A 57,671-nucleotide genomic window follows, 5' to 3' on the forward strand; every position below is an offset into this window, starting at 1 on the left:
TGGGTAATGAACTCTTGTCTTCAAACCAAAAACACCTCCATTGAATTTGCATACTTAGTATGCGAATTCAGGAGGTGTTTTTTTCATGTACCACTATTCGGGTTCACTTCATGTTACAAACGGAGCTTTTTGTTATTGACCTAAATTTTGCACCTTATCTTTCAAATCACGAACTTGATCTATCGTCTGCATGAGCTCTGAGTTTTTAAATTGCTCTACGTCCATTTTTCCTTCCTCTATCTTTTTCATAGACGTATCAATTAACGAATTTAGCTTTTCATTATATCCAACGATTTGTTGATGAAGATCCTTCGCTACATCTGGTGGCGTTAATTCATTGAAAGCTGGTATATCTTGTTTAATTTCATTCAGCTTCGTTTCTAATTCTTTTCGAGCTGTCCCATCGTTAATAGCTTTCTCTGCTAATGCCGGTGCTTCATTTGCAAATGCGCTTATTTCATTTACATAGTCTGTCGCCTTTTGAGCATAATCTATGGAGTTCTTTCCTTCCTCCACTATTGAACATCCCATTAAACCAATTGAAACTATAAATACTAATAAAATTGATTTTATTTTCATTTCAGACTCCCTTCGTCTTTATAATTGTCTATAATTTTCTCTATCATAACTTCTAGCTAAATTGCTTACAACCTTTTTTCAAATAGCTATTTATACTCTTACATGCCCTATTATTGTTACAACATCTATTTCTATATGTACGCTTATAATATCTTCAATTATATCCATATATCCTTGTCCTATAGCTGCTCCATAGTGTAATGTAATCCCCTTCTTTTCATACACTGACTGTGGCACTGAAAAAATAAATCTCCTCAAGTTTCTTTCATCAGCTGGTTCCATAATTAAAACAATCCCATCCTCATCAAACATATACGCTCGCCCTCCAACTTTACATTCACTATGGCTCAGTATTGCCTTGGTCAGCAAAATTTAAAACATAATAAGTTAAGATACACTCTGCTCTATCATAAAGTGAAACTTTAATCAGCTCCCACCTAATTTCTTTGCTTTCGCTGAATTTTGAGGTGAAGTCTTACTGCCCGGCAAATAGCGGGATAAAAATAAAAAGCATTCATTCTTTTTTATTAAGAATGAATGCTTTTTAAAAAATCAATTTCCAACTCTAGCATCTTTTTTTGACGAGGTTTTACTTTCCTTACGGGAACTCCAGCGTAAATATACCAATCATCTAAACTCTCTTTTACCATACTCATCGCGCCGACTGCCGTACCTTCTCCTACAGTTACATTTGGAAAAATAATAGAATTAGCACCAATAATCACATGTTTTTTAAAAATAACTTTTCCTACTTTCACATTCCTATATTGATTCGGGACGGTTGGCCCCATTAATGTATTTCCACTGAAATCATCAAGTACTGCATATACGATTGTTTTAGCTGAAATGTTTGCAAAGTCATGCATTTCAATCCCAATTTCCCCTCCATATAACGCTGTATACGCCGAGATGTGCGAATAACTTCCAATTGTGATTTTGCCACTTAAAATGCAAAAGTCATCAATTCTTACATTATTGCCAACTGATATAGCACCCGGATTATATATACTTGCTTTTTTACTAACCAATACATTTTTCCCAACAGATAAAAATCCAATTTTCTTTAGTTCTTCTTGACTATAAAAACTATTCATCTACCAACACCACCTTCTGCTCTAAACAGATTACAATTTGCTCTACTAGTTCTTTCGTCATTCCTTCCCATAAAGGTAAACTTACAATTCGTTTTGCTATTTTATTCGTTTTTGTTAAATCTGTAGACTTATATTTTCTAAAAAGAACTTGTTGGTGGCAAGATGGTGAAAAGTATAATCTAGCTTCTATTTTCTGTTTTTTCAGTTCTTCTATTACTTGTATGTTGTGAACTTCTTCTGGACAAATGATAGGCATAAATTGATGAATAACCGCTTCTGTCTTTTGGACTTCCCACCCTTTTTTCATTAACCCAGTACTTTGCAATAACTGTTTATACCATTCAGAAATACGGGTGCGTTCTTTTAATTTTTGATCCCATCTTTTTATAGTCGCTATCCCAATAGCTGCTGCGTATTCAGACATTTTACAATTAAACCCCATCATCGTGCATTCACGATTTTTATCAAATCCGAAATTCCCCATTCTTTTAATACGTTGTATATCTTCTTCGTTTTTACTATATATGAGCCCTCCTTCACCAATTCCGAAAGGCTTTGTTGCATGAAAGCTATATACGATCATTCCACTAAAATCCTGACCGTAATGCATACCACTATTCATTAATCCAAATCCCGGTGCCGCATCTACGACAACCGGAACCCCGATTTTCTCTAATTCTTCATATTCTTCTAAGTCCATCCATGATCCAAAAGTTGCGTACGGGACAACAATCGCAACCTCTTCTTTTAATTCTTCTATCTTATCCAAAAGTACGGTTTTATCCATATACCAATCATCGATTGAAATATCAATAAAATAAGGTTCCAATCCACACCAAATAGCCGCTAAGACAGTCGCAGGGAATGTAAAACTAGGCATAAGAGCATACTTTCCCTTTCTTCTTTTCTTTAGTTGAATAGCCGCCATTAACCCTAACGTTGCATTTGCTACTGTTGTAACAGCTCCCCTGTTTTGAAAAAATGCCGACATAATTGTTTCCTCAAAACGTTGATTTATAGGTCCATAATTCGTATATATGTGAGATGTATCAATTTCCTTCAATTCGTCCAAATACTCAATTACAGGTACAGTTGAAGCACGTAAAAAAGGAATATTCTCCATATCTATCTATTCCTTTCTATCATTTTCGGACAATATAGAGCATATCTGTTTCAGATAATCCAAATTTCCTAGCACTTTTCATTCCTTGTTTTTCCGCTATGTTATATAATTCCACCTTAAATCCTGCATTCATTAATCGTTGAATAAATCCCGATTGATTATAAATTCTCACATGATCTTCTTGACCAAAAGCTAATTTCCTCAATTGTGGTGTTACAATTAATTCATTCTCTACAATAAAATCTACATTCATTACGATTGGTACTTGAATAATTCCCCATCCATTTGGCTTTAACACTCTATATAACTCTCGCATTGCTTTGTCATCATCAGGAACGTGTTCTAACACATGGCTACATAATATTACATCAAAAGTATTACTATCATATGTAATCCTTGTAACATCAATTTCCTTCATTAATGGATCCTTTGGTTCTAAGTCACCACATACATACGTAATATTTTTATACTCGTTAAACCAATCTCTTAACTTCGCTTCAGGTGCAATATGAAGCATAGTATAGTTTCTATTTAACAAGTCTGTTTCCGTTTCAATGTATGTACGATACAATCTTTCACGATCCATCGAATTACAAACTGGACATATCCCTGTATCTTTATTCCACATCTCAAATTTATATTTCGGAAAATCATAATGTGCTGGCCAAGGTGAAAATTTTTCAAATTGTTGATTGCAATATTGACAATAACAAAATTCTTTCTCAAACATGTGAGAAACTAATTTGTGTAACCCTTTTTTTATCTTTTCATTATAAATTTGATCTATTTCGCCATTTCTTACTGCATCCTTAACTATAAATCCCGCATTTTCTAAACAATAAGATAAACTCTCTTTATACTCACTTTCAAAACTTAAAAATCCACTATTATATGCATCTATAATTAATTCAATCCACTCTTCAATTGTCATTAACATAAAATGCATTTGTTTTTGATTTTGTCCACTATGTTGTCTAAAATAACTAAGAGGTTCTTGTATATAAACTACTTTTCCTTTTCTCATCATATCTATCCAAGTTGCAATATCATTAATAGCAGAATAAGCCTTTCCTTTAAAATACCCAAACTTACCTTCAAACAAATCCCGATTAAACAAAACAGTTGTCGGCTCACCAACTATATTTTTTAAGTTTTTTAACATATAATTCCCTAATTCTTTTCCTTCAAAAAGTGTTGTTTCTTTCGCGATTTTCATATTCAATGTTGACGGTGGTAATATCTCTCCATTCTCATCAATCAGTTCACGATATGACGTCACAAATGAAATGTTTTCTAATGCCAAAAAGTATTTCATCATTCTCTCGATCTTTTCATGATGAAATAAGTCATCATCTAATAAAAAGTTTATATAATCCCCATTCGCAAGTTCTATACACTTATTAAAGTTTTCGGCAACTAATGGCGTTTCATTTTTAACATATGTAATACACTCATATTCACGTAAGTACGGTTGAATCATAACATTGACTTCATTATTTGTACTGTCGTCAGAAATAATAATTTCTATATTTTCATATGTTTGATTCAGAGCACTGTTGAGCGCTAATTCCAAGTAATAAGGTCTATTGTATGCAGGAATAAGTATACTTACTTTCGGTAAAGAAGAATTATTATTTATATGCTGTTTTTTCTTTTCTATATTTATTTTCTTTCCTCTAATTTTTTGGTAATAGTCTAATGTATATAATATCGATGATGGAACTATCCTTCTTGCATAATCTAGAAAATTAGTTATCGCTTTGTCTAAATCTTTTTCGTTGGATAAGAAACCATATTTTTCTCCCGCTATAATACTGTGTGAAAAATCTTCTAACCCATCCATCATTTTATTAGATTCATTTAACTGTTGATCTGGATGTAATCGAAAGTAACTAAGTGTCTCTGCTATATATACTGCTTTTCCTTCACTTAATAAAGATAACCATGAAGCTATATCTACATTACATAAATACCGCCTCTTATCAAAAATCCCATACGGTTCTTGTAACTCATTTTTACGAAATAAAACTGTTGTTGGTTCTCCAATATAATTTTTTTGATCCACAATTACCTTATTTCCTAATTCTATTCCCTCTATAATCGTATCCTCTTCAAATAAACGGACAGTTGAATAAATATGTCGTAGTTCTTTCCCTTTATCATCAATTACTTGACGATGAGATGTTACTAGCTTAATTTCATTATCTAGATCATTGAAAAAATACTTCATCATCTTTTCAATTTTATTCACATGAAATATATCATCATCCATTAAAAAATTTATATACTCACCGTTCGCTTCATGAAATAACATTAGCGCATTTTCAAATTGTCCGAGAGTTGATCTGTTTTTTATATAAATAATATTTAAATGATCACATAAATATTTTTGTAACACCTTTTCTGTTTCGTCATTCGTGCTGTCATCTCCAACTATAATTTCTATATTAGGGTACGTTTGTTCTAACACACTACATAACGCCTTTTCAAAGTAGCAAGGACGATTATACGTAGGAATTAACACACTTACCAACGGAAGTTGCTCTACGACCTCTTCAATTCTTTCAATACGAGTTCTCATTTTAACTCTCTCACCTCTTCGCATATTATTTATATACGCGACACAAAAATCACATTACTTTAACTGTATGGAGCCTATATACTTTTATGCAAACATGAAACAAAATATCATACTTTTCGTTCCTGAATAAACATATTTAATAACGCGGACATTTTATTTGCACCTTTTTTATTCATATGATCACTATCATAAAAATCATCCTCACAAAATAATGGCGAATCAAATAGATCTATGATTTGAAAAGAATATTGAGTTTGAAACTCATTTATAACTTTATAAAAATCTTCTTTTAATTTCTTACTACTACAATTGAAATAATGTGAAGTAACAGGGAATACAACAATTAATGGCTTTATATCGTTTTTTAATAGTAATTCTAAATATTTCTTAAAAATCATTTTATTTTCAACTAAAGTATGAGGATACGCCAATTTAGCGTGTGAAGCTGCTCTTATTTTCCCGTGTTCTTCAAAAGGAATGTAAAGAGGAGTAGTATTCCATTCAGCATTTATCCAAGGCAGTACCAATGATTCATCTTTTAGTTCATCTAATAAAATATATTCAAAATGCAAATTAAAAATAGAAAGAAGTGGTTTCGGAGTATTTAGATGTGAGAATCCATCAGTGGGTAGAGGAGAATGAACTACAGTATGATGACCATCTTGAAACAATGGATAATATACTTTGTGAATTCTATATGATTCAGATGATAACGACATATCAAAGAAAAACGAGAAATAGGCTATTCCTATTAAACAATATTGAAATGAATGAGTGTTTGATAGAAGTTGTGACGCTATTAAATAATCATAGTATAGATCTTGCGATGGAAGTGTTAATTTTATTGACTTTTTTGAGAGGAGCTCCGTACTTATGCCACAATGCGGATAAGACAAACCGGTAGCAAACAATTCATACGTCGGATCACTCTTTGCTTTTTTCATAGAAATGTATAAAGACATAAGCTCTGGATTTATTTGATAGATAGAAATTAATTTATCCTTCCATTCATACATGTATTTTGTTAAATTAATAATTTTTGAACTTTGCACGCCCCTATTTATCAAGTCATTTGTAAGTTTTTCTGCGTCCACTCTCCAAATGACTATATATTGAAAAGAATTTTCTATTCGAACAACATCTGAAACGTCTACAACATGAACTATTGTTTTACATTTATTTTTGTCTAATGTATTTCGAATCCTCTCCCCGGATAATTCATCACTTAAAACAATGATTTTATACTGCTCCTTCATGTGCATCCCCTCCATTATATGTATAATATGAAATTCATTTTTAATTCGTAACAATCATATACACCTGCAATCTAACAAAAAAATAGCTCCACCATTAGGCGTAGCTATTTTTACAATTATTGCTTATTCAAATCATATTCCTTTATCTAACTCATAAAGTTTACGATACTTTTCATTTTCTTTCAAAAGTTGTTTATGACTACCTTGCATGACAATTTGGCCACGATCAAGGAATATAACTTCGTCTACATGTTCTATTCCTACAAGATGGTGCGTAATCCAAATAACCGTCTTTTCTTCCGTTGCAGAAAACATTGTTTCAATTAAAGACAATTCTGTTTTCGGATCTAAACCGATAGTCGGTTCATCAAGTACAATGATGGGTGTTTCTTGCATAAGAGTTCTAGCAAAAGCAACCCTTTGTCTTTCACCACCAGAAAACCGCTTTCCCATTTCATGCATTTTTGTTTGTAATCCGTCCGGAAGAGAAGTAATATGTGAAGCTAATTGTGCTTTCTCTAAAGCTTTCCATATCTCTTCATCCGTCGCCTCTGGTTTGCCAATTCGTACATTATTTCCAATTGTCGTATCAAACAAATGGGGCTTTTGATTTAATACAGAAATATATTTAGATAAAAGATTCGTATGAGCTCGTTCACCATTCAATACAACTTGGCCGTTTACTGGGCTTAACGCCCCTGTTAACAATTTTAGTAAAGTAGATTTCCCTGTCCCACTTCTGCCTAAAATAGCAATTTTCTTCCCTGCTTTTATTTGTAATGATACGTCTTTTAATACAATCTCATTACTATCTGGATAACTATACGATACGTGATTCAGTTCAATATCTACATGTCTTGGTTCAACGTAATCATTATCTCCATACAAATCCATTTTATCATGTAAAACACTATCACTTTCTACGCCATTAAGACGATGGGTAGATTCTACATACGACGGGATTCGATCGATGGCATCTGCAATAGGAATAAGCGCATTCGTTACAGATAAAGTCATTAATACGAAAGCTGCGATAACTGTAGGAGCAATTTGCTCACTTGCCGCTTCATTTCCAGTCCATATAATCATCGAAATAACTACAATACCTACTACTAATTGAATGATACTGTCCCGAATATGATACCAGCGTTTCACTCTCTTTTCGATTTTTAACAACTGATCATTTTGTTTTACATACTCATTAATAAATTCACCTTTACGACCACTTGCCTGCCAATCAGATAATCCAAAAACAGCATCCGTCAGTTGTTGATACAAACGGCTTCTGCCTTGCTTTAAAGTAACATGGTGTTTCTTCATCAAAAGTAATGATACAAATGGAAGAAGAAACACGATAATAGCTAACATACAACCTACAATAAATGCAAACACAAGGTCAAATGCACCGATAACAAGTACGAAGATACTATAAACAACTAGCGCTAATATACTAGGAAATATTGTACGTAAATATAGGTTTTGCAAATGCTCTATATCTTCGGATAACACTCCTAACATATCACCCGTTTGAAATCGAGAACGGAAAAATAACGCCTGTGGTTCTACTATTCTATATAGCTTCGTTCTCATTTTTTCTAATATACGTAGTACGACATCATGTCCGACTAAGCGCTCTATATAATGAAACACAGCTTGCCCTATACTAAACGCTCTTGTTGCAACAATAGGAACATATACAGCCATTACATTTTCCGGTCTAAGGGCAGATTTTGAGATTAAATAACCTGAAATAAAAAGTAACATCGCTCCTGAACTAACTCCAAGAAGACCAAGGAAAATAGTTAAAGTCATTCTACCTTTATTTTGTTTTATATAAGGTTTAACCCAGTTACTCATTTCTCTCCCCTCTCTTCCCTATGAAAATGTAATGTCTCACTCTCTAAAAGTTCTTCATACGTCCCACTTTCTTTCATTTCCCCTTTATTTAAAATAAGGATATGGTCCATTTGTTTCATCCAATGTAGACGGTGAGTTGCTAAAAATACTAACTTTCCATTAAATAGACGTAACATCGCTTGCTTTATTTCAAATTCGGTTTCAATATCAAGATGTGCCGTAGGCTCATCTAATAAAATGATTGGTTTTTTACTTAAAAGTGCACGCGCCATAGCAACACGCTGTTCTTGTCCGCCACTTAGCATACGTCCACCTTCTCCAATTCTTTCGTGCATCCCATTTGGAAGTGATGTAACGAGTGAACGAAGGCCGACTTCATTAATAACTCTTTCAACTTCTTCATCTGTTGCTTTTGTTTCATAAAAACGAATGTTATCCTTTAATGAAAGCGGAAAAATATAAGGTTGCTGCGGAATGTAAGCAATATTTTTTTGCCAATCTTCACGAGTAGATCCATCAACTTCTACACCATTTACTAAAATCTTTCCACTCGAAGGAGATAAAAACCCGGCTAATACGTCGATTAACGTCGATTTCCCCGCACCACTTTCACCAATAACACCAATAGCACCGTTACCTTCCCAAGTAAAATTAATCCTTTCTAATATAGCCTTCTCAGATTCAGTATTATTAACTTTGATATCTTGTAATTTCAAGCTACTAGAGGCATTCCATACTATATCTTCATTTAAATCTTTCTTTTGTATTCCTTTTTGTTGTTGCAAAATCTCTTCTATTTGCTCCATCGCAATTTGTCCATCTAATGTCGCATGATAATTTGCTCCCACTTGTTTAATCGGCAGAAAATATTCCGGAGCTAAAATCAAAATTGTAAGGGCTGGTAATAGTATAATCGTTCCATCTATTAAACGTATCCCTAATCCAACTGCCACAAACGCGATTGATAAACTCGTAAAGAAATCTAATGCAAAAGAAGAAAGAAAAGCAACTCGCAAAGTACGCATCGTTGCTTTTCTATATCTTTTACTTACTTTTTCAATCTTTCCTTCGTGCTGTTCACTTTTCCCTAAATACTTTAATGTTTCTAAACCTTTTAACGTATCTACAAAATGGTTCGAAAGTACACGATATATCTCATACTGACTATCTGCCATTTTTTGCGCTGCTAATCCGAGAAGAATCATAAATATAATCACGATAGGAATCGTTACAACTAAAATGATTCCAGACTCAATATCTAGCGTAAAAACATATAGTACAATTAGACCTGGAACGATACTACTTCTAATCATTTTAGGAATCGTTAATTCAATATATGTTTTAAATTTCTCAATCCCCTCAATTGATAAGGTAACCAGATGACCCGTTCCAACAGTTTGAACATACCTTGGACCTAATGTGAAATATGCCTCTATCAATTGTTTTCTTAATAACGACCCTGTTTTTTCGGCAAAACGTTCCACTAATATTTGTGATGTTCGAACTACTATGTTACGCGCTGCAAACGCGATACCAAAATAAACAATTTCACTTAATATTGTTTGTACTGTCTCTCCATGAAATAAAAACGTAATAGCTCGTGCTAAAAAGATTGTTTGCGCAATAATACTAAAAGCTTCTAAAATACTAATAATCGTTAACGCTACATATAAAATACGGCTACCGGGATAAGACGGAAGTCCTCTTTTTCTTTTCATTAGTACTCCAAATCGTTGTCTGACTTAACAGGTTGTCTAAATACATAATAACTCCATATTTGACTTCCGATAACGAAAGGCAAAATAGCAATCGCAAAGTAAGTCATAAGTTTTAATGCATAAGCTCCTGATGCTGCGTTGTAAATTGTCAAATCATTCATTGCTCCTAAAGAGCTAATCATAACACGTGGGAACATACCGATAAATACACTCGCACTTAGTAAAATGATTGTTAAACTCGTCATAAAGAAAGCCCAACCATCTCTTCTTCTTTTATTTAATAAAGTGGACACTAATAGTGCTACAAAAGCTCCGATTGGTACCATAATCCATTCTGTTCCATGAGCAGTGAAAATGTCGGTTTTCCATAACCCCACACCAGCAAAAACAAGAAGTGTAATTAATGAAAATGGTGCAATTTTTATTGCAGCAATTCGTGCACGTTCTCTCAATTTACCAGTTGTACGTATCGTAAGAAATTGTAATCCGTGAACAATACATAGTAGGAGAAACATTACTCCCCCAAGTAACGCAAATGGATGAAGTAATTGCAGGAATCCACCTACAACATTTTTACTCTCATCAATAGGTACACCTACCATAAAGTTTGCAATCGCAACTCCCCAAAGGATAGGAGGTAACATACTTCCAATAAACATCCCCCAATCCCACGCACTCTTCCATTTATGATTATCTATTTTCGCACGAAATTTAAAGGAAACACCTCTTAAAATTAAAGCAAGAAGCATAAATACAAACGGAATATAAAAACCACTAAATAAAGTTGCATACCAGTGCGGAAATGCCGCAAACATGGCTCCACCAGCACAAACAAGCCATACTTCATTCGCGTGCCAGAACGGTCCTATTGTATTTAAGTAAACTCGTTTTTCAAAATCATTCTTTCCTAAAAACCTCGAAACCATTCCTACCCCAAAGTCGAAACCTTCCAGTACAAAGAATCCAACAAATAAGATTGCAATAACTAAAAACCATAACTCATTAAGAGATAACATACTCTTCCTCCTTATCAAATGGATCATGGCTTTGATAATCCTTTTTCGTTTTCTTATTTGTGTGGCCCTTAATGGTACGAACAAATAAGTACACACAAATTCCACCCATAATTAAATACATTGATGTGAATGAAATAAGTGAGAATAATACTTCACCGAATGTTACATTTGGTGATACAGCATCTTCTGTTTTCATTACACCAAATACAACCCAAGGTTGACGACCCATTTCAGTCATAATCCACCCTACTGTATTACCGATGAATGGAAGAGAAATTGCATACACCATTAATTTTAAATACCACGTTTTTTCAGCTAAACGATCTTTTCTTGATAAGAACCATCCGTAAGCTCCTAGAAGAAGCATGAATGTTCCACTCATTACCATCGCTCTAAAACTCCAAAACATTGTATGCACTGGAGGAATATAATCCCCAGGTCCATATTTTTCTTCATATTGTTTTTGAATTTGATTCATCCCTTCAACTTGACCGCTAAACTTATCATACGATAATAGACTTAGCATATAAGGGATTTGAATTTCAAACGAATTTTCTTTCTTCTCTGTATCAATTTTCGAAAATACTGTAAATGGCGCTGGATCCTCACTTGTATTCCATAGTGCTTCAGCTGCCGCCATCTTCATTGGATGTGTCTTAATTAATTGTTGCGCTTGTGCATGACCGAAGAATAATACAAGCGCCGTTGTAATTGTTCCAACAATGATAGAAATGCGGAAAGATTTTTTAAATACTACAGTTTCTTGTCCTTTTGTAATTTTCCATGCACTTACACCCGCAATAAAGAATGCACCTGTTGCAATTGCTGCTGTAATTGTATGCGGGAATTGTACCCATAGTTGTGGGTTTTGAATAATGGCTAAGAAATCATTCATTTGTGCACGACCATCAGCTGCCATTTCATACCCGACAGGTGACTGCATAAATGCACTTGCAGTTAAAATCCAAAATGCTGATAACATCGTTCCAATTGAAAGGAGCCAAATACACATTAAGTGAATTCGCTTCGGTAATTTATCCTCACCGAATACCCATAAACCTAGGAATGTAGACTCAATGAAAAATGCCAGTAATCCTTCAATTGCAAGCGAGGGACCAAATACATCACCTACAAAACGTGAATACGTTGACCAGTTCATACCAAACTGAAATTCTTGTAAAATACCTGTTACTACACCTACTGCAAAGTTAATAAGGAATAATTGCGTCCAAAACTTTGCCATCTTCTTATATACTTCTTGTCCTTTTACCACATACAACGTTTGCATTATCGCAATAATAAAAGCTAAACCAATTGACAGCGGAACAAAAAAGTAATGGAAAATCGTTGTTGATGCGAACTGTATTCGTGCCAATTCGAGCGTTTCCATACTAAAATCACTTCCTTCATAGTTTTTATAATAAAAGTTAATTGAGCAATCTTATCAAACTCAATTATTAAGAAATACGAAAAGACAAAAACATTTTGTATGTATTGTCGAAAAATATGAAGTTTCAGTTTTTCAAACTATTGCAATGCTAATTTTTACCTTTTCACTATTTCTGTAGTGTTTTATTCGTTAATCGAATTGTATAATATACCTACATAGTAAATTCAGGTTATTTTTGACGTATTATTGACATCATTTTGTCTGAAATATGTCTTTTGTCATTTTTTTGAATCAGATTTTCCTCATTAGTAAAATGTGTTTTTTCAATATACGGCTTACTTTTATATCTATAAAACAATCGTGTTTTTCTTCATACACTTGACTTTTAACCGAAAAAATGTCCTCGCATCCACCCTTGATAAATGCTTGTTTTTTGTCAAGAGAAAAATGTATTTCCAAAATTCAAACTCGAAATAATGTTATTCAAAAATAGAAAATAACTTCCCTCTCCCTCGATTAAAAGTTCATTTTTTTGTCATTTTTCCATAACAAATAAAAAACTGAGAGTCAATTAGACTCCCAGTTTTTTTATTTATTTTGCTGTATGTTTTCTAACGGCTGGTAAAATTTCAGTAGCAATTAATTCAATATTTTTCTCAATTTTATCAAATGGTACACCGCCAAAATCAATTTGTGCCATAAAGCGTTGTTGGCCAAACAATTCATATTGGTAAAGCATTTTCTCAATGATTTGTTGTGGGCTACCAACCATTAAAGCATCACGGTAATCTATTGCATTTGTAAATTGCTGTTTCGGATACCCACCACCGCGCAGTGTAAGCATACCAGCATTAATGTGAGGGTAATATTCACTAAGTGCATCTTGTGAATTTTTTGCCGTATAAAATAAACTCGTTGTCGCAACTGGTAAACTAGCTGGATCAAATCCACTTTGCTGAGCAGCCTCGCGGTAAGCATCTACTGACACTTTAAAGTTAATTGCTGGACCACCAAGTGTTGTTATCATCATTGGCACACCTGCACGTCCTGCTTTAATTGCACTAGCTGGCGGTCCACCAACCGCACGCCAAATTGGCAGGTTATTATTTTTAGCTCTAGGGATAACTGAAGCATACTCAAGTGGTGCTCTGAACTGCCCATTCCATGTTACATGTTCCTCTTTATTAATTTTTAATAAAAGATCCATCTTCTCTTCAAATAACTCTTCATAATCATTCACATCATAACCAAGTAAACTATATCCTCCAATACGAGATCCACGACCAGCTACGATTTCAGCACGACCATTAGAAATCAAGTCAATGGTAGCGAAATCCTCATATACTCGAACTGGGTCAGATGTACTTAATATCGTTGCGGAACTTGCAATTTTTATATTTTTCGTAGCTTGCGCGACCGCACCTAAAATAACTGTATGAGCTTGCGTTGTAAAATGCGTTTGATGACTTTCGCCTACAGCAAACACATCAAGCCCTGCCTCATCTGCTAACTTAGCTGTTTCAATTAGTTCGTGAATTCTTTTTTCTGGCGTAATTTTCTCCCCATTATGTGGATTTAAAACATGATCGCCAATTGAATATAACCCAAACTCAATTCCTTTTCTTGTATCTATACGGTATTTTTCCATAGTTACTCTCCCCTTTAATAATGTAGTATTAGTTTTTCTTCTAAAAACGTTGGTAAGTCAAGTATATCTCCGTATTACCTACCTCGTCACTTGATTAGTCAATTGATGAGGTAAAAAAAATTACTCTTGCGGTAATTCTTTTTTTTCACTATGTTTATGAACTTTCGTCATCAGCTCGTATAATATTTTCTGCTCTTCTTCATTTAATACATCATCAAAAAACGAAGATTGAAATGCAAGTTGCTCTGGCAAGGCTCTCTCTAAAGCTGCTTCTCCTTGCTCTGTAAGACTAATTGTTTTCGTTTTCCAATCTTGTTTTCGTACAATATATCCTTCTTTTTCAAGACGAGTTAACATTCGAGAAATGCCACCTTGTGTAACAGTTACCTTTTCAGCTAACTCCATTTGTGTTAGTGGTTGATACGTACGTATTTGCAAAAGCACATCAAATTGAGCTGTCGTTAAATCAAAACGTTTTAAAAACTCATTTGACATTTGATTACTTTGGTTCGTAAATCGTATTAAACGTAACCATATTAATGATCCTATCGTATTATCACGCATGTTTCATCACTTCCTAGCGTTCATCTTACCATCACTTTACTACGCAAGTGATAAAAAAGCAAGAGAAAATGTAATAAATATAGCGATAGAGTATTGCATAAATAATGATAAGTAAGAATTCATATAAACATGAATTCTTACTTATCATTATTCTTAACTTTTCATTTCATTCATTACTATATTTAAAGCTGCCATAGCTTTTGGCCAACCAACGTAAAAAGCCATATGTGTTATTAATGCAACCAATTCATTCTCCATAACCCCATTTTGTTTAGCTAGCTTCAGATGAAATGGTAATTGTTCTGTATTACCGAGACTGATTAGTGCTGACACAGTACACAAACTTCTTTCTCTTAATGTTAAAGTGGCATCCCGCCACACTTCCTCAAACAATATCTTTTCACTATAATGAGCAAATGCAGGTGCCATTTCTCTCATTTTCTTTTTAATCTGTACTTCAATAAGTTCATTCTTCATTTTTTTCTCCCTTTATTTTCACCATTTGTGCTATTCCTTGACCAAATGACCAGTTTTCAGCAGCTGTCTCATTTAGTGTAATAAAAATATCCGAAACTTTAACGTCGGAATATTGCGGGATTTTTAAGGATACAGATTGATACAAATCTTTTTTCTGTTGCACCGTTCTTCCCGGTCCACATGTAATAGAAACATATATCATATTCTCTGTTCTCTTTTCTCCTCTTTCCAACAAATAATATGGATTATATAAAAATTTGTTTTGTTGATAAGGTAAGAACATTTGAAAATAATCATTTTCAGGGATGTTAAAATGTTCAATTAATGAAAGATGGATACATTTACCTATTTCCCCCAACTTTTCCTCATTTAATATGTTTTCAGGATAATAAATCTTCACAAAAGGCATAGATTTTCATTCCTTTTCTTAATTTTAATATACAACAAAATTTCATCGTGAAATGTGTAAAATCTCATATACTGTAACACCCTTAGTCACTACAATATCAGGCTTCTCTTCATAAAACTCAAACCTACTGTATCCCCATTTATCCGGATTATAAACGATTACATTCCCTAAACACTTTTCATTGTTTTGTACATTTTCATTCATCTTGTTTAATTCAGTCCCAATCAACGTTTTACTTTGAGAAATACTTCCTGCATATTCAACAACATATCTACTTTTCTTAAATCCATCACTTAGATTAACAACTAACGGAACACCTATATTTATTTGTTGCCACCCAAACGATTGTAAAATATTATCGTAATACCCTTCAAAGATAAATTTATTCATCCCTTCATGACCATTCCAAATATATAAAGGTGCATAGCAGTTATAAAAATTCCCGTTTTTCTCCGTTTCCGTAATTAAATAAGCTTTAAAATTTAGTTCTTGGAAACCATCAGTTTTATAGCCATTATCCTTTACCCTTTTCTTAATAATCTCCATGTCATAATCCTTTGGAAGAATGACCTTATATTGCATTCCAATCATGTTTATCACTCACTTTCAATCTTATATACATTATGATAAATCGATAAGTGGCTAACGTAAAATAGGTATAAATTATGTTTGGTATCATTTATAATGATAGTGCATAAGGGGCTGAGATACTTGGAAATAAATGATCTTATTATATTCAAAACTGTAGCCAGTGAGGGTTCTATTAGTAAAGCTGCTAAAGAGTTAGGATATGTTCAACCGAACGTAACTGAGCGAATTAAAAAATTAGAACAAGAGTTAGAAACACCTTTACTACATAGAGATAACAAAGGCGTTTCCTTATTACCTGCTGGTGACATTTTATTAGATTACACGAATAAAATATTAACTCTATTAGAAGAAGTAAAAGATGAAATTAAAATGAGTGGTTCTTCTTATATAATAGCGACGTCACAATCTATTTTGACAAATTATTTAAGTAAGCGTATTGCAGAAAACTTCAGAAATTATCAAATATATGTAGAAAGTAGTAGTCATTTGCAAAAATTACTGCAGCAACAAAAAGTTGATATGGTCATAACTTATGAGGATTATCCTGACGCATCGTTTAAAAAAGTGTTCACGACCTCAATTTCTGTAGGCTTATTAAAAGCGAAAGAAAAATGTACCATTGATTATTCAAAAGAAATTTTCTTCGTTAGCAATGACAAAAAGTGCCCTTTTAGGAATAAGACAATACAATTCCTAAAAGAAAACAATTTATCTCAGCGCCAACTTCAACAGTTGGATTCTTATTCGCTTATGGAAGAGTTTATTAATGATGGAAAAGGAATAGCTTTTTTACCGATTAAAAATGATACATTAGTAATAATTGCAGATGTTCCCATTGAGAATTTCGCTGTTCATTTTTTTACGAATCAAACCTTTATAAAGCATATCCCTGATGAACTATTTGATTAATAAAATGACTTCGTTGACAAACTTTTTTCAAAATAAAAATCCCTCTTTAACGAATCTAAAAGAGGGATTTTTATTTTGAATACAATTGATTTTTCACACGTTTTGCTCCACTTCTGTACTTTTCTCCTTCTTATTCCTTTTAAAACCCTTCAATTTCTTAACCGTCCCAACCAATCCTTTCGGAAAAACAAGTAGCACGATAATATACAATAAACCTAGAATAATCGTCCATCTTTCAAAAATCGGATATTCCGTCGCCAGTTCTGATAAATAATATTTTAGTGATTCAATAATCCCAGATCCAGCAATAGCTCCAATTAACGTTCCGACCCCTCCAATCATCGTCATCAATAATGCATTTAATGTCATTTCAATTGAAAATACAGTCGTATTGACAAAGCGTAATGTAATAACAAATAAACCACCGCTAATTGCAGCTACTATTCCTGCCACTACACTTGCGATTATTTTATAATGGAGGACTTTATATCCAAGTGCTTCAACACGTTGTTCATTTTGTGAAATCGCCTTTAATACTTTCCCAATAGAAGACTTTGTAAAAAGACGTAATAGAATAAAAATGAAGAGTAAACATATAAGTGATACATAATAAAAAGTAAAACGATCACGGAATATTTCTGGTACCCCAAATGTAAAACCATCTCCTCCGTGAGTAAGCCCACGCCATTTTTCAGCAAGTACGAAAAACAACTGTGAAATAGCAAGTGTTAACATTGCATAAAAATGACTTTTCAACCGTAAAGAAAGCAAACCAATTATATAACTAACGATTGCTGAAACAATAATTGCAGCTACTATCCCTATTAAAAAATTCGTTATTGATACGCCTTGCCGATCAAATAAAAGCGCTACCCCATATGCTCCTATCCCAAAGAACATACAATGACCGAACGATACAATTCCTGTATACCCAAGCAATACATCAAAACTCATTGCAAAAATAGCAAAGATGAAGATTTGAGTGAACAAAATTAACAGGCTGCGTGAATCATTTACGAACGGAAATACACTTAAACAAATTAGCATACATACTCCGAAGTATACTTTAATTCGGTCCGATGTGTTGTTCACCATTTCACCCCTTTTCACCAACAAGCCCAGTTGGCTTTACTATTAAGAAAAATAGTAACATTAGCATATTAATTGCAAGTGATAAATCTGGTATAAAATACGCTGTAAAAGCACCAGCTAATCCGACAATTAAAGACGCAAGAGCTGAACCTTGTACGCTTCCTAATCCTCCGATAATTACTACTATAAAAGCTAAAATTGCATACTGCATGCCCATCTCGGCGAAAATAACGCCCGAATACGGTGCTAATAAGAACCCTCCCAAAGCTGCCATCCCTGCTCCTAATAAAAAGACGAAAGAAAATATCGCTTTTACATTAATACCAAGCGCTTGAACCATTTCTTTATCCATTACACCAGCACGGATCATAAGACCTATCTTCGTCTTTTTGAGTAATAATAGTAGTGCAATGTAAATAATTATCCCAATCAAAATAACAAATAGACGGTATTTAATTAATATAATACCTCCGGATGTAAAACTTCCTTGTAACCATAACGGTAATTTTGCACTAATAGGGTTTGGCCCCCAAAATATTTTAATACACTCACTAAGAACGAGCATTCCTCCAAGCGTAACGAGCAGCTGTCGAACATGATTTCCATATACTGGTCTAATAAGAAACCTTTCTAAAATAAATCCTAGGAACATTCCCATAGCTACTGCTCCAACAAAAGCTAATATATAACTTCCTGTCATATTAAATAACCAAACACCTGTAAATGCTCCCCACGCAAATAAACCACCGTGTGCAAAGTTTAAAACGCTCATTAGACCGAAAATAAGTGAAAGACCTGATGCTAACAAAAAAATGAGCATCCCTGTTGAAATCCCATTTACAAATAAATTTATTAACACATCCATCCTTTTCACCTCGGGTTCATGTTAAGAGATTCCTAAATATTTATGACACATTTCCTTATCCTTTTTTAATTCATTCATAAAACCGTTATGAACAATTCGTCCGTTATCCATAATGTAAAAATAATCGCCAATTTGACTAGCCATTATAAAATTTTGCTCAACAAGTAAAACTGTTGTTTTCTCTTTCATCTTCAAAATAGCTACCATTAATTTCTCCACCATTATCGGGGATAGCCCTTTGCTCGGCTCATCAATAAGTAATAATCCATCACTATTAATAAACGCTCTTGAAATAGCCAACATTTGCTTTTGCCCTCCGCTCAAGAGCCCACTTTTCTTATTCCAAAACTGCTTTAAATCCGGAAATAGTTCCAGCATCCACTCTATTTTCCCTTCTACTTCTTCACCTTTTCCCCTAGCAAGAGCGAATGTTTCTTCTACTGTCAAATCATGAAAAATACCTTGATTTTCTGGTACATACCCTATTCCTTTCCTTGAAATTAAATGTGTAGCTAATCCACTTACTTTTGCACTATCATAATAAATTTCACCATCTGCAATCCGGTGAAACCCCATAACTGAACGTAATGTCGTTGTTTTCCCTGCCCCGTTTCTACCAAACAGTACAGTAATTGTCCCTTTCTCAACAGCAAGAGATACTCCTTGCAAAATATGAAACTGATCTAAATACGTCTCTATATTATTCACTTGTAATAGTGCCACTATATAATCCCCCTAAATAAGCACTTTGCACACGCTCATCTTTCATAATTTCTTCTGGCAATCCTTCAGCTAATAACTCTCCATGAAATAAAACGATAAGATGATCTGACAAACCTAATATCATATCCATTTTGTGTTCAATAAGTACAATTGTGCTCTCTGGATGTTTCTTAATATTTTCAATCACTTGTAATATAGCAGGTACTTCCTCAACCGAAATACCTGCCGTCGGCTCATCAAGTAATAACACATCCGTTTTTAAAGCTAATAACATCGCAAGTTCTAGCTTTCTTTTCTCTCCATGTGCTAAATCTTTCGCTAATACGTTCTCTTTCTCGTGAAGTAATACTGTTTTTAAGAAACGTCTCGCCTCTCCAACTTGTTGCTTTAATTTTGCTAGACTCGGGAAAAAACTATAGTAATCTTGTACGAATGATTGAACACTTAAACGGACATTTTCAAGTACCGTTAATTCGGGGAATATGTTTGTAAGTTGAAAAGAGCGACCGATTCCTAAGCGTGTTCGATCTGAAATCGATAGTTTTGTAATATCTTGCCCTTTAAAATACACTTCACCTGTTGTGGGTGAAATCTGGCCACTTAGTAAATTAAACAATGTTGTCTTCCCTGCACCGTTTGGCCCGATAATAGAAATGAGCTTTCCTTTTTGGACAGTTAAATTCACATCTTTAATAACATGATGTTCACCAAAAGATACGCTAAGATTTTTCGTCTCTAGCAAATGTGTCACGAAATCCCTCCCTTTAAAGCCGTGATTTTGAAAGAAATACATATAAAGAGGGTCCCCCCTCTTTATATAAGAAAACAACAGAAAATTCAGTCTATTTACTTTGAAGTGGTGGTTCTGTTTCTTTCATCGTTAATTCTCGCTCTAACACTGGCACCGGATAATCAACACCATCTTGCTTTTTCAATGTGATAGAATACAGCGTCTGCATCGCTTGGTGGTCCTTCTCTCTAAACTTCATCTTTCCTTTCGGTGTATCAAATTCCATTCCTTCCATTTTCTTAATCAAGGTATCTACATCTGTATCACCTTTTGTTTTCTTTAAGGCTTCTACAATAGAAATTGCTGCTGACATTCCTCCCGCTGTAAACAAATCTGGTACTGCACCATTAAAACGTTTTTTATGCTCTTCAACTAGCCAATCATTCACTTTATTTTTTGGAAGTGTGTGATAATATACAGAAAAACCTTGCATACCTACTAATGCATCCATTGTTTTTAATGCTGGTATATCTGGCGCACCTGTAGAAATTTTAATACCTTGCGCTTCCACATTCATATCTTTCAACTGTTTCCAAGGTGAATTTGCCCCTGCCCAAACGATAAATAAATAATCTGGTTTTGAACTAATGATATTTTGAATATTCGCTGTAAAATCTGTTGAATTTGTATCCGCGTATTGCTCATTTACAATGTTCGCACCTAATTTTTTCGCACCCGCTTTAAATGCAGCAATCCCTTCACGACCAAAAGCGTTATCTGGGGCAAATGTCGCAATCTTTACATCTTTTTTCGCAATTGCTGCTGCTCCTGCAATCGCATCTTGTGAGGAACTTCTTCCAGTTCTAAAAATATATTTATTCCAGTTCTTCCCGGTAATACTATCCGCAACTGCCGGTTCTACAACCATAATCTTTTCATATTCTTCAGCCAGTGGTAAAACCGCTAACGTATCACTTGAACTAGACGATCCAACTAAAAAATCAACTTTCTCTTCTTCTAATAACTTCGTAGCTTTTTTAACTGCTACATCCGCTTTCGTTTCTGTATCTTCTACAACAAACTTAATCTTTTTCCCATCTACTTTCCCAGTTCCACCAGTTGCATAGTCTAACCCTAATTCAAATCCGTTCACTGTTTGTTTTCCATACGATTCTAATGGACCTGTTAATGAGGCAAGAACCCCTACTTTAATCGTTCTTTCATCCTCTGTACTTGTTTTCTTCCCTGAACAAGCTGCCGTTATTAATAATGAACCTAGAACACAACCAGTAAACATCGTCTTTAGCCACTTACGTTTTTTCATCGACATTGTGATCCTCCCCATACTTTACTTTCTGATAGAATCAAACACGCCAAAATCCCCTGTCCGTAATCATGACTAACTAATTCGATAGATAATGGAAAACTCTTGTAGTACCCTCTACATTCGGCACAAATATATAATCACCTTCCTATGTAATGGAAACGGACATACAATCAATATATATTCTGCAATCCAATTGAAAATACTGTTTCATTTCAGTAATGACCATACAAAAAGACTAACTTATTTTTAAGTTAGTCTTTTCCCCTTAATTAGAGTTAAGTTCTACTTTCTCTAACCCTTCAGCCAATTGTTTCTTATCTAGTCCTTCTCCTATTACTACTAAGTTTGTCGGGAAACCGAAGTCTTGTTCTAGTAAAGTCGGTACTCCGAAAGAATATTGGAATAGGTGAGGGTATTTATCTCCATGGAATTTCACAAAACCTTTCACTCGATAAATACTATCTGGTAAATTCGAAAGCCATTCATATAATTTGTCTTGATCGATCGGTTTCGTAAATTGATACGTCATCGTTTGTATATGTAAATGCTGTTTGACATGTAGTGTCTCATGTTCCTCATCATTTGTAAATTCTGCTTCTTCTATATCTTGTAAAGATATATTACAATACTTCGTCTCATATATTTTCGCATGATCATTTATTGCCTTTACTTCTTCAAGTACTGTGTTCTTATCTTCATCTGTTAGTAAATCTGCTTTATTAACAAGAATATGACTACCAAATTTCAGTTGCTCATGCAATAGCTGTTGTACATTTGCACTTAATATACTTCGGTTTAACCACCTTACTGCATCTAAAACGACTACAATTGATTTCACTTCCAGGAAAGGAGCTAAAATTGGTGAGACACACGCGTCTAACACTTCAATTGGATGCGCAACACCTGTCGTTTCTATATAAATTACATCTGGTCTTTCTTGTTGGTATAACGAATGTAATTGTATTTCAAGCTCTTCTTTTAACGTACAACAAATACAGCCTTTAAGAAGTTCTCTTAAAACATTCTCTTTTCCAATAATATCTGTATCTACCGAGTATTCACCAATTTCATTCATTAATACTGCAACTTTTCTATTCTTCTTTTTCTCTGCTAACAATAAATTTTGTAATAATGTTGATTTTCCACTACCTAAAAAACCACCTAATATATGAATCTCCACTTTATTCATTCAACCGACCATCCATTTCTTTACTTCAAATGTATTCAAAGCGTAATAATTACGATTTATATTTATCATTTTATTAAAAGAATGACCATTTGTAAATATAAGAGATTCACTGTTCATTTACTTCATATGCAACTCTAACTCCAGACTCAATTGCTCCTTGCATCCATCCATGTGTTAATGTCGTATGCTCACCAGCAAAATGGACTTTCCCTGCCGGTGATGTCATATATGGGAATAACTCTAGCTCTTGCCCTGGTTCAAAAGCTGTAAATGCTCCACAAGAATACGGATTCTTACTCCAACTAAATGATGTACCAGTAACAAATTCACTATAAACTACATTTCCATATATTTGTGCTAGATTATTTAATGCATACCGCACACGTTCCCCATTAGGTAAACTATCCCAAGTTAAAGCCTCATCCGCCCACGTATAACTAGCCAACATAACAGCCGGTCCCGGCGTATGAATGCCATAACTCGGATAATATGTAAATCTTATAGGCAAATCGGTAATAGACTTACCTCCGCACTGCCCTTCTCTTTCCCAAAATCTACTTCGAAATTGTATTGCAATTTTAGTCGCAGCGATATAATTTAATTCGCGGATTGCGCGTCTTTTAAAATAAGAAAATAAGTGATACGGCTGGATTTCTACGAATCGTAACGCGGAAAATGGAATGGTGACAATCGCACTGTCACCTGTAATTATAAACCGCTTTAACGTTTCTCCGTTGTTTACTTGCATCATTACTTTATTATCTTCTTGTATGATTTTATCAACCTTATATGGCATTAAAATATGTTCCCTTAATTGTGGTAAGAATGCATTCGATAACTTATCCATTCCACCAGTTATTTCATAATATTTCGTTGTTGAAGTAAAGAAAATCATTTCACGTAATACTTCAATTAAGGACATTCCCATATAAGCTTCCATATCAAGAAGTACCCCGATCATATCTATTGCACCATCTGAATAATACTCTGTTAAAAATGACCCAAGCGAGTATGTTTTATATTTTTTTTCTACGATAATCCAGTTTGTATTAGGATCTTTTTTAATAAAATTAAGTATGGGTTCTAATACCACTAACATTAATTCTTCTGCCGTTTTTCCTTTTTCATTCTCTAAAACTGGATATTTAAGTACACTCGGATCGTTTTCAAACACACTCAGTCTCGTTCTAATATTATTCGTATAAATGATATCTAAAGGAGTTTTATTAATAAAAAGATTTAACGGTAGTTTAAATTTACGAATGTAAGCTAAAGTTAACTTATGAGTTTCAGGAATCCTCATTGGTCCTGCATTAAAATATAAACCATCGCTAAACGATTCACGAATCGTATATATTCTCCCGCCTATTCGGTTATTCGCCTCTAAAATCGTTACTTTATGACCTGCTTCTTTTAATAACGATGCTGCAACTAACCCTGAAATTCCTGCACCAACAATAATAATCTGCTTTGGATTGTTCGTTTTAACGAGCCCCACATTAATAATATGAAGCATTCTTTCCATCGTTAATGGCTGCTCCATGTCCTTTTCCCCTTTTATAAAGGATTTTACTGAATTATATTCGGTTACCTTCATTCCTATGTTTTGGGCAAGGAATTACACGGATACATTTTCAAATACTTGAATATCTTTTATAAAATGTAATAAACTAGATATGACTCTATAGAAGTAAGACGTATTATCTTACATAATAAAATCAATGAAATTGCGAGGAATTTTGAAATGAAAAAAGGTATTAACCGTGTTGTATTAGTAGGAACAGGAGCAGTTGGATGTAGTTATGCTTACTGCATGATTAACCAAGCCGTAGCTGAAGAATTTGTTTTAGTCGATGTAAATGAGGCAAAAGCTGAAGGGGAAGCAATGGATTTAAGTCATGCTGTTCCATTCGCACCAGCTCCAACTAGAGTATGGAAAGGCAGCTACGAAGATTGTAAAGATGCTGACCTTGTAGTTATTACAGCTGGATTACCACAAAAGCCAGGCGAAACACGTTTAGATTTAGTTGAGAAAAACGCTAAAATCTTTAAACAAATCGTTCGCAGTATTATGGATAGCGGATTTGATGGCATCTTCTTAATCGCAACAAACCCTGTAGATATTTTAACTTACGTAACTTGGAAAGAATCTGGTTTACCGAAAGAACGTGTAATTGGTTCTGGTACAACACTTGATTCTGCTCGTTTCCGCTATATGTTAGGTGAGTACTTCAATATTGGCCCACACAACATTCACGCTTATATTATCGGAGAACACGGCGATACTGAACTTCCAGTTTGGAGTCATGTTTCCGTTGGTATCCAAAAACTACAAACACTGCTTGAAAAAGACAACACGTATAATCAAGAAGATTTAGACAAAATTTTCATAAACGTCCGTGATGCAGCTTACCATATTATTGAGCGTAAAGGCGCAACTTATTATGGTATCGGTATGTCACTTCTACGTGTTACAAAAGCAATTTTAAACGATGAAAATAGTGTATTAACTGTATCAGCTTACTTAGAAGGTCAATATGGTCAAAAAGATGTTTACATCGGGGTACCTGCTGTTTTAAATCGCGGCGGTGTTCGTGAAATTTTAGAAGTTGAACTAAGTGAAGAAGAAGAATTAAAATTCGATCACTCTGTTCAAGTATTGAAAGAAACAATGGCTCCAGTTCTTTAATTAAGATAAAAAAGCAATCCAATTTATTTTGGATTGCTTTTTTTATTTTCATTATCCCCTATGACTTTTTAATGATTTTCTATCATTTCTTATTTTCCAGTCGTATCCTCATTATTTATATCAAACACATCTAATAAAAAAATAAAGATTGGTATGCCGATAATAAGCCCCCATATTCCGAGGAAATGCTCTGAGAAGATGAGAATCATAAATGTATAAAAGATTGGTAAATTTGTTTTTGCAGACATAAACTTCGGATTTAAAAAATAACTTTCAAGAGCATGGATGACTGTTATGAACACGATTATGTATACTACGTACATAACCCCGCCTACGTTGTAAGCAATGATACAAAGTGGAAACAAAGAAATAATCACACCTGCAACAGGAATCAACCCTAGTAAGAAAATCATAACAGCTAATACGAGTAGCTGTGGAAATCCTAAAACGATTAATGCAATGACAGTAAGAATACAATTTACAACGGCAATTAAAAACTGAGCTTCAATTACTTTACCGAACGATCTTGCAAATCTTTCACCAAAATATGCAATTTCCTCATAAAAGATCTTTAGCTTACTGTCTTTAAACTTAGATGTAAATGTAATAATACGCTCTTTTTCTAATAAGAAAAATAAGCTTAAAATTAGAGATAATAATATTTGTAAACTTACCTTCCCTATATTTGCTATTGATTGATATATGACATCTACACCTTGTTCTATATATTTTGATACTTCCATCCCATTAATTGTCGAAAGTGCATATTTAACGATTTCATTATCAGGTGGATTTTGAAAAAACAGTTTAAATTGATAAATTAATTGTGAAATTTGTATCGTCAGCACAGGTAAATATTTATATAATGTTGTGCCTATAAAGGAAACTAGTATTATATACAAACATGCAATAACAATTTTCCGGTTTACTTTCAATTTTCTTGAAATAAAACGTTGAAATCGATCCATTAAAAACGTCAGTATAAACGTAATTAATATTAAATTGATCATACTTTTTAATGCATATAATACAAGCGCTACTATTATTAAAACGAGAAACCGTTGAAACCCTCTACTTCGAAAAAAACTCTTTACTTCATTCATTAAGAATTAACCTCCCCCTTCAATGGATGGAAATTGAATATATTACATTTTATGAACTCCTATAGACAATCTTTCTTACTAATTAAGAAGAATCCTTTTTTCTTTTCATATTGTTAGATTCGTTTAACTGAGATCCACCAACATATTTCGGTGGATTACAGTTATTTTTCATATAATTTTTTATAAACTAGGTGATTTTCTATTTTTAGACTGCTGTTCATACGCATATCCAATATTGAAAAGCTCTTTTTCACCAAACTGTTTCCCCACAAACACTACACCGATTGGTTCTCCATTTTTATCATATCCAGCAGGAACCGCTAATTCCGGATAACCAGCTACAGCTGATAGAAGGACTTCATCGTTATTAATCATAACTAGAGCATCCAAACCTTTTTCTACTAAATACCTATCTAGCTCTTTTCTTGCGTTTTCTCGACTCGTTTGCACTACGTTTTCGAACTCTTCTTTCGTTATAGCAGATTTTTCAGACCCCTCAATTAATGTTTGTCCGTATTTTATTCGTCTTTTACTATCCTTTTTATTAAACGCTATAATCTCTTCTAACGATTTTACCGGTACATTCTTTTGCTCTGAAAAATAGTCGTTTACATTATGCTTGAACTCATATTCTAATGTTTGCAAATTATCTACCCCCCCATTGTTTAACTGAATATAATCAGTCAATATTGCACCTGCATCTTGAAGGTCTTTTCTAACTTTTTCTGCTACTGCTTTTCTATTTTCATCTTGTTGGTCTACAGAAAAAAGAAGGCCTATCTTTTTCCCTTTTAATCCATCTATTGATACATCCTTTGTATAATCAATTCTTTCTTTATCTTTCATTTTTTCTGTCATAACATCTTTTTCGTCATAACCTATCATTGCATTAAATAACGTTGCTGCATCTTTTACCGTTCTTGCCATAGGTCCTGCTGTATCAAGAGTTTCAGCTAATGGAATAATTCCTGTTCTGCTTACCATACCTAAAGATGGACGTAAACCAACTACTGATTGCTGCGTTGCAGGTGCAACAATCGATCCCGTCGTTTCTGTTCCAATTGCAAGCGGCGCAAAATCTGCCGCAACTACTGTAGCAGATCCTGAACTTGACCCTGAAGTATCGAATGTGACCGGACCGTACGGATTTAAATTTTGTCCTTTCTTCCCACTATACCCGCTTGGCATTGTAAAAGATAAATAGTTCGCCCACTCAGACATATTCGCTTTTCCTAAAACAAATGCCCCTTCTTCTTTCAACTGCTTCACAATTGTTGCGTCTTGATCTGCAATCCAATCTTTTAATACATAAGTTCCTGCACTAGTCGGCATCACTTTTTCCGTCTGTACATTATCTTTTACAACGACAGGAATACCATATAAATTCGACTTTTTGTTTCTACCTCGCTCTTGATCTAACTTTCTTGCTTCTTCCATCGCATTAGGATTTATCTCTGTAACAGAATTTAATGTTATTCCATTTTGATCATGTTCTTGTATTCTAAAGAGATAAATACTCGTTAATTCTTCATATGACAACTTTCCATCATCAATCATTTTTTGAAGCTCATCTACAGTCGCATTTACGACTTCTTTTTCTTTTATCTTTACATTTTCTATATTGATTCCTTTAAGCTGATTATGTATCGGTTGTAGCACTCTTTCTTTATCATATACAATACGCTCTGGTTCCTTTGGAAAATAATTTTTATACACGTAATATCCGCCGGCACATGCTAATAAGACAATGCCTCCAGCGATAGACAGCGTTACCTTTACCCATTTCTTCATGTTGTTTCCTCCACTCTATAAGGTGCTTCTTTAATACGAAAAAGAGAGTTACCTTTTACTTAACTCTCTCCAATCAAAATGCTAAATGAAAAAACGAACGATTTCAATCTAATTACTTCTTTTTTTGCATTTGCTTCGCTAACATTTCTTTCACTTGATTATACGTTAACCCTGAATTTTTATTTAAACGCTTTACTTCCTCAACATCAGTACCTACCACTGTATATTTTTTCTCATCATTCATTTTTCTAATTCCCTTCTCACCGGATTATTTCTTATATTTCTTCCCTAAATGCGTATAAATTAACACCACTACAAAAAAGGAAGCTGTTTTTAAGCACAGCTTCCTTCTCGTTACATATTGTATTTCTTAATAAAATTTCACTACATCTTCAGTAGGCAAGAACGTTCTTTCTGCTGGTTGTTCGTTTGGTTCACCAAATGGCATTTGACCTACTAAGCTCCACTCTGCCGGAATGTTCCAAGTTTCTTTCACTTCAGCATCTACGATTGGATTGTAATGTTGTAATGACGCCCCAATTCCTTCAGCAGATAATAGCATCCACACAGTGTGTTGTAACATCGCATTTCCTTGATGAGACCAGAATGGGAACTGATCTTTATATAATGGTGCATTTTCTTGCATTTTTTCTACAGTTGCTTGATCTTCAAAGAATAGAACTGTTCCTACACCTGCATGGAAGCCTTTTAGTCTTTCTACAGTCGCTTCAAAGTTTTCTGCTGGTACGCGAGCTCTTAGTGTTTCTTTAACAATATCCCAAAACTTTTCATGCTCTCCATCCATTAATACAACCATACGACCACTTTGCATATTGAAAGATGTTGGTGCGTGTAAAGCTGTTTTTAACACTTCTTCAATTCTTTCTTTCGTAATTGCATCGTTTTTTGTTACTTTACGAATTGAACGGCGGTTCACGATTGCTTCTTTTAAGTTTGTTGTAGTTGCTGACATTTTAATTCCTCCAAATGTTTGTTTTATAATTTATTTTGTTATTTCATAACAAGCGAATTAGCAATATCCATCAGTATTACATTGCATACCTTCAAATGAATTTGTTTTATCCTTTTCAATTTCTTTATCAATGACCCTTTCTAGTGTTTCTTTACTAGCAAGTCCTTGAATGACTTCATCTCCAATCATGACAGTTGGAACAGCCATAATCTTTGCTTCATCATATGCGTGCTGAATTGCTTCTTGATGCTTTTCTTTATATTTACGAGTTACTAAGGCATCTTTAAATTCCGCCTCAGGAAGTCCTACTTCTACCGCTAATTTTGTTAACACATCAATATCTTCAATGTTTTGCTCTTCTTGGAAAAATGCTGTGAATACGCGGTGATGATACTCATTACCTAGTCCACGTTCTTTCGCAAATTGACATCCTTCGAAAGCTAAATGCGTATATGGATGTGGTGAAACACGTGGCAAGCGCATATCAATTCCTAATTTCTTCGCTGTCGGAAGAATGAAAGCATCCCATGAACCTAATTTTTCTGGCTCATTCCATGGATCAATTTTTGAATATGGACTTGGACGTAATTCAAATGGCATCCATTCAATCTCTACATCTTTCTCTTTCGCTACCTCATCTAGTGGACCTTTTGCTAAAAAACAAAACGGACATATAAAATCTGAGTATACTTTCATTTTTACAGTCATAACTTTTACACCTTACCTTCATCGTTGTAATTGAATCGGTTACATTAATGGCAAAAAAATATAAATATTATTTAAGCATTCATTTTTTCTTGCAAAGTTTCAAACAATTGCCCCATCGTAATAGTTCTCAAAACTTCTTCCATCGCGGATTGCGCTTGAATTAAAATAATTTCTAACACCGCTTGAATATTCGCCCCAATTGGACAATCTGGATTTGGTTGCTCGTGAATGTGAAATAGCTTGTCTTCTTCTACTACATTCACTGCATGATACACATCTAACAATGTGATTTCATGTAAATCTTTTAGTAATCCCGCGCCACCTGGTCCACGATTTACATAAACAAAGCCAGCTTGTTTCAAATACGACATAATTTTACGAATGACTACTGGATTTGTATTCACACTCTCAGCCATAAAGTCTGAAGTGCATAGTGAAGATGGATTGTTTTTTAAAATAGATAAAATATGAACAGCTATAGAAAAGCGGCTACTAATTTTCATCGTAATCACCACCTTAATGTAATCATTATAGTTACAACGAAAAGATAAGTCAATCCTTTTCATAGATTTTTTTATAAGTAAATTAAAAAGTGTCCCATTATAATATATGAGACACCCCTTTTTATTCTGCAAATAGCGCTTGAAATTCTTCAATAAATAGCTGCACAGCGATTGAAGAATCCTTTAATGAAGGAACAGCTAAAGCAATTTCTCTCCATACTTGTGGTTCCAATTCTCTCGTTTGCACATTTTTTGGTAAATTTGTTAAAGATAATTCAGCTAATATTGCAATGCCTAATCCTTCTTGAATCATATTTAAAGCTGTAGTAACTGTCGAAATTACATACTCAGCCCGAAGTGGTACGTTTGCTTGTTTAAACATGTCAATAATAGGTGGTTCGTATCCGCCCTTACATAATATGATTGGTTCATTCTCTAAATCACTAATGGTAATAGAGTCCTTCTTACAGAGAGGATGATCCTCTCTTAAGATAGCAACCATTTTCCCCTTCGTTAATGGAACAATCTCCATATCTTTATTAGGCAAAATAACAATTCCTATATCAATAACCCTCGATACTAACCAATCTTCAACTTCTTTAATCGTTCCTTCACAAAGAACTACTTCTAAGTTCGGATACTTCTCCTTAAAAAGGTTTATCATTTTGGGTAAGAAATGTGCAGAGGCACTCGGAAAACTACCAATTCGAATCGTCCCAACTTCGTGTCCTTTCTCCATCGCAACTTCTTGTTCAATCTTCTCTACACCGTTCAAAATCTCTCTAATATGTACAAGAATCCTGTTTCCTACATCCGTAATGAGGAGCCCTTTTCGTTTATCACGTATAAGAATAGTAACGCCTAACTCTGACTCAATACTTGAAATCGCATGACTAACAGCTGGCTGCGTCATATTTAATACCCTGGCGGCCTTCGTAAAACTACCTAACTCAACAGTTTTTATTAATACTTGCAGTTGTGTAATGGTCATAACTAATCACTTATACTCCTTATAAAAAAGATTCATTTTATTTATTACAGTCGATATCATATCATAGTGAAATGAATAACAACAAGGAAGGAGGTCTTTCAGTGACACAGCTTTCTCGAACTAAGACGGCCATAATCCTTATCTTTCTCGTTTTCATGTGGGGAATCAATTGGCCTTTATCAAAGTTTGCCCTGCATTATACACCACCTGTTTTATTTGCAGGCGTTCGAACTTTAATTGGAGGATTCATTTTACTCCTGTTCGCATTACCGAAATACAAAGAGTTACATTTAAAAGAAACGTGGCATTTATACGTTATTTCTTCTTTACTTAACATCATTATATTTTACGGGTTACAAACTGTCGGCCTTCAATATATGCCTGCTGGGTTATTTTCCGCCATTGTATTTCTACAACCAGTTTTACTCGGTATTTTCTCTTGGATATGGCTTGAAGAATCAATGTACGGCTTGAAAATTTTCGGGCTTGTTCTCGGATTTATTGGTGTAGGTGTTATTAGCTCTAGCAGTTTAACAGGACATATTTCTATTATTGGAATCCTTCTCGCGTTAGGATGCGCTATTGGCTGGGCACTTGGCACAGTATTTATTAAGAAGACTGGTCACCGTGTTAATGCCATTTGGATGGTAACACTTCAGCTTATTATTGGTGGACTTTGCTTAATTGGATTTGGTTCAGAGTTTGAAAGCTGGTCTAGTATCGCTTGGAGTATACCATTTGTTAGCGTACTTCTCTTTATTTCATTCTTTGTTATTGCAATGGGGTGGCTTGCATACTTCACACTTGTTGGAGCTGGTGAAGCAAGTAAAGTTGGGGCTTATACATTCCTCATTCCACTAATTGCTATTATTGTAAGTTCAATTTTCTTACATGAGGCCATTACAATGAGCTTATTTATTGGGCTATTATTTATTGTTGTGAGCATTTGTTTTGTAAATATAAAACCGAAAGCATTTGCTGTAAGGCAGCGGGTTGAAGTGAAATAAACGTAAGAAAGAGCCTACTGTTTGTAGGCTCTTTCTTACGTCTTACTTTTTACGACGTACTACAAAAACACACGCACTTACCGACGATACAATCGCCAAAATAGATAAAATAATTGCTATCAATTGCATATTACTAGCACCTTCATTCTTTTCTACACTAGACACTTCACCATGTTCTCCTGTTAATGACGTACCTTTTGCAATTGTAGTAAGTGAATGCGGTTTTTCAGCTTTTTCATCACCTGTCCATTCAACAATTTCTCCGTCTTTATATTGTTGATATGCGTCCCAAGCTATTTTTTGCTCTTTATCCGGATTTTTAGCGACGAAAGTAAATCGCTGGAACTGGCCAGTTAAAATCCCTTCTCCTGTCGCTTCCCATACTACAGTTTTAACTTTTCCGGCTGTATCTTTTTGCTCCTCAATTTTCCATCCTGGCACTGGTTCATACTGCTGGAACTCTACTCCAGACGGTATTTTCAGTGTAACTTTTGTCGTTGCTACATTTTTTTCAACTGGTACTTTTATCGTATAAGTCTCCCAAGAACCAATGTCAGAAGTTGCTGGTTTTACAGTGACGTGCGCACTAACAGGTAACGAAAAAATTCCCATTGCAATAATTGTTGCGATCATTGTTGTTCCTAATTTTTTTATACGTTTCATTTTCTATTAGCTCCTTTTCATACATAGCTTCTTTTTATCTGCCACCGACAATAAATTTAAAATCTGTATCGAAACTATCAAGAGATTTTGTTAATCCATGAACATGTATATTCCAGTTTCCTGTCATGTTAATATACATACCTTCTGCTTCATATTCTCCCGGTGAAACTACCGAAACTTTAAATGAACCTTTTCCCATGTTCATATCTAATGATTGAGTCGTCAATATCATTTGTTCCATATCAGTAATAGGCTGTCCCTTTTCATCCTTTAGTGTAATATGGAATTTATTTTGTCCTACCTTATTCGGACTTACATTTAGCGTAAGTTCATATCCATTATCTAATTGCTTACTCTCTGTAAAAGGTCCAGTAGGAGGCATCGGTGGTGTTTGTACGTTTGTCATAAAAGCTACGATTACGAAAATGATACTTCCAATGACAAACTCTACTTTCACCGTAGCTCCTAATCCTTGCTGCGCTCGCATTCTCCCTTTCACATAATGAATAATTCCCAATATCCCCATGAAAATGAATAAAAGTATCTTTGTTAATAAAGCCAATCCATACTTCGTATCAAATAACGAGTGGATTGTTGGAATAAAAAATGTACTGTTAAAAAGGCCTGTTATTAAAATCACGATGACAGCACCTGTTGCCCACGGTGAAAAACGCTTAATCATATCCCAATACATATGCCACTTGTTATCCTCTTTACGTAAAAGAAGAATAATAGATGATAAACCACCAACCCATAATGAAGCTGCGAATAAATGTAGAAAATCCATAACGACAGCAATCTCTTTAAACTTTAAACCATATGCGTGACTATTAAATGCTTTCATAACAAGTAACCCTATAAATAATAGTATTGGAATACTCCATACTTTAAACGACGAAAACTTCTCATACTTCACCGCAAAATACGTAACAATTATAAGCGTACTAATGAGAACCATTTGAGTGATCCATATATAACCAAAAACAGAAAGCTGTAATGTTTCTTTTAATAGTAAAGGGTTGAATGCTTCTAGCCACGAAACATCAGCATTTATTTTTGCTTGCAATGGTAGGTTGAATAACAAGCTAATAAATATCCCAAATAAGGAGATCCATATTATGTTCTTACTCCTTGATCGAACCGAGGTTGCATTCCCTTTATACATAATAAGATTAAAGAAGAGAACTCCTAAAAATAGCGAGAAACTCGTATATAGAATCCCCCGTTCCATAATCATATCGATTTGCGGGACATACCCCATCTCTTCCACTTGTACATCGTCTGCTCCCGCTTCCGCTAATCCAATACGGAATGGAATAACCCCTTGAATTGGATGTCCATCAGCTGAAATAGCTTTCCACTGAATGGAGTAAAGACCATTTTTGAGATTGTCTTTTAATCCAGCTTCTAATAGCTTTTTATTTTTTTTATCAATATGAGCATCTTTTAAATCGACTCTTTTACCTGATGTATCTCTCACGTACAATGTATTAAAACTTGAAACTTGTATGTCCTCATCGAATTCGATTTTTACAACAGATGGTGCTTTCTTCAATGTTTCATTTTCAGTAGGGTTTGATTTCACAACGTACGCATGAGCAAATGCACTTTGCGGTATCAATATGATAAGCACACACACAAGTAATAGCCATATCCCTAATCTTCTCATTACTTTCACACTCATTTCACTTCTCTCTTCCTCATTGCTCTATTTTCATTACTTTAACTTCCAAAGTTTGATTCTCCGTAGAAATATTAACCTGATTAAATATAAATTTCTATAAAGTATAACTCTTTATTTCTCTTCCACCTCTAAACTTCCAATATAATAGTAACTATTATGATAGATACAACTTACATTTTTAAAGCCGATTGTTATTATATCATAAAATATATTTATGTAAGTTATTAAAGAAGAAAAGTTATCGTGAATCATTTGTGAAGAAAATGTGAAATACATAAATAAAAAGGTGTTACGTTATTACGTAACACCTTTTTAAAAATACCCTTCTTCTATTTCTCTTCCGGATAATCACAATACTCGATAATCGTTCCTTCTGTATCCGCTGGGTTAAGATAAATTAACCTTCTACCGTGCTTATTAATGCGCAGCGTATGCTCTAACGTTCGAATTCCTTGTTCTTTCAATTCCTCTAAAGCTACATCTAAATCATCTACTCGATACGCAACGTGATGTACACCTTTACCTTTTTGTTTTATAAATCGGGCAATTGGTGAAGTGGTGTTATTTGTCGGCGCAAGTAATTCAATTCTATCTCCATCCACTTCAAGAATGGCTACTTCGCTTTCCACACCAGGAGCTTCACTTACGTAACGATCTATTAAAGTTCCTAGTAACACATTTTCATAAAAACGTATCGTACTATCTATATCTCGAACTGCGATGCCGATATGATCAATTGTTTTTTTCATTTTATTTCCCCTACTACTTTATTTTTTCTATCCTTATCAATAGTAACAAAAAAAGTTATAGAAACAAGTTCTATAACTTTTTTATTTAACCTATTTTCTTATCCGCTCTAGTTGCTGGTTGAACTTGATTTTTCATTTTTACAACGCTAATGCCATATCCGATAAATCCACCGATAATCGCTGGGAAGATCCAGCCTAATCCTACTTCCTGCATCGGAAGGAATTTAGTGAACACTTGGCTTACTACTTCAATGTTAACTCCAGCTGCACTTAATCCATCGAATAAGCTGATGATAAATGTTACGATTAAGCTCACTTGATAAACTTCAGCTCTTCCTTTGAATAATGAATGGAAGAATGTTAAGAAAATCAATACGATTGCTAGTGGATAAATTGCTGTTAATACTGGAACAGAAACTGCGATTAACTGTGTTAATCCTACGTTTGCAACAATTGCACTAAATACACATAGTGTGATTGCAATTGCTTTGTAAGGAACATTTGGGAATAACTTATGGAAGAATGAAGAACATGCTGATACAAGTCCCACACTAGTTGTTAAACAAGCTACTGTAATCATTAATCCTAATAATACTCCGCCATATGATCCGAAATAGTAGTTAGAAACTTTCGCTAATACTTCTCCGCCGTTCTCTAAATGTCCAAGCTTTGCAACACTTGAAGCACCCATATAAGAAAGAGCTGTATAGATAATTGCTAAAATAGATGCTGCAATTATTGTCGCTTTTGCACAAACGACCATAATTTGTGTTTTCGTTTTCGCACCTTTTTCTTTAATAGCATTGATGATGATAATCCCGAATACAAATGATGCAAGCGTATCCATCGTTAAGTATCCTTCTTGGAATCCTTTAAAGAATGCATGTGATGTATAAGCTTCCACTGGTGCTTGCATATCTCCAATCGGATGTATAAAAGCAACGATTACTAAAATACCGATGAAAGTCAACTTAATTGGCGTTAAAATTTTTCCAACAATATCGACAATTTTCGCGGGATTTAGCGAAAAAAAACAAGTGATGCTAAAGAATATAATTGTGAAAAGAATTAAAGGTGTAGAACCTACTCCCTCTGGCATAAACGGCTTAAGACCAATTTCATAAGATACATTTCCTGTTCTCGGTATTGCAAATAACGGACCGATCGCTAAGTATAAGACTGTTGTAAATACAATCCCGAACACTGGGTGAGCACGACTTGCTAATGACTGTAAATCATCTTTACCTGAAAAACCAAATGCTAGTACACCTAGTAATGGTAATCCAACACCAGTTACTAAAAATCCAGCGTTAGCAATCCATACATTCTCTCCTGCTGATTGACCAAGCATCGCTGGGAAAATTAAATTTCCTGCTCCAAAAAATAGTGCAAATAACATTAATCCAATAACTACTATGAACGAAAACGGTACTTTATTCGCCATAATATAACCCCCATTCAAATTTCCTTATCTCATTTTCCAATTTTAACTAATTGAATTTTCTGAATATTTAATTTAAGTATCAACTATTCTTGAACTCATTATAGTTTGCTATATAATATTTTGCAATACTATTTTCGAACTTTTCTTTTATTTTATAAATATACATTTTTTAACATGAAAAATAGACTAAAAAACCAACACGGTCATCCATGTTGGTTTTTCCATTTACTATCATAAATTAAAATTTCGCTGCTACTTTTTTAACGTTATCTAGACCTTCTTCAACAATTTGTTGTGAACGATCTGGATATTGATTGTGTCCTTCAATTACAACTGTCTCTAGATTTGTAATTCCCCAGAATCCAAGTACAGTTGTTACGTAATTAACTGCCATTTCCATAGGAGCCATTTGCTCTGAAGAGTAATCTGAACCACGAGCACCTAACACAACTACTTTCTTACCACCAACTAAACCTTCTGGACCATTTGCTGTATATTTAAACGTTTTTCCAGCTTGAGATAAGTATGAAATATATGTGATTAATGGTGCTGGTACTGTAAAGTTCCATAATGGGAATGCAAATACAACCTTATCAGCTTCTAAAAACTGATTTAAATATTGATCTACTGTAGCAACCGCCTTCTCTTCTTCAGCTGTTAACTCCATGCCTTGGCTACGTTTATATCCACCTGAAATCGCGATATTTCCGTAATAAGGAAGATCTAATGCAAATAAATCTAATTCCGTAATTTCTGTATTTGGATTTGCTTCTTTATAAGTACTTACAAATGTTTCATACATTTTTGAACTAACTGCTTGCTCCGTTGGACGATCGTTTGCTTTTACAAATAATACTTTTGACATTTTTTTATTCCCCTCTACATTCGTATTTTCTTCTTTTTTACCAAATAATGAACTAAATAGTCCCATTTTCTTCACCTAATCTTTCTTTTCATATTCATTATTCATCATCATAAAAATTCTTATTCTAAGAAAAAGTTCCAATAGATACCTTAAGTTAAGCCTCCAAAACTTTTTGTTATTTAATTACCTTATGTAAGTGATTGTAATATAGTCACTTACTTTAGTCAAGTAACTTTTAATAAAAAACAAAATCTCAATTTAAAAATATTAACTAAAATACAATTGAACACCAAATACATCTTTATTACTTGTATAATAAACTTAGAGAGGAAAATTCATATATAGAAAGGATTTATTCATGAGCACTATAGAAAAGATTCAAACTTTTATTATTCTTTTTGCTGTTACATGCGGCATCGTACTCGGACAATTTAATATGATACATACGTATTCAGACAAGTTTATTGTCCCCTTCTTATTTTTCATGCTATATGGATTATTCCTCAGCATCCCATTAAAAGAAATAAAAAACGGATTTCGCAATTTAAAATTTGCTGGAACAAGTCTTACTATTAACTTCTTATGGACACCTTTACTCGCTTGGGGATTAGGAGCACTATTTCTTTCAGATCATCCAGCACTTTGGGTTGGATTTATAATGTTAATGGTTACTCCATGCACAGATTGGTACTTAATCTTTACTGAAATAGCGAAAGGAAATGTAGCACTTTCTACTGCAATTTTACCGGTAAATTTAATTTTGCAAGTACTACTCCTTCCAATTTATTTATTTTTATTTGCTGGTGTCATGAAAACTGTAGCGGTTTCTGTTTTAGTAGAAAGTATTGTTATCGTAATCGTCTTACCATTTATACTTGCACACGCTACAAAATTCATTATGAATAAAATGAAAAAAGCTGAAACTCTCGAGAATAAACTCATTCCGTTTTTCAGCTCTGCTCAAATTGTATTTTTAAGTTTAGCAATAGTAGCGATGTTTGCATCACAAGGTAAATATTTGCTGCAAAATATGAATGTCGTTTTATTATTACTCGTTCCTGTTCTATTGTTCTTCATCATTAATTTTTTACTAGGACAATTTATCGGACGCATCATGCATTTATCTTACAAAGATACAGTAAGTCTAAGCTTAACAACGTTAGCAAGAAACTCACCTGTTGCACTCGCTATCGCTGTAACAGCTTTTCCAGACGAGCCTCTTATCGCACTTGCACTCGTTATTGGACCGTTGATTGAGTTACCGGTACTAGCTTGTGTGTCACAAGTTTTGTTGCTTATTAAGAGAAAACGGCAATACGCATAATAAAAAACGTCCCATTTTGGGACGTTTTTTATTATGGAAAGATTACATACAACACTTATTTCTTATTTATCGATACAAATGAAATTACCGAAACTACAAACGTAATAATACCAATTATAAATCGATCGGCACTAAAAATTTTATATGCTATAGAAAATTTACTTTTCGTTACATTAACAAATCCTTTCTAATTAAAAATGATAGGAAACGTAAATATAACGAAAGCTGCCCAAAGTCCGTATATTGGCAAATACTTCGTAACGGCATCTTGGATAGCTGTCGGTCCTGATTTGTTTTGCAAGAAACGCATATAGGAAAACATAATCCAAATGAGATTTGCCCAAATCAGTACGTTTACTCCTAAAACAGCAAGTCTATTAGGCGTAATCCCGTAAGAAGAAAGTCTAAATACTATGGCTGACAATGCGACAGTGTCAATAATAAGCGCCAGTACAATTAAGGAAAAATTTATATAATCTGAAATGTTCTTTTTCTCGTCCGAGTCACTTTCAACGATAGAAAATATGGTAACAGCCAATACACCAAGGAGTATTCCGTTGAAAGCCATTAGGAAATTGCGATCCAAGAACGGATTTTTCCCGACCCAAATTACCGTTATAAGATAGATAAGCAACGTGATCAGGACGAGAGGACTAAAAATTTTAGATATGTATGGTGTAATATTTTTAGCAAGCTTAAGATTCATTGATACTAAGTATGCAGCCACAATAGCGAGAGCCGCTGCTCCAAATAAAACAACATTACTAAAATAGAATTCTCCTATATCTAAGTCAACAAAGCTAAATAAACGCATGGTGAATACTGCTAGTATCATTCCGCTCACTGCCATGCTGGCATAGAGAAGACAATATTCTAAATTAAATTTAATATAGGCTAATCTTGTACTGCCTTTTGAATATTCATTTCCTGTAAACGCAAGCCCTACTAAGACCCATAAAAATATAGGAAGATGTAAATAAGCAAGGATGGTACTGTCTTTATAATTTACTGGCAATGTATTAAGATACATCCCGGAAATTAGGAACAACGCTGCAAGGGAATAAATAATACTTTTTTTCGGAGTATTATTGTAAACAAAATAAGCAGCAATAAAGGGAATTACACCAAAAGCCAAATTAATTGGAGCAATTGCTTCCTGCTCAACAAAGTGGAAAATGATCCTGGTGCTTATGCCGGCCAGAATAGCTAAAAGGCCCATGAATAAGAAACCTTTTTGAAACAAAGATGTTTTTTCTTTATTTACTTTCTCCTTGAAATGCAACCTTTCATACCAAGCACCTAGAACCTGAGAATTAGGGTTTTGGTCCCATGCTTGTGAGAATGCTTTTTTAAAAGCTTTCGGATCTTTTCTATACATCTTCTCCAACTCATGGGGGTTATCCATATTTTTAACAATCAAATTGTTAATGCTCATAGTTATACCTCCTCTAATTTTAAAAATAAGGTTGTTACCTTTTAACAAAAGCACCTCACTCATTTATTATGATTTTGATTTTAATACAAAATTTATCGTTTTACAATAAAAAATTATTATTTAAAGGATTTTTTTTATCGTTAAATTTTATATCAAAGAAAAACAAAAGAGCATGACAATTTTATGTCATGCTCTTTTAACAAATTAATTCTCAAATACAAAATTAATCTTATTATCTTTCCACTCTAATTTCGCATCAAACGTTTTCTCGCCCTTTTTAAAGCCTTTAATTAAATCAGTCTTTTCACCTTTTAAGAGCTTTGTCATATTCTTTTGCGAAATTGTTTTACTTAATATCTTCTTTGAAATGGTGAAATCACATTGCGTTGTATTATAGTTAGAACAACCATAAAACGTTGACTTATCAATTACATCGCCATCACATTTTTTACAGTTACCAACCTTTTTACCTGTTGTAAATTTCGATCCTTTTCGTTCAATCGATTCAACATGTAATCCAGTGAAATCCCATTTCTCAGACATTTCAACTGCGTCTTCAATAATTTTAGCTGATAGCTTTTTCGTCTGTTCCATAAATGTAGCTGGTGAAGCTGTACCTTCCCCGATTTCCGCAAGGCGTTGCTCCCATTTTGCAGTCATTTCTGGTGAAGCGAGTATTTTATCACCGATTGCTGTAATTAATACTTTTCCTTTATCGGTCGCATACACTTGGTTTTTCTGCACATCTATATATTTACGGTCTTTCAGCATCGTAATAATACCTGCACGAGTTGCCTCAGTACCTAAACCTTCTGTTTTCTTTAATACTTTCTCAAGCTCTTCATTCTCTAAATACTTACCAGCTGTTTTCATTAACGTAATAAGTTGTCCTTCTGTATAACGCTTCGGCGGCTGTGTTTTTCCTTCTTTCACTTTCACCTTTACAACTTTTCCTTCTTCGTCTTCAGCAACAATTGGAAGAATGGTTTCGTCATCTTTATCATCTTGGAAAATAACTTTACGCCAACCTTCTTGAATTTGCTGTTTTCCTTTCGAAATGAACGCAGCACGTTCGTCTACAAGAGTTGTAATCGTTGTATAGTCAAAAATCGCTACTTCATAATGCGCCGCAATTAGTCTTCTTACGATCATATCGTAAATTTTCTTTTCATCACCTGATAGTTTGCTTGGATTTGTAACTTGCTCTGTCGGTATGATCGCGTAGTGATCTGTAACTTTCTTTTCATTCACATAACGCTTATTGTTCATAATGGATTCAACCGGAGCCGGTAATACACCTTTATATTCATCAAACTGACTTAACTTCTGTAAAATATCAGGGAACGTCGCTGCTTCTCCTTGAGTAACATAGTTAGAATCTGAACGTGGATAAGAAACAATCCCTTTTTGATATAGTGCTTGCGTTATATCAAGCGTTTTTTTCGGTGAAAATTTAAAGGCTTTATTCGCTGTCGCTTGCAGTGCTGATAAGTTAAATAAAAGCGGCGGCTGAAACTCTTTACGCTCCGTTTTCATTTCCTTCACAACAGCCGGTTTCCCTTGGCAAAATGCCGCAATTTTATTCGCCATATCAGGGTCTTTTAAGCGGGATTCATTATCCTTTTCCCATTTCCCGTCATATTTCTTTCCTTCTATATTAAAGGTTGCGAACACTTCCCAAAACGGCTCTGACTTAAAGTTTTCAATTTCTTTCTCTCGCTTTACAATCAATGCTAACGTTGGTGTCTGGACACGACCAGCAGAAAATACATCATTCATTCCTTTTTTCTTTAGCAAAATACTAAAGACACGTGATGCATTCATACCAACAACCCAGTCAGCGCAAGATCTTGTATATGCTTCGTAATACGTATTAATTGTATCTGATTCATCAAGTAAATTTTTAAACCCCTGATAAATAGCTTGCTTCGTTAAAGACGAAATCCATAGACGCTTCATCGGCTTTTGCACGTTACAAAGATTAATAATATTTCGTACGATCAGTTCCCCTTCACGCCCAGCATCGCCTGCGTGAATAATTTCTGTTACCTGTGGATTATGTAACAGCTGTTTCACAACGTTAAATTGCTTATACTTTGACTTTGTAACTTCAAATTGAAAACGCTCTGGAATCATCGGTAACGTATTAAGTGACCATTTTTTCCACTCTGCGTGATAATGCTCTGGATTACATAACTGCGCTAAATGACCAATTGCCCATGTACAGTACGCTCCATTTGGAAATAACTCATTCGCTTCTACTTCTAAATACCCATCTTTCCGGCGATATTTAAATTGTGAAACAAGAGCCAAACCTTGATCTGGTTTCTCGGCAATAATTAATTTCATTTTATAACTCCCTATCTGTATTCCAGTGTTACTTTCATTGTCTATATGTTTAGAAGCGATGATAAAACAACAATCTTATTTATCATTCGCGGTTTGTCTCGCAAATGTGAGACCTATAATATTATACGCTTATTCTTTATGGCTTCACAATAGAAACTCATAATATAACAATTTCTTTCACATGCTTACAATTAAAAAAGACGCCCTAAAAAATCAAGCGTTCCTTTGCTTACATCTATGAAATTGTGCAGATAATATGCAGATATTAATAAGCATAAGTACTCTCCATATAAACATATGATGAAATGAACGATAGGACAAGGAGGTATCATAATGTTTGCTTATACGTTAACTACCTTAACACTTTGCTGTACCTCAATTCTTATTGCATCCAATATTTCTAAACGTAAGAGTACCCTAATGGAGTATATGGTATTTATTATGTCTTTTAGTATGAGTATCGGTTTAAGTATTGGTTTTTACTTAGGCATTCTCTTTAAGGGGGAATTACTATATTCTACTTTGCTTGCTATTTTAATTAGTGGTTTTATCGGTTTCTTAATCGGTCTACGTTTTCACCTATATACTGCTTTAGAAGGAATGTTCTCTGGATTAATGGCAAGTATGATGGGAGCAATGATTACAGAAATGTTAAACGCTCAACAAGCTCATAGTATATTGTTCATTAGCCTTTTACTTACTATAACGATTACTATGTCCTGTGTGATTCAATTGTTATCGGAGAACTTTTCTACTTTTATCCAACAACGTTTTTTGTTATTACTTTCAATTAGTGTAGTAATTATCGTTGCCGTATTCGCGACATTCCCAGATCATACTCCTTCACCTGGGCATAATCAACATATACATTAGTACTTGCAACAAAAATGAATAAGCAGCTATCCATAGGATAACTGCTTCCTATTATTCTGGCTTATTAGGAATGTTTTGGTTTGGAACATAGTCAGATTTATAATCTGTATAGTTCACTTCCGTTACCATCCCTGCTGAAGCATGATGTAGGTCGTGACAGTGGAACATCCACTCACCCGGATTGTCTGCTACAAAGGCTACTTCATATTCTTCACCCGGTTTTAAGTTCAATGTATCTTTTACAATTGGAGAACCTTTTATCGGTTTTCCATCTTTACTCAACACCTGGAAGAAGTGCCCGTGTAAATGCATTGGGTGATCATCCATTTTAGAACGATTTACCAACTTCACTTTTACTAAATCACCCTTTTTCACTTGAATTGGGTCAATATCTGGAAATACCTTTCCGTTAATTGTATATACCATTTCATTTCCATTCATTTGCGTATTTAAGTCCATATTATATGTGGCAGTATACTCTTGATTTAACGTGAAACTACCTAATTTTTTAGTACCATATTTCATTATATCTACTTTCAGTAATTTTTCTTTTTCGTCTGCTTTATCTTTCATCTCTTTGCTGCCATCATACTCAATAACAGCTTTCATTCCTTTTGCACCTTTATTTTTTGAATGGTTTTCAACATACCACTTCCCAGGATTATTAGCAGTAAATTCAATATCATAACGTTCACCCGGTGCGATTGAAATTACTTTATCCTTTATAACTTTTGGATCGTTTATTGGCTGACCATCTGTCGCAATTACTTTTATATCATGACCATGAACATGTATATCATGTGATAGATAACCAGCATTGACGAGTCTAAGACGAACTTTATCTCCCTTATTCACTTTTAATGGCGCTACTAAATCACCGCTTTTTCCATTGATTGTGAATAAATCATACATACTCATATCATGACCTTCCATCTTCATATTTCCATGGTCCATTCCTGCCATATTACTAGAGTCTTTTCTATCACTGTCCATGTCCATATCATCATTCTTTTCCCCATTTTCATTACCTTTAGATTTATTACCTATTTGCCCTTTTGTCATTTCTTTTAACTGCTTATTAATTTCTTCTTTATCTGTAACCCATTCATCCAACATTAATGTGTAATCTTTATCATATTTTTCCTTTGTATCTTCTACAATGAGCGCTCCATACAAACCTCTATCTAATTGATTTACAGAATCTTGATGCGAGTGATACCAGTACGTTCCTTGTACGTTCGCTTCAAATTCGTAAGTGAAACTTTTTCCTGGTTCAACCGCATCTTGCGTCACGCCTGGAATTCCATCCATGTTATTTGGGACAGGATATCCATGCCAATGAATAGATACTGGTGCAGATAATTCATTTTTTAATGTCACTTTCACCTTTTCACCTTTTTTCACCCGAATTTCTGGACCAGGAGATGAGCCATTAAATGTCCAGACTGGAACAATAACACCGTTACTTAATTTTTGCTTTTCTTCTTTCGCAATTAAAGTAACTTCTGGTCCTTTTTCAACCTTCAATGGTGTTGTAGCTGTTTCAGTCTGTAGTGTTTTTTTATCATTCATATTTTTATGATCATTTGTTGTATTTGTCGTCACAGAACAGGCAGCAATTAAAAATATTACAGAGACTGTAACGGCTGCTAATACAAATCGCTTCATGGAAAATCCCTCCTTTTTCTTTTTCAAAATCATTATAGAAGTTGATTTTCAAGAAAATAAGGAGATGTAATTAGATCTTACGTAAGCTAATTGGAAGATTACTAAAAGCGGAGACATTACAAGAGGCGAATATTTTAGAAATACAAAATATTTTCCTTGTAGCGACTATACTAGCCGTTCTCGTATTTGTTTTGACGTTATTTCTTAAGAAACAATAACACTGCTATTATTAAATAAGAAAAATGTAGCTAAAATGCTCTTCACAAAAGAACTTACATTTTTGTATAATAAGAACTAATGTTCCTTACAAGAAGACAATAGACTCAAATTACACAAATATATCAAATAGAAGAGGATTGATATACGATGAAAATTGATAGACCAAAAATTTCACCAGAGTTATCTTCAAAGAATTTTCAAGATATTTTTTATGAAGAAGATCCAACATTAGAAGTGTGTGAAATTATAGACTCCACTTTCGAAAATGAATCTGTAGATAGAGTGCGATTGTATGATGCAGTGATAAAGAATTGTAAATTCACTAATACAGACTTTAGCAATATTGATATTACAGATGTTTGTTTTGAAAACTGCGATTTATCAAATGTTAATTTAAGCAATTCTTCTGTTCATAGAGTCGAATTTAAAAACAGTAAATTAATCGGGGTTAATTTTGCAGAATCTAGCTTAGGAAATATTAAATTTGAGAATTCAATTTTGAATTTAGCAGCATTTGGGAATTCTAAACTAGAAAAAATTATATTTAATGAAACTTCATTAAATAATGCAGATTTTTTTGACTGTAAACTTAAAAAAGTTGAATTCCAATTATGTAGTCTTGATGAAGCTAATTTTGATCAGACATCACTGAAGGGGATAGATATTAGTTCTTCTACCTTTGATACACTTACAGTTTCAGTGAACGATTTAAGAGGATGTAAAGTATCAACATATCAAGCTGTTCAGTTTGCAACTTTATTAGGATTAATAATTAAAGATTAGTATTTCGAAGATAAAAAGAACCCTATCCCGAATCCTGGATTTTTTAATTGTCCACGATTCGAGATAAAGTTCAAATAAATTAGTGATGACTTTTTTATTATTTAACTACAGCTTGGTTTCCTTTTACATGTTCATTATTTACACTCATAAATTCTTCAATTTCTTCAACTTCTCTAATGATATCTTTTGATAAGTTTTCATACCCGTCTTTCGTTACAAGAATATCATCTTCTATTCGAATACCAATCGACTCTTCCTCAATATAAAGACCAGGTTCAATTGTTATAACCATACCTTCTTCTAACACTCTATCTTTATATGTTCCTACATCATGTGTATCTAAACCAAGGAAATGGCTGACACCATGATAATAGTATTTTGATAACTCTTCATCTTCTTGAATTAAGCCAATTGCTTTACACTCTTCTGCCAGCACCTTTTTTGTATGCTCATTTAATGCAGCGAACTTTAATCCTGGCTTAATAATCTCTGTTGTTTCTTTTAATGCCTTTAATACAATATTATAAATTTGTTTTTGACGACTAGAGAATGTTCCATTTGCCGGGAATGTATAACTAATATCAGCGTTATAGTAGTCTTTTTGAGCACCTAAATCTAGCAATACTAAATCACCATTTTGAATTTGTGCATCATTATCTTCATAATGAAGAACTGTAGCATTTTTACCACTTGCCAAAATTGTATTGAACGCATGGTGCTTAATGCCAGATGATTTCAGTGTAAAATCAAATTGAGCTTCTAATTCATACTCCATCATACCTGCTTTTGCATGCTTAAGTACGTTGTAAATACCGTCTTGCGTTATAGCAATCGCTTCTTTAATAATTTCAATTTCTTCCTCTGTTTTAAATACTCGTAATTCACAAATGTTCGGATATACATTACCAATTGTTACGTGTGGGTATTGTTCTCTTACATGTTTAGCAAATGCTAATGTTTTTGTCTCCGTACCATTCCACTCGCGACGTTCTATATCTAAATATAGATGCTTCGCATTTTCTGTAAAGAGTATATTTGACACTGCTTTTTCAAAGCTATCTAAATATACAACTTTCTTTATACCTGAAATTCCCTCTGCTTCTTCGCTAGAAACTGTCTTCCCAACCCATTTTTCCATTACTGGATCTGATTTTTCAATGAAAAGTGTCTCTTCTACACTATTCCCAAACTTTTTTAGCATAAAAATAACATTTGGTTCATCGATTCCCGTTAAGTAGTAAAAATTACGATTCGGTACAAATTTATAATGTGCATCAGCTGACATATGCGGTGCTTGTCCCGCAAATAAAATCGTAACGGATTCATCAGGTAATGTTTTCGTTAGTCTTTCTCTATTTTGAGCAAAAAATGTTGATTTCATAATAATCCCCCTAGTGTTCTATGTATGCTTGTGAAACTAATCATCAATACAATTTATTCTATTATTGTTATAATTTTTCGTCAATTAATTATACTCATAGCGAAAGGAGAATTTTCATTACTCGGGCCTCTTCCACGCTAAATTATGCATACCACTCCACAATTTCTTGATATTTATTCCATATACTTAAAATCTCATATATAGGAAAGGAGCCATAACTTTGAAACATTATGTAGCAACAGGGTTAGCAATTACTTCTTTATTAATAATTTCAGGATGTTCTAGCAACGTCGAAACAGCACCAGTGAAAAAAGAAACGGTGCAATCTCAGCCAAAAAATATAGAAACAGCAAATACGAGTCCGCAAGACTTCTATAAAGAAGTTACATCTGGAAAAATCGAGCACATTCACGGAATTGGCTATGCAGGAAATATGTCTGGGGTTTCTATCGCCACTCATAGCGGGATAAAAGTTTATCAAAATGGAAAATGGCTTGAAACTAAAACTGGACTACATGATTATATGGGCTTTCAGGCAACGAAGAACGGGTTCTTTGCCAGCGGTCATCCTGAACCAGGTGCAAATTTAAAAAATCCTTTAGGATTATTGAAAAGTTCTGATGGCGGTAATACCCTTGAAAAGCTAGCGTTTTATGGAGAATCTGATTTTCATAACCTTGCTGTCGGATATAATACGGAAGCAATTTATTTATACAACGAACGCCCTAATTCTGAATTACAACAAGGTTTTTATTTCAGTACGAACAACGGACAAGAATGGAAAAATAGTAAGTTAAAAGGTCTTTCAAGTACGATTCATTCCTTTTCAGTACATCCGAATCAATCTAGTGTAGTCGCGGTAAGTGCTAAAGACGGTGTTTACTTATCTACAGATTACGGAAATACATTTGAACTATTCGCTAAATCACTTGAATCGACCGCAATTACATTAAGTAATGAAGATGTTATTTACGCCCCTATTAATAAGCAAATCGTAACGAAGAAATCAATTGCTACAAATGAAGAAACAAACATACAAATTCCACCTTTAGATTCTAAAGATGCAATTATGTATATTTCACAAAACCCTCAAAATTCAGCCGAAATCGTATTTGCTACAATGAAATCAAATGTATTCCTCTCTACAGATGAGGGTAATACGTGGAAGCAGATTGCTAATGAAGGAACATTCCAATTTAAGTAGAAGGGTGAATATAACGTGTTTTCAACAATAAGTGAATGGAGCTATCAACTCATGTCTCCTTTAATGGATGCCGCGAATGCTACGAAATCTGTACCTCTTTTATTTTCGTTTTTATTAGGCATAGTAGGTACCCTTGCTCCTTGCCAATTAACAGGGAACATTAGTGCTATTACACTTTATAGCAACCAATCTTTACAAAAGGGACATGTATGGAAACATATACTTTTATTCATTTTAGGAAAAATAATGGCTTTTACGACGCTTGGACTATTAGTATGGTTTTTAGGAAAAGAGATTCAGCAAATATTGACTTTGTATTTTCCATGGTTACGAAAAATGATGGGACCCCTATTAATTTTAATGGGGCTACTGTTGTCAGGTATTATAAAAAGAAGATATTTCTTCTCGATTAAATTTATACGAAATCAAAATGAAGTTGGTTCATTTTTACTCGGATTCTTCTTTTCCTTAGCTTTTTGTCCGACTATGTTCGTTCTATTTTTTGGAACGTTAATCCCTTTATCTTTATCATTTAATTACGGGTACTTGTTTCCAACGTTCTTTTCGATAGGAACTGCTCTTCCTATCGTCGTATTAATGTCCTTCATCTCCTATCTGGGATTAAACGGGGCATTACTAAAGAAGAGCAGGAAAATAGGAAATAGCATTCAGCGTATAGCTGGTTTTCTCCTTATTTTAATCGGATTTTATGATACTGCTCTTTATTGGTAATACATACAAAAGATAAGCTCTAGTGAAATGAGCTTATCTTTTGTAATATTATATTCATTTTTTCTTTTGCTGTAGTTGAGCTAATAAATTCTTAACAAACGCGAGAAAAAGCGGGTCATTCTCTTTTTTAGGTGACCATTGCATAATAAGTTGTCGTGGAATTGTAATTTCTATCGGCTGTACAATGAAGTCATGAATAATTTGCTTATGTAGTCCTGATAACGGAACGATTGTTATGCCATTAACTTGTATAGTAAGTGCTAATGCTGAACTAATTGATTCTGACTCCATCACTTTATTAACTGTTATTTCATTTTTCATCAAATACGGTTCGAGCACTTCTTTGCAACCAGAAAGTGGCATAATAAAAGGATAATTTTTTATATCATTAATAGTAAGGTTAGGCGGAACTTTTTTTGAAGAAACCATAACATACGGATCTTCACCAATGACATCATAATGAAATCCTTGTATTAAATTTTCTTTTATAGAAATAGAAAAATCTGCACTACCTGATGATAGCCAATCTAACACTTCTTGATAGCTTCCTTCTCGAACTGCAAGTACATATTGACTATGATCAATATTCCCTAGTTGAATACACTCCGCCAAACAATATACAGTAACGGAAGGATACGTAGCTAGTACAATTTTATACAAGCTTTTATTCTTCAACTGGAAAGCTGTTTCCTCAAGTTTTTCATACTCCATTAGAAGTCGATTCACACCAACTAAAAATTCTTTGCCATTTTCAGTTAGAATCGTTCCTTGTCTAGAGCGATCAAATAACGTTATAGCATATCGTTTCTCTAATTTGTTAATAATATGGGTTATTGCTGGCTGTGTCATATGTAATTCCTTTGCTGCCAGACTAATACTATTTAAACGAGCCACATATGTAAAGACTTTAAAATCAAAAACATTCATTCTGTTCTCCTTATATAAAATATATTTATATCATCTATAAATAACCTTCATTATATTTATGAAACCACTTCATTTACACTGAGTATACATCATCAATATTACAAATAGATGAAACTTATATACCCTAGAGGAGTGTTGATTAAATGAGTACTTACATTTTAGTACATGGAGCATGGCAAGGTGAATGGACATGGGAATTAGTAAAACCTCAACTAGAGGCTTTAGGTCACACTGTTATTACACTAGACTTACCTGGAAGTGGGAAAGATACAACTCCTTCACAAAATATAACGTTAGATTCCTATGTTGATGCAGTAACAGCTAATATAAATCAACAAAATGAAAAGGTTATTCTTGTTGGACATAGTATGGGTGGAATCGTTATTACTCAAACTGCTGAACTTATACCAAATAAAATCGATAAATTAGTATATCTTTGTGCTTTCTTACCACGAAATGGAGAAAGTCTTGGTAGTAAATTAGACGGAGAAGATGGCCCGCAATTCACTATAAATGAAAATGACTTGACTGCTGAACTTATACCTAATCTAATTGAACAAACATTTTTAAATGCTACAGAAGACGGTTCTATTAAAGAAGCATCTTTTAATCAAATGCGTCCTCAACCACTAGGACCCTTCCAACAAGAGCTGAAAATATCTGAAGAAAACTTTGGAGCCATAGATCGCATTTATATTGAAACGACTCTAGATAGAGCGATTCCAATTGATTTTCAGCGCCGAATGAATACAGAAACACCTTGCAAGAAAATTATTACTTTAGAAGCTGATCATTCTCCATTTTTCTCTAAAGCATCGGAACTTGTTCATTACTTAAATGAATTAAACTAAATTTTTCATAAAATAAATAGACACTCACAGGTGTCTATTTATTTTACTAATTAAAAGCTATCTTTACTCTATCTACATTGCCATGCCCTTTTGCTTCATCTCCCACTTTTTATACAGTAGTACTGCACCAAATAAAAATACTCCTGCAACAAATGAAGCTACTGGTAACATTTTTATCATTTCATCTGGAAATACGAGCGGCAATAATGGAAATGCATACGCTGCCGGAATACGTACACCAACAATTTTTAATAAAATAAGCATTAATATCATATTTAATAAAGTGACTACAATCCATGAATCAATTGCAAAGTACAATACCGTTCCAACAGTTGCAGATGCAGTTAATACGACTATTTGTTTAAAAGCCATTTTTTCATTGTACATCGGCTTTTGAAGTGATTCATACACGACAACTAATATTGGTGGAATAACTGCTAATTGTTCATAACCAGTTATCCAACATAAACTGATCCACACAAAGTTTAGTATTAGAAATACAATCATATACTTATACTGTATATTCACTTTTCGCTCCAGACCACTGTTCAATTTAAATATAAGTACACCAGCCATTAATATAAATGTTAAAGCGCAGACCGCGATAACAAATGACCATTCCGTCGCATTTGTTACTAATGGTAATAAACCTGTCGCAATTGATGGTGCTAAATTGGATTGAATTACACGTAAAAACAGCATCATGAATACAAGCGTTAAGCTTAATTTCCCTAAATAGGCTATATCCATTTGATTCACCATAAAACCGATTACAGCTGTTATTGACGTTGCAATAAAAATTTTTTCTGGTTGTCTTAACCATCCTGGCTCACGATACGCCCATAAAGCAATTGCCATCGCTGCTATTTCCGGCAAAATAACTTCCGGATCATTTAATAACACACCAGCTATTACCATAGCTAAAATAGCAATCGTATATGAGATGATTGTTTCTTTCTTTGAAATTACTGCATTCATTATTACATACTCCTTTTTGCTTATTGCTTTCATAATGTAAAACAACAACTTAATATACCCTACCGCAGTATTGTATATTAACATCTTTTCTATTTCAATTATTAGTAGTCATTTACATTCTCTCTCACCCCATACACTTACAAAACAAGGCATTTTATAGACATTGACACTTATTAAAAGATAGGTTAAAATGACTATACATTAGTAAGTAACTAATGCAATTGAATCTAACTAGAGGTGAAACAAATGAAAAATATTTTATTCCGTATTAACGAATTGTCAAAAAAAGAAAAAGCAACTGGATTAACAGTTGATGAAAAACAAGAACAACAAATGTTACGTCAAAACTATACAGAAACATTTCGTGGAAGCCTAGATTCCATTTTATTAAATACAAAAATTGTTGATTCGAATGGTCTTAACGTTACACCAGTTGCATTACAAGATGCTCAAATACGTTTAAAATTAAGCAAATGAGTTCCACGCTAAAAAATTTCAATAAAACATAAACAGAGCTGGATTTCCTATATAGAAATTCCAGCTCTGTTTATTGTCTTTTCTAATTTAGTAAACGAGCGATACATCGCAATTCTCCACGACACAATCATCGCAAATGCAAGTAAGAAAAACATGCTGCTTAACTCTGCCAAATCAATTGATTGGCTTAAATATGACTTTAATGCCACGCGTACAGCTAATAAGCCTACTAAAATGAATATGAATGCTTTTGACGGTTTCATAAATATATGTTCGCCTTTTATTTCGAACTTAGTTGTTTTAATAAGAAAAATAGAGAAAATAAGCCCTATACTAATTGCCTCGACTATTTCTAACGATGTTAATCGAAACTCTGGTAAAAAGTACATCATCGCGCCTGTACTCATAAAAATTGGTGGTAATATAATTTTCTTTTTCGTTACCGGCTTTTTCGCTGCTTTAAAACGTAGAAACATTACCCCAACAGCCATACAAACCGCTATGACACTTGATAAAAGTGCTATCATACTTTCCACTCCTATCTATTTAAATGACTTTTTTAGCAAAATCATAAACCAATAAGTAACTACATGCCGCATTATAGAATTTCTTCATTATATTCCTCCTGCTGTAAACTTTCCATATTCGCTGCAATCATTTTACGCAAAGTTTATGAACGGAATATGAACAAAAAAGCCATTCTGCAATTAATAATTGCAAAATGGCTTTTCAACTTATTTTAAATCGTCAATTGTGAAAGCACCTGGAAGTAATTGCTCAACAGTCACTTCTTTTTCATCACCTTTTACATTCGTTAGTAATACAGGCATTTTCGGATTACAGAATTCAACAATTACTTGTCTACACGCACCACATGGTGAAATCGGTCCATCAGTTTCTCCTGTAATAACTAAGTAACTAAAATCGCGCTCACCTTCTGATACTGCTTTAAATATTGCTGTTCTTTCTGCACAGTTACATAAACCGTAAGAAGCATTTTCTATATTACAACCAGTATAGATTTTCCCTTCTTTCGTAACTAACGCTGCGCCAACAGGAAATTTAGAATACGGAATATACGCTTTCGATAACATCTTGTTTGCTTCTTCAATATATTTTTTCTTATCCATATTATTTCCCCCTCAAAGTAAATGAAATAATGATTAGTCAGTAATAACTGTATGAACTAATTTAGGAGCCACTGCTGTTTCAGCGATAGAGATGTTCTCATAAATTTTTGCTTTTACATCTTCTACATTTTCACGATTTGCGTAGATTGTTACGAACGGCTCGCCTTCTTTTACTGCATCGCCAACTTTTTTGCGTAACATTAAACCTACTGCTAAATCAATTTCATCTTCTTTTGTTGCGCGGCCAGCACCAAGTAACATAGCTGCGATACCGATTTCATCTGCAACAATGTTAGAAATAACACCTGAAGTTTTTGCAGGTACATCAATTACATACTTCGCTTGTGGCATTTTTTCTGGATTGTCTACAATTGAGCTATCTCCGCCTTGATTGCTTAAGAACTCTTTAAATTTCTCAGTTGCTTTTCCGTTTTTCATCACTTCAATTAGCATTTCACGAGCTTCTTCTAACGTATTTGCTTTTTTCGCAAGTACGACCATTTGACTTCCTAATACAAGTACTAATTCTGTTAAATCTTCTGGACCTTCACCTTTTAACGTATCAATTGCTTCTTTCACTTCTAGAGCATTACCAATCGCAAATCCAAGAGGTTGTGACATATCTGAAATAACTGCCATTGTTTGACGTCCTACATTATTTCCGATACGTACCATTGCATGTGCTAATTCTTTTGCATCTTCTTCTGTTTTCATAAATGCACCAGCACCTGTTTTTACATCAAGTACGATTGCGTCAGCACCAGCTGCAATTTTTTTACTCATAATTGAACTTGCGATTAAAGGAATTGAGTTAACAGTTCCTGTTACGTCGCGTAATGCATAAATCTTTTTATCTGCAGGTGTTAAGTTTCCTGTTTGTCCAATAACAGCTACTTTGTCACGGTTTACAATATCAATGAATTGTTCTTTCGTAATTTCAACGTGGAATCCTTCTACCGCTTCTAATTTATCAATTGTTCCGCCTGTATGCCCTAAACCACGACCAGACATTTTTGCTACTGGTACATCTAAAGCAGCTACTAATGGTCCTAATACTAATGTTGTTGTATCACCAACACCGCCAGTTGAATGTTTGTCTACTTTAATTCCTTCAATTGCTGATAAGTCGATCGTTTCTCCAGACTCAACCATCGCCATCGTTAAATCTGCACGTTCGCGATCTGTCATATCTTTAAAGAAGATTGCCATTGCAAGTGCACTCACTTGATAATCAGGAATACTTCCGTCTGTATATCCATTAATAAAGAATTTGATTTCTTCAGTCGTTAATTCTTTGCCGTCACGTTTTTTTGCGATAATATCTACCATTCTCATTACAATCACCATTCCTTTTTATATTATATAAATCTATTAAAATAATAAACCAACGATTGTTGCTGATAAGAAACTTACTAATGTTGCACCGAATAGTAATTTCAAACCAAATCTTGCGACTACATTCCCTTGCTTTTCATTTAAGCTCTTAACTGCTCCTGCAATAATCCCAATTGAAGAGAAGTTTGCAAATGAAACTAAGAATACAGAGATAATCGCTGTCGTTCTATCTGAGAAATTAAAGTTTCCTTGTGCTAAATCTGTCATAGCGACAAATTCATTTGATACTAATTTTGTTGCCATAATATTTCCGGCATTAACTGCTTCATGCCAAGGTACACCCATAATAAATGCAAATGGTGCAAATGCATAACCAAGAATTTCTTGGAATGAAATACCGATTACACCTTTAAATACTGCATTAATGAATGCGATAAGAGCTACGAAACCAATTAACATAGCTGCTACTGTAATCGCAACTTTAAATCCATCAATAATGTATTCCCCTAATACTTCAAAGAAAGTCTTTTTCTCTTCTTCTTGTACTTCTAACATATCTTCTTCCTCAGTAACTTCATACGGGTTAATGATAGAAGCAATGATGAAGCCACCGAATAAGTTAAGCACTAAAGCGGTTACAACATATTGTGGTTTTAATAAAACCATATATGATCCAACGATAGACATAGAAACTGTAGACATTGCTGATGCACATAATGTATACATTCTTTTCTCTGGCAATAACCCTAGTTGTTTCTTAACCGAAATAAATACTTCCGATTGTCCTAAAATCGCCGATGCCACAGCGTTATATGATTCTAGTTTCCCCATTCCATTTACTTTACTTAATGCTAGACCAATAGATTTCACAATAATAGGTAATACTTTAATATGTTGCAAAATACCTATTAAGGCTGATATAAATACGATTGGCATTAATACACTTAAAAAGAACGAAAACTCTTTTTGATTTACTAATCCACCAAATACGAAATTCACACCGTCAGCGGCATATTTTAATAGCTCTCCAAAACCATCTGCTATTCCGCTAATTAATATATTCCCTACACTTGTATTTAATAATAGAAACCCCAAAATGAATTGTAATATAACCATCGTTATGATTGGACGATATTTGACTTTCTTTCTATCATTACTAGCAAGCCAAGCGATACCTAAAATCAATACGAGGCCAAAAACACCGATTAAGTATTTCATAAGCCGTTTCCTCCCATTCGTATCCGCTTACATTTTTTTCAATTATTAAAGCAATAGATATACTTTAAACGTATATCTATTGCTTTAAGCTTTTATCGATTAGTAGTTATCTGTAGCACCTTTTGCATCATTTAATACGATTGCAACACTAGCACTTGCTCCAACGCGAGAAGCTCCAGCAGCTACCATTTTGTCTGCATCTTCACGTGTACGAACACCGCCAGATGCTTTTACACCAACGTTTGGTCCTACTGTTTTACGCATTAATGCGATATCTTCAGCAGTTGCTCCGCCAGTTGAGAATCCAGTTGAAGTTTTTACGAAATCAGCACCAGCTTTTACTGATAATTCACAAGCACGTACTTTCTCTTCATCTGTTAATAGGCAAGTTTCAATGATTACTTTTACAAGAGCTTTTCCTTTTGCTGCTTGTACTACTTCATAAATGTCTTTTTCAACAAATTCGTTATCGCCATCTT

The 57,671-nt window shown here is 34.0% G+C and carries 55 protein-coding genes (1 of these 55 running past the window's edge); 10 read left to right on the top strand and 45 right to left on the bottom strand.

Translation table 11 applies throughout. From position 1 onward, the window contains the following. Positions 1–132 precede the first annotated feature (132 nt). From MR170_RS02120 to MR170_RS02190, 15 genes are all read right to left on the bottom strand, one after another. Entirely contained in the window at positions 133–579 is a 447-nt protein-coding gene (locus tag MR170_RS02120) for a DUF6376 family protein (RefSeq protein WP_000695205.1), read from the bottom strand. 90 nt (positions 580–669) lie between these two features. Further along, positions 670–891 carry a hypothetical protein gene (locus MR170_RS02125; RefSeq protein ID WP_000459105.1) on the bottom strand — a complete coding sequence of 74 codons (222 nt, stop codon included), beginning with the start codon at positions 889–891 and terminating at the stop codon, positions 670–672. Positions 892–1,106: 215 nt separating this feature from the next. Then, positions 1,107–1,673 carry an acyltransferase gene (locus tag MR170_RS02130; RefSeq protein WP_029442030.1) on the bottom strand — a complete coding sequence of 189 codons (567 nt, stop codon included), beginning with the start codon at positions 1,671–1,673 and terminating at the stop codon, positions 1,107–1,109. After that, positions 1,666–2,796: a DegT/DnrJ/EryC1/StrS aminotransferase family protein gene (locus MR170_RS02135; RefSeq protein ID WP_029442029.1), complete on the bottom strand. Its 1,131-nt coding sequence runs from the start codon at positions 2,794–2,796 to the stop codon at positions 1,666–1,668. The genes MR170_RS02130 and MR170_RS02135 overlap by 8 nt, the downstream gene beginning before the upstream one ends. A gap of 19 nt (positions 2,797–2,815) precedes the next feature. Beyond that, the gene (locus tag MR170_RS02140; RefSeq protein WP_242307000.1) at positions 2,816–5,377 is read right to left on the bottom strand and encodes a glycosyltransferase; all 2,562 of its coding nucleotides are present in this window, start codon (positions 5,375–5,377) and stop codon (positions 2,816–2,818) included. 107 nt (positions 5,378–5,484) lie between these two features. Then, positions 5,485–6,633 carry a hypothetical protein gene (locus MR170_RS02145; protein ID WP_029442027.1) on the bottom strand — a complete coding sequence of 383 codons (1,149 nt, stop codon included), beginning with the start codon at positions 6,631–6,633 and terminating at the stop codon, positions 5,485–5,487. A 132-nt stretch (positions 6,634–6,765) separates the two neighbouring features. After that, on the bottom strand, positions 6,766–8,490 hold the full coding sequence (gene cydC / locus MR170_RS02150; protein ID WP_048563982.1) for a thiol reductant ABC exporter subunit CydC: 1,725 nt from the start codon (positions 8,488–8,490) through the stop codon (positions 6,766–6,768). Then, entirely contained in the window at positions 8,487–10,208 is a 1,722-nt protein-coding gene (gene cydD / locus MR170_RS02155; protein WP_242307001.1) for a thiol reductant ABC exporter subunit CydD, read from the bottom strand. The genes cydC and cydD overlap by 4 nt, the downstream gene beginning before the upstream one ends. Next, the gene (gene cydB, locus MR170_RS02160) at positions 10,208–11,224 is read right to left on the bottom strand and encodes a cytochrome d ubiquinol oxidase subunit II (protein WP_000950083.1); all 1,017 of its coding nucleotides are present in this window, start codon (positions 11,222–11,224) and stop codon (positions 10,208–10,210) included. Before cydB ends, cydD begins: the two co-directional genes overlap by 1 nt. Beyond that, positions 11,211–12,614: a cytochrome ubiquinol oxidase subunit I gene (gene cydA / locus MR170_RS02165; protein WP_000448870.1), complete on the bottom strand. Its 1,404-nt coding sequence runs from the start codon at positions 12,612–12,614 to the stop codon at positions 11,211–11,213. Before cydA ends, cydB begins: the two co-directional genes overlap by 14 nt. A gap of 592 nt (positions 12,615–13,206) precedes the next feature. Further along, complete coding sequence (locus MR170_RS02170; RefSeq protein WP_098630041.1) at positions 13,207–14,262, bottom strand: LLM class flavin-dependent oxidoreductase; 1,056 nt, start codon at positions 14,260–14,262, stop codon at positions 13,207–13,209. A gap of 120 nt (positions 14,263–14,382) precedes the next feature. Continuing rightward, positions 14,383–14,826 carry a MarR family winged helix-turn-helix transcriptional regulator gene (locus tag MR170_RS02175; RefSeq protein ID WP_001205523.1) on the bottom strand — a complete coding sequence of 148 codons (444 nt, stop codon included), beginning with the start codon at positions 14,824–14,826 and terminating at the stop codon, positions 14,383–14,385. Between the two features lie 153 nt (positions 14,827–14,979). Continuing rightward, the gene (locus MR170_RS02180; RefSeq protein WP_016082019.1) at positions 14,980–15,303 is read right to left on the bottom strand and encodes a carboxymuconolactone decarboxylase family protein; all 324 of its coding nucleotides are present in this window, start codon (positions 15,301–15,303) and stop codon (positions 14,980–14,982) included. Further along, positions 15,293–15,712: a tautomerase family protein gene (locus tag MR170_RS02185; protein WP_016082020.1), complete on the bottom strand. Its 420-nt coding sequence runs from the start codon at positions 15,710–15,712 to the stop codon at positions 15,293–15,295. Before MR170_RS02185 ends, MR170_RS02180 begins: the two co-directional genes overlap by 11 nt. 42 nt (positions 15,713–15,754) lie before the next feature. Further along, on the bottom strand, positions 15,755–16,303 hold the full coding sequence (locus tag MR170_RS02190) for a DUF4865 family protein (protein ID WP_088115746.1): 549 nt from the start codon (positions 16,301–16,303) through the stop codon (positions 15,755–15,757). Between the two features lie 120 nt (positions 16,304–16,423). Between MR170_RS02190 and MR170_RS02195 the strand changes: the two genes are divergently transcribed. Further along, positions 16,424–17,212: a LysR family transcriptional regulator gene (locus MR170_RS02195; protein WP_029442020.1), complete on the top strand. Its 789-nt coding sequence runs from the start codon at positions 16,424–16,426 to the stop codon at positions 17,210–17,212. 93 nt (positions 17,213–17,305) lie between these two features. Here MR170_RS02195 and MR170_RS02200 read toward each other — a convergent pair whose 3' ends face one another. From MR170_RS02200 to MR170_RS02230, 7 genes are all read right to left on the bottom strand, one after another. Further along, positions 17,306–18,259, bottom strand: coding sequence for a branched-chain amino acid ABC transporter permease (locus MR170_RS02200; protein ID WP_016082023.1), 954 nt, complete (start codon positions 18,257–18,259; stop codon positions 17,306–17,308). A gap of 49 nt (positions 18,260–18,308) precedes the next feature. After that, the gene (locus tag MR170_RS02205) at positions 18,309–19,169 is read right to left on the bottom strand and encodes a branched-chain amino acid ABC transporter permease (protein WP_242307003.1); all 861 of its coding nucleotides are present in this window, start codon (positions 19,167–19,169) and stop codon (positions 18,309–18,311) included. A 21-nt stretch (positions 19,170–19,190) separates the two neighbouring features. Then, a complete protein-coding gene (locus MR170_RS02210) occupies positions 19,191–19,892 on the bottom strand; it encodes an ABC transporter ATP-binding protein (RefSeq protein WP_029442019.1) in 702 nt (233 codons plus the stop codon). Next, the gene (locus MR170_RS02215; protein WP_029442018.1) at positions 19,870–20,643 is read right to left on the bottom strand and encodes an ABC transporter ATP-binding protein; all 774 of its coding nucleotides are present in this window, start codon (positions 20,641–20,643) and stop codon (positions 19,870–19,872) included. The genes MR170_RS02210 and MR170_RS02215 overlap by 23 nt, the downstream gene beginning before the upstream one ends. 91 nt (positions 20,644–20,734) lie before the next feature. Next, the gene (locus tag MR170_RS02220) at positions 20,735–21,952 is read right to left on the bottom strand and encodes a substrate-binding domain-containing protein (protein ID WP_242307004.1); all 1,218 of its coding nucleotides are present in this window, start codon (positions 21,950–21,952) and stop codon (positions 20,735–20,737) included. Between the two features lie 262 nt (positions 21,953–22,214). Further along, positions 22,215–23,138 carry a CobW family GTP-binding protein gene (locus MR170_RS02225; protein ID WP_029442016.1) on the bottom strand — a complete coding sequence of 308 codons (924 nt, stop codon included), beginning with the start codon at positions 23,136–23,138 and terminating at the stop codon, positions 22,215–22,217. Positions 23,139–23,244: 106 nt separating this feature from the next. Further along, entirely contained in the window at positions 23,245–24,681 is a 1,437-nt protein-coding gene (locus MR170_RS02230; protein ID WP_016082028.1) for a flavin monoamine oxidase family protein, read from the bottom strand. Positions 24,682–24,882: 201 nt separating this feature from the next. On the opposite strand from MR170_RS02230, the gene MR170_RS02235 reads away from it, so the two are divergent. After that, the gene (locus MR170_RS02235) at positions 24,883–25,827 is read left to right on the top strand and encodes an L-lactate dehydrogenase (protein WP_000715327.1); all 945 of its coding nucleotides are present in this window, start codon (positions 24,883–24,885) and stop codon (positions 25,825–25,827) included. Positions 25,828–25,916: 89 nt separating this feature from the next. Here the strand turns inward: MR170_RS02235 and MR170_RS02240 are convergent, their stop codons facing one another. The 7 genes from MR170_RS02240 to MR170_RS02265 form a co-directional block, all read right to left on the bottom strand. Beyond that, entirely contained in the window at positions 25,917–26,930 is a 1,014-nt protein-coding gene (locus tag MR170_RS02240) for an AI-2E family transporter (RefSeq protein ID WP_016082029.1), read from the bottom strand. Positions 26,931–27,110: 180 nt separating this feature from the next. Continuing rightward, a complete protein-coding gene (locus MR170_RS02245) occupies positions 27,111–28,721 on the bottom strand; it encodes an amidase family protein (RefSeq protein WP_242307006.1) in 1,611 nt (536 codons plus the stop codon). Between the two features lie 112 nt (positions 28,722–28,833). Then, positions 28,834–28,965, bottom strand: coding sequence for a hypothetical protein (locus tag MR170_RS32210; protein WP_000997344.1), 132 nt, complete (start codon positions 28,963–28,965; stop codon positions 28,834–28,836). A 126-nt stretch (positions 28,966–29,091) separates the two neighbouring features. Next, a complete protein-coding gene (locus MR170_RS02250) occupies positions 29,092–29,694 on the bottom strand; it encodes a nitroreductase family protein (RefSeq protein WP_001277021.1) in 603 nt (200 codons plus the stop codon). Positions 29,695–29,751: 57 nt separating this feature from the next. Further along, positions 29,752–30,402, bottom strand: a complete 651-nt coding sequence (locus tag MR170_RS02255) for a DsbA family oxidoreductase (protein WP_098867235.1) — start codon at positions 30,400–30,402, stop codon at positions 29,752–29,754. A 71-nt stretch (positions 30,403–30,473) separates the two neighbouring features. Then, positions 30,474–30,905, bottom strand: coding sequence for an Rrf2 family transcriptional regulator (locus MR170_RS02260; protein ID WP_043935013.1), 432 nt, complete (start codon positions 30,903–30,905; stop codon positions 30,474–30,476). 121 nt (positions 30,906–31,026) lie between these two features. Then, positions 31,027–31,896: a LysR family transcriptional regulator gene (locus MR170_RS02265; RefSeq protein WP_016082033.1), complete on the bottom strand. Its 870-nt coding sequence runs from the start codon at positions 31,894–31,896 to the stop codon at positions 31,027–31,029. Between the two features lie 101 nt (positions 31,897–31,997). On the opposite strand from MR170_RS02265, the gene MR170_RS02270 reads away from it, so the two are divergent. Continuing rightward, on the top strand, positions 31,998–32,903 hold the full coding sequence (locus MR170_RS02270; protein WP_242307007.1) for a DMT family transporter: 906 nt from the start codon (positions 31,998–32,000) through the stop codon (positions 32,901–32,903). Positions 32,904–32,945: 42 nt separating this feature from the next. On the opposite strand, the gene MR170_RS02275 is transcribed toward MR170_RS02270, so the two are convergent. The 5 genes from MR170_RS02275 to MR170_RS02295 all read right to left on the bottom strand — a co-directional run bounded on the left by MR170_RS02275 (position 32,946) and on the right by MR170_RS02295 (position 38,374). Next, a complete protein-coding gene (locus tag MR170_RS02275; protein WP_043935011.1) occupies positions 32,946–33,566 on the bottom strand; it encodes a YcnI family copper-binding membrane protein in 621 nt (206 codons plus the stop codon). A 34-nt stretch (positions 33,567–33,600) separates the two neighbouring features. Further along, the gene (locus tag MR170_RS02280) at positions 33,601–35,250 is read right to left on the bottom strand and encodes a copper resistance CopC/CopD family protein (protein ID WP_242307009.1); all 1,650 of its coding nucleotides are present in this window, start codon (positions 35,248–35,250) and stop codon (positions 33,601–33,603) included. Positions 35,251–35,579: 329 nt separating this feature from the next. Next, positions 35,580–35,999 (bottom strand): VOC family protein, encoded by a 420-nt coding sequence (locus MR170_RS02285; RefSeq protein WP_000750850.1) that lies wholly within the window; start codon positions 35,997–35,999, stop codon positions 35,580–35,582. Between the two features lie 85 nt (positions 36,000–36,084). After that, positions 36,085–37,443: a branched-chain amino acid transport system II carrier protein gene (gene brnQ, locus MR170_RS02290; RefSeq protein WP_029442011.1), complete on the bottom strand. Its 1,359-nt coding sequence runs from the start codon at positions 37,441–37,443 to the stop codon at positions 36,085–36,087. 238 nt (positions 37,444–37,681) lie between these two features. Next, entirely contained in the window at positions 37,682–38,374 is a 693-nt protein-coding gene (locus tag MR170_RS02295; protein WP_242307011.1) for an FMN-dependent NADH-azoreductase, read from the bottom strand. A gap of 292 nt (positions 38,375–38,666) precedes the next feature. On the opposite strand from MR170_RS02295, the gene MR170_RS02300 reads away from it, so the two are divergent. Further along, positions 38,667–39,632, top strand: coding sequence for an arsenic resistance protein (locus tag MR170_RS02300; protein WP_029442010.1), 966 nt, complete (start codon positions 38,667–38,669; stop codon positions 39,630–39,632). Between the two features lie 187 nt (positions 39,633–39,819). Here the strand turns inward: MR170_RS02300 and MR170_RS02305 are convergent, their stop codons facing one another. Beyond that, positions 39,820–41,067: a DUF4153 domain-containing protein gene (locus MR170_RS02305; RefSeq protein ID WP_242307017.1), complete on the bottom strand. Its 1,248-nt coding sequence runs from the start codon at positions 41,065–41,067 to the stop codon at positions 39,820–39,822. A 204-nt stretch (positions 41,068–41,271) separates the two neighbouring features. Then, on the bottom strand, positions 41,272–43,416 hold the full coding sequence (gene topB / locus MR170_RS02310; RefSeq protein WP_242307019.1) for a DNA topoisomerase III: 2,145 nt from the start codon (positions 43,414–43,416) through the stop codon (positions 41,272–41,274). Positions 43,417–43,749: 333 nt separating this feature from the next. On the opposite strand from topB, the gene MR170_RS02315 reads away from it, so the two are divergent. Further along, positions 43,750–44,289, top strand: coding sequence for a hypothetical protein (locus MR170_RS02315; protein ID WP_016082040.1), 540 nt, complete (start codon positions 43,750–43,752; stop codon positions 44,287–44,289). Between the two features lie 51 nt (positions 44,290–44,340). Here the strand turns inward: MR170_RS02315 and MR170_RS02320 are convergent, their stop codons facing one another. Then, complete coding sequence (locus MR170_RS02320; RefSeq protein WP_242307021.1) at positions 44,341–45,957, bottom strand: multicopper oxidase family protein; 1,617 nt, start codon at positions 45,955–45,957, stop codon at positions 44,341–44,343. A 366-nt stretch (positions 45,958–46,323) separates the two neighbouring features. Between MR170_RS02320 and MR170_RS02325 the strand changes: the two genes are divergently transcribed. Further along, on the top strand, positions 46,324–46,959 hold the full coding sequence (locus MR170_RS02325) for a pentapeptide repeat-containing protein (protein WP_097960250.1): 636 nt from the start codon (positions 46,324–46,326) through the stop codon (positions 46,957–46,959). Between the two features lie 97 nt (positions 46,960–47,056). On the opposite strand, the gene MR170_RS02330 is transcribed toward MR170_RS02325, so the two are convergent. Then, positions 47,057–48,340, bottom strand: coding sequence for an aminopeptidase P family protein (locus MR170_RS02330; protein WP_242307022.1), 1,284 nt, complete (start codon positions 48,338–48,340; stop codon positions 47,057–47,059). Positions 48,341–48,560: 220 nt separating this feature from the next. Here MR170_RS02330 and MR170_RS02335 point away from each other — a divergent pair, with 220 nt between their 5' ends. Further along, positions 48,561–49,544, top strand: coding sequence for a F510_1955 family glycosylhydrolase (locus tag MR170_RS02335; RefSeq protein ID WP_242307027.1), 984 nt, complete (start codon positions 48,561–48,563; stop codon positions 49,542–49,544). 15 nt (positions 49,545–49,559) lie between these two features. After that, positions 49,560–50,276, top strand: a complete 717-nt coding sequence (locus tag MR170_RS02340) for an urease accessory protein UreH domain-containing protein (protein ID WP_219993459.1) — start codon at positions 49,560–49,562, stop codon at positions 50,274–50,276. A gap of 54 nt (positions 50,277–50,330) precedes the next feature. Here MR170_RS02340 and MR170_RS02345 read toward each other — a convergent pair whose 3' ends face one another. After that, on the bottom strand, positions 50,331–51,203 hold the full coding sequence (locus tag MR170_RS02345; RefSeq protein ID WP_001100328.1) for a LysR family transcriptional regulator: 873 nt from the start codon (positions 51,201–51,203) through the stop codon (positions 50,331–50,333). A gap of 143 nt (positions 51,204–51,346) precedes the next feature. Here MR170_RS02345 and MR170_RS02350 point away from each other — a divergent pair, with 143 nt between their 5' ends. Beyond that, positions 51,347–52,054, top strand: a complete 708-nt coding sequence (locus MR170_RS02350) for an alpha/beta fold hydrolase (protein ID WP_242307028.1) — start codon at positions 51,347–51,349, stop codon at positions 52,052–52,054. A 72-nt stretch (positions 52,055–52,126) separates the two neighbouring features. Here MR170_RS02350 and MR170_RS02355 read toward each other — a convergent pair whose 3' ends face one another. After that, positions 52,127–53,032: a hypothetical protein gene (locus MR170_RS02355; protein WP_242307029.1), complete on the bottom strand. Its 906-nt coding sequence runs from the start codon at positions 53,030–53,032 to the stop codon at positions 52,127–52,129. Between the two features lie 246 nt (positions 53,033–53,278). Here MR170_RS02355 and MR170_RS02360 point away from each other — a divergent pair, with 246 nt between their 5' ends. Further along, positions 53,279–53,509: a DUF896 domain-containing protein gene (locus tag MR170_RS02360; protein ID WP_061660350.1), complete on the top strand. Its 231-nt coding sequence runs from the start codon at positions 53,279–53,281 to the stop codon at positions 53,507–53,509. 47 nt (positions 53,510–53,556) lie between these two features. On the opposite strand, the gene MR170_RS02365 is transcribed toward MR170_RS02360, so the two are convergent. From MR170_RS02365 to deoC, 5 genes are all read right to left on the bottom strand, one after another. Then, positions 53,557–54,036 carry a CcdC family protein gene (locus MR170_RS02365; RefSeq protein ID WP_043935006.1) on the bottom strand — a complete coding sequence of 160 codons (480 nt, stop codon included), beginning with the start codon at positions 54,034–54,036 and terminating at the stop codon, positions 53,557–53,559. Between the two features lie 207 nt (positions 54,037–54,243). Next, positions 54,244–54,639, bottom strand: coding sequence for a cytidine deaminase (locus tag MR170_RS02370; RefSeq protein WP_242307030.1), 396 nt, complete (start codon positions 54,637–54,639; stop codon positions 54,244–54,246). A 33-nt stretch (positions 54,640–54,672) separates the two neighbouring features. Further along, a complete protein-coding gene (locus tag MR170_RS02375) occupies positions 54,673–55,974 on the bottom strand; it encodes a pyrimidine-nucleoside phosphorylase (protein WP_001983022.1) in 1,302 nt (433 codons plus the stop codon). Positions 55,975–56,010: 36 nt separating this feature from the next. Next, positions 56,011–57,192, bottom strand: coding sequence for a NupC/NupG family nucleoside CNT transporter (locus MR170_RS02380; RefSeq protein WP_016082053.1), 1,182 nt, complete (start codon positions 57,190–57,192; stop codon positions 56,011–56,013). A gap of 99 nt (positions 57,193–57,291) precedes the next feature. Continuing rightward, positions 57,292–57,671 carry the 3' portion of a deoxyribose-phosphate aldolase gene (gene deoC / locus MR170_RS02385; RefSeq protein WP_001017440.1) on the bottom strand. Its footprint extends 292 nt past the window's final position, so the window shows 380 of its 672 coding nt (coding positions 293–672); its start codon lies beyond the right edge, outside the window — the gene reads right to left on this strand; it ends in the stop codon at positions 57,292–57,294.

It is taken from the genome of Bacillus cereus group sp. BfR-BA-01524 (assembly GCF_022662595.1).
GTDB lineage: Bacteria > Bacillota > Bacilli > Bacillales > Bacillaceae_G > Bacillus_A > Bacillus_A thuringiensis_S.

Coding starts and splice junctions, on each gene's coding strand:
- MR170_RS02355 (WP_242307029.1), bottom strand. CDS start 53,032: ATGAATGCAGTAATTTCAAAGAAAGAAACAATCATCTCATATACGATT.
- MR170_RS02280 (WP_242307009.1), bottom strand. CDS start 35,250: ATGAGTGTGAAAGTAATGAGAAGATTAGGGATATGGCTATTACTTGTG.
- MR170_RS02315 (WP_016082040.1), top strand. CDS start 43,750: ATGTTTGCTTATACGTTAACTACCTTAACACTTTGCTGTACCTCAATT.
- MR170_RS02245 (WP_242307006.1), bottom strand. CDS start 28,721: ATGAAGAAATGGGTAAAGGTAACGCTGTCTATCGCTGGAGGCATTGTC.
- MR170_RS02365 (WP_043935006.1), bottom strand. CDS start 54,036: ATGATAGCACTTTTATCAAGTGTCATAGCGGTTTGTATGGCTGTTGGG.
- MR170_RS02235 (WP_000715327.1), top strand. CDS start 24,883: ATGAAAAAAGGTATTAACCGTGTTGTATTAGTAGGAACAGGAGCAGTT.
- MR170_RS02135 (WP_029442029.1), bottom strand. CDS start 2,796: ATGGAGAATATTCCTTTTTTACGTGCTTCAACTGTACCTGTAATTGAG.
- MR170_RS02325 (WP_097960250.1), top strand. CDS start 46,324: ATGAAAATTGATAGACCAAAAATTTCACCAGAGTTATCTTCAAAGAAT.
- MR170_RS02360 (WP_061660350.1), top strand. CDS start 53,279: ATGAAAAATATTTTATTCCGTATTAACGAATTGTCAAAAAAAGAAAAA.
- MR170_RS02370 (WP_242307030.1), bottom strand. CDS start 54,639: ATGGATAAGAAAAAATATATTGAAGAAGCAAACAAGATGTTATCGAAA.
- MR170_RS02265 (WP_016082033.1), bottom strand. CDS start 31,896: ATGACCATTACACAACTGCAAGTATTAATAAAAACTGTTGAGTTAGGT.
- MR170_RS02185 (WP_016082020.1), bottom strand. CDS start 15,712: ATGCCTTTTGTGAAGATTTATTATCCTGAAAACATATTAAATGAGGAA.
- MR170_RS02170 (WP_098630041.1), bottom strand. CDS start 14,262: ATGGAAAAATACCGTATAGATACAAGAAAAGGAATTGAGTTTGGGTTA.
- cydA (WP_000448870.1), bottom strand. CDS start 12,614: ATGGAAACGCTCGAATTGGCACGAATACAGTTCGCATCAACAACGATT.
- MR170_RS02130 (WP_029442030.1), bottom strand. CDS start 1,673: ATGAATAGTTTTTATAGTCAAGAAGAACTAAAGAAAATTGGATTTTTA.
- MR170_RS02330 (WP_242307022.1), bottom strand. CDS start 48,340: ATGAAATCAACATTTTTTGCTCAAAATAGAGAAAGACTAACGAAAACA.
- MR170_RS02250 (WP_001277021.1), bottom strand. CDS start 29,694: ATGTCAGCAACTACAACAAACTTAAAAGAAGCAATCGTGAACCGCCGT.
- brnQ (WP_029442011.1), bottom strand. CDS start 37,443: ATGGCGAATAAAGTACCGTTTTCGTTCATAGTAGTTATTGGATTAATG.
- MR170_RS02380 (WP_016082053.1), bottom strand. CDS start 57,192: ATGAAATACTTAATCGGTGTTTTTGGCCTCGTATTGATTTTAGGTATC.
- MR170_RS02375 (WP_001983022.1), bottom strand. CDS start 55,974: ATGAGAATGGTAGATATTATCGCAAAAAAACGTGACGGCAAAGAATTA.
- MR170_RS02275 (WP_043935011.1), bottom strand. CDS start 33,566: ATGAAACGTATAAAAAAATTAGGAACAACAATGATCGCAACAATTATT.
- MR170_RS02175 (WP_001205523.1), bottom strand. CDS start 14,826: ATGCGTGATAATACGATAGGATCATTAATATGGTTACGTTTAATACGA.
- MR170_RS02320 (WP_242307021.1), bottom strand. CDS start 45,957: ATGAAGCGATTTGTATTAGCAGCCGTTACAGTCTCTGTAATATTTTTA.
- MR170_RS02190 (WP_088115746.1), bottom strand. CDS start 16,303: ATGATTGGAATGCAATATAAGGTCATTCTTCCAAAGGATTATGACATG.
- MR170_RS02145 (WP_029442027.1), bottom strand. CDS start 6,633: ATGAAGGAGCAGTATAAAATCATTGTTTTAAGTGATGAATTATCCGGG.
- cydD (WP_242307001.1), bottom strand. CDS start 10,208: ATGAAAAGAAAAAGAGGACTTCCGTCTTATCCCGGTAGCCGTATTTTA.
- cydB (WP_000950083.1), bottom strand. CDS start 11,224: ATGTTATCTCTTAATGAGTTATGGTTTTTAGTTATTGCAATCTTATTT.
- topB (WP_242307019.1), bottom strand. CDS start 43,416: ATGAAATTAATTATTGCCGAGAAACCAGATCAAGGTTTGGCTCTTGTT.
- MR170_RS02205 (WP_242307003.1), bottom strand. CDS start 19,169: ATGGATGTGTTAATAAATTTATTTGTAAATGGGATTTCAACAGGGATG.
- MR170_RS02220 (WP_242307004.1), bottom strand. CDS start 21,952: ATGTCGATGAAAAAACGTAAGTGGCTAAAGACGATGTTTACTGGTTGT.
- MR170_RS02230 (WP_016082028.1), bottom strand. CDS start 24,681: ATGGAGCAGCCATTAACGATGGAAAGAATGCTTCATATTATTAATGTG.
- MR170_RS02125 (WP_000459105.1), bottom strand. CDS start 891: ATGTTTGATGAGGATGGGATTGTTTTAATTATGGAACCAGCTGATGAA.
- MR170_RS02295 (WP_242307011.1), bottom strand. CDS start 38,374: ATGGGACTATTTAGTTCATTATTTGGTAAAAAAGAAGAAAATACGAAT.
- MR170_RS02140 (WP_242307000.1), bottom strand. CDS start 5,377: ATGAGAACTCGTATTGAAAGAATTGAAGAGGTCGTAGAGCAACTTCCG.
- MR170_RS32210 (WP_000997344.1), bottom strand. CDS start 28,965: ATGAATGATGAGAAAAAATATACAGTGGTAGGTACTGATGTTGAGGAA.
- MR170_RS02285 (WP_000750850.1), bottom strand. CDS start 35,999: ATGAAAAAAACAATTGATCATATCGGCATCGCAGTTCGAGATATAGAT.
- MR170_RS02255 (WP_098867235.1), bottom strand. CDS start 30,402: ATGACTGTAAAAATGAAAGTATACTCAGATTTTATATGTCCGTTTTGT.
- MR170_RS02225 (WP_029442016.1), bottom strand. CDS start 23,138: ATGAATAAAGTGGAGATTCATATATTAGGTGGTTTTTTAGGTAGTGGA.
- MR170_RS02300 (WP_029442010.1), top strand. CDS start 38,667: ATGAGCACTATAGAAAAGATTCAAACTTTTATTATTCTTTTTGCTGTT.
- MR170_RS02180 (WP_016082019.1), bottom strand. CDS start 15,303: ATGAAGAATGAACTTATTGAAGTACAGATTAAAAAGAAAATGAGAGAA.
- MR170_RS02345 (WP_001100328.1), bottom strand. CDS start 51,203: ATGAATGTTTTTGATTTTAAAGTCTTTACATATGTGGCTCGTTTAAAT.
- MR170_RS02305 (WP_242307017.1), bottom strand. CDS start 41,067: ATGAGCATTAACAATTTGATTGTTAAAAATATGGATAACCCCCATGAG.
- MR170_RS02200 (WP_016082023.1), bottom strand. CDS start 18,259: ATGCTAATTTGTTTAAGTGTATTTCCGTTCGTAAATGATTCACGCAGC.
- cydC (WP_048563982.1), bottom strand. CDS start 8,490: ATGAGTAACTGGGTTAAACCTTATATAAAACAAAATAAAGGTAGAATG.
- MR170_RS02240 (WP_016082029.1), bottom strand. CDS start 26,930: ATGAATGAAGTAAAGAGTTTTTTTCGAAGTAGAGGGTTTCAACGGTTT.
- MR170_RS02260 (WP_043935013.1), bottom strand. CDS start 30,905: ATGAAAATTAGTAGCCGCTTTTCTATAGCTGTTCATATTTTATCTATT.
- MR170_RS02120 (WP_000695205.1), bottom strand. CDS start 579: ATGAAAATAAAATCAATTTTATTAGTATTTATAGTTTCAATTGGTTTA.
- MR170_RS02350 (WP_242307028.1), top strand. CDS start 51,347: ATGAGTACTTACATTTTAGTACATGGAGCATGGCAAGGTGAATGGACA.